The organism is Acinetobacter sp. NIOH-H-8 (assembly GCF_046635365.1).
Taxonomy (GTDB): domain Bacteria; phylum Pseudomonadota; class Gammaproteobacteria; order Pseudomonadales; family Moraxellaceae; genus Acinetobacter.
In genome coordinates, this window is sequence record NZ_JBHDVN010000008.1 from 1 (window position 1) to 57,671 (window position 57,671).

Below are 57,671 nucleotides of genomic sequence, written 5' to 3' on the forward strand. Positions count from 1 at the left end.
AATCGAACAATGATCATATGGACTGGTATTTATATAAAATCAGGCATTTAGTTGAAAATATGTTTTGTAGATTAAAGCAATTTAGAGGAATAGCTACTCGATATGACAAGCTCAAAAGAAATTATCAGAGTTCTGTTGCCTTAGCCTGTATATTTTTATGGCTACCTTTATAGGTTTAATTATGAACAGTAAGTGTCAACAGACCCTAAATTACATGATTTAAATAGGAGCAATTACAGGCTAATTGAAGAAAAAATTTCAAAACATTCTGTCTAAGTTTTATGAAAAGCTCTACATTTTGAAACCTGACATTTGCATAGATATGATAAAATTGCGAAAATTATTTTTTGCTAGACTGAGTCAACTCTGTATAGAGTTAAGGTAAACCTACTTTGAACCCACCAAATATGCCAAATCAAATAGACTTCCAGAAAGTTGCACTTGAAACCTTGCGTATCGAAGAACAAGCATTACAGATTTTAGCCACGCAGATTGATGAGCGTTTTAGTCAGGCATGTGAAATTATCCTGCAGTGCAAAGGTCGTCTGGTGATTACCGGGATGGGGAAATCCGGGCATATTGGCCGTAAGATGGCGGCAACTTTTGCGTCTACGGGTACGCCTTCATTCTTCATGCACCCGGGCGAGGCAGGGCATGGTGATCTTGGGATGCTGGTACCGGGTGATGTACTGATTGCCATTTCAAACTCAGGCAAAAGCGATGAAATCATGATGCTGATGCCTCTGATCAAGCGTCTGGAAATTCCCTTAATTACCATTAGTGGTGATGCTAAAGGCCCAATGCCACAAAATGCTGATGTGGCTTTAACTCTGGGTCATCTTCAGGAAGCCTGTCCACTTGGCCTAGCACCGACTTCGAGTACAACAGCAACTTTAGCGCTGGGTGATGCACTGGCTGTCGCTCTTCTGGATGCCCGTGGTTTTACTGCTGACGATTTTGCCTTGTCACATCCAGCGGGTGCCTTGGGTAAACGCTTATTGCTGCATGTAAAACACCTAATGCATACAGGTTCTGAATTGCCAAAAGTGTCACCAGATACACCGATGAATCAAGTTTTATACGAGATTTCAAATAAACGCCTAGGTTTAACCACAATTGTGGATCAAAATGACCTTCTGCTGGGTATTTTCACTGATGGTGACTTGCGCCGCTTGATCGACAAACAGCAAGGTTTCGATGTCAATTTACCGATTCAGGAAGTGATGACCAAAAATCCGCTGACGATTTCTCAGGAAGCGCGTGCTGTCGTTGCACTGGAAAAAATGAACGAACGTAAAATTAATCAATTTGTTGTAGTTGATGATGCCAATAAAGTCATTGGTGTAATTAGTATGCATGACTTGATTCAGGCTGGGGTAAATTAATAAATGGCATCTTATGTATTATTAGAGCAGGCACGTCATATTGAGGCACTGGTACTTGATGTAGATGGTATTTTAAGCGATGGTTTTGTCACATTGACCAATACAGGTGATGAGATCAAATCTTTTGATATCCGTGATGGTCTGGGTATGAAACTGGTACAGCAAGCCGGAATCAAAGTGATCATTATTACTGGACGTCAAAGCAATATCGTACAGAAACGTATGTCGGATTTGGGCGTAGATCTGGTATATCAGGACCGCGAAGATAAAGGGACTGCTTTACGTGAAGCTTGTACTCAGCTCAATATTGACCCTGAAGACTGTTTATACATGGGTGACGATTGGCCTGATCTGTCTGCCTTCGCGATTGCTGGCATGAAAGTGACTGTCCCAAACGGGCATGTTGAAGTACGTCGTCGTGCTGATCTGGTAACGCAGGCCTATGGTGGTCGTGGTGCGGTACGCGAGATTTGTGACATGTTACTGATGTCCAAAGGTAAGTACCAAGAGTTACTTGAAAAATATACTCGTGCGCCTTATTAATAAGTCATACATCCTGGATTAAGTACACCGCTTATGGACACTAGAGTTTTATATCTTACGGCTATTATTATTGCCGCAATAAGTGGTGGGTATTACTATTACAGCGGTAAAGGCAACAAGTTGCAGACTGATTCTGCACGTAGCATGACCTATTCTGCGAATAATATTAACTTAACCCAGACTGATGAAAAAGGCATGTTGTCTGTTCGTGCTCAGGTCGACCAGCTTGAACAAAACCTGCAGCTAGAGACTTCGAGTCTTAAAAATCTGCAGGCAACGACCTATAAAGACGGTCAGGTTGATGCGACATTCTTTGCCAAACAGGGCAACGGTTATGATGACAATACAAAAGTTGTACTTTCTCAAGAAGTGCTGGCGACCAAGATCATGCAAAATGGAAAAATGCAGTTCCGTACTGAGGAGCTGACGGCTTTTCCGAAAACACGTGAAATTGAAACCGATAAAACCGTTATTGTTGAATCTCCACAGGCTGAGTTTATCAGTCAGGGCCTAAAAGCCAATCTTAATGATGGTCAATACGAATTCTTTAATATTCGAGGAAAGTATGAACCAAATTCCTAGAGCTAAAATGATGAACACTTTCCTTAAGCGCGCTGCGTTATTAAGTCTGGTTGCATTGGGTTCAGCCACTGCGTTTGCATTGCCATCTGACCGTAACCAGCCGATTACCTTATTAGCTGACCGTGCGACTTTTAATGAGCGTACCGGAGTCACGACTTATTCAGGTAATGTCATTATTGAACAGGGCACCATGAAATTGCAGGCCAATTCGATTGTGGCGAATCTGAATAATAAAAAACAGATCAGTCTGATTACGGCAACAGGTAGCCCGGCTCAATTTCAGCAGAAAGTGGATCCTGCCAAAGGTTTGGCCAAAGGTCAGGCACAGAAAATTGTATATAATGCGGAAACCGGTATTATTACCCTGTCTGGAAATGCCTACTTGCAGCAAGATGGCGCTAGTATCCGTGGTAATACGCTGAAATACAGCATGAATAAAGGCGATATTGAAGCAACAGGTACACCAAATAAAACCGGTTCAGCAGCAGGTCGTGTACAAATCGTGATTCCGCCTTCATCTTCGAAATCCTTCCCGGGAGCACGTGATTAATGGCACAGACGCATCAGGTTCAAACTTTAACCATTAAGCATCTGGCGAAAAATTATAGTAAACGCTGGGTAGTCAAGGACGTTTCCTTCAGTATGGAAAGTGGGCAGATTGTTGGGCTTTTAGGGCCTAACGGTGCGGGCAAAACCACCAGTTTCTATATGGTGGTGGGGCTGGTGCGTATGGATAAAGGTGAAATCCATCTGGATGATCTTGATTTGTCTGACTTGGCAATGCATGAACGTGCGCGTAAAGGTATTGGCTATTTACCGCAGGAAGCTTCTATTTTTAGAAAACTAACCATTTCTGAAAATATTATGGCGATTCTGGAAACCCGTAAGGATTTAAGCAAAGCTCAGCGTCAACAACGTTTAGCAGAATTACTGGCAGACTTTAAAATTACCCATATTAAAGATTCACTGGGTATGAGTGTATCGGGTGGTGAACGTCGTCGTGCTGAAATTGCTCGTGCTTTGGCGGCTGACCCTAAATTCATGTTACTGGATGAACCTTTTGCCGGGGTTGACCCGATTTCCGTGGGTGATATTAAAGATATTATTACGACGCTGAAAGATCGCGGAATTGGTGTATTGATTACCGACCACAACGTACGTGAAACTTTGGCCATCTGTGAACATGCCTATATTGTCAGCGAAGGTTCAGTCATTGCTGAAGGCACGGCACAAGAAATTCTGGTCAATGAAACGGTACGTAAAGTTTATCTGGGTGATGACTTTACTGTATAGAAAATTTTCATTATCAGAAAAACCCGCATTAAGACTTCAGTCGTCAAATGCGGGTTTTTTTTAATTACATTAAGACGAAAACGCTATCTTTTTGTATGATTTGATATATTGTTAGGCTAAAACACGAAACATTCATTATTATGCAATTTAGGGTGCAGCACTTAAAAAATGTTCAGGGGATAATAGATAAAAATAAGGGAATATGGATCATTCTTCTTTTGCCTTTATCTGTGCCATTCGTACATGCAGAAAATTCACAGAATTATTTTAATAATATTAAAAGTGGATTAGGAAAACTGATTGCACCAGAGCCAACGCGATCAGCGCAGACGATTGATATTAGCTCACTTAGTCAGTACTCACTGGATACCTCAAAGGTGGCTGAACTGCCGCAGATTAGTCGGCCGCAGCAGGCACAATCTTCAATTCGACCTATAAATGCTGGTATTCCTGCAAAATGAGTCTGATTGAGGCGGTTCATACTGCAGTTCAGCGTCGTCCGGAAATTGCCCAGAGTATTTCGTCTTTATCTGCACAGGCCGCCAATATTGATGTGGCCAAAGCTGCGTATTATCCGCAGTTATCTGGCGGTGTAGGTACTGGAGATTTGACCTCAGGTGAACGTGGACGTCAGGTGATTTCTCTAAATGCAACCCAAATGCTATATGACTTTGGCAAGATTAGAACCAATGTCAGTGTTGAAGAAGCGAGACTGGCAGAAGATCAGGCAAGAGTATTGGTAAGTCTGGATCAGGTCGCACTGGAAGTAGCGGATGCCATCGTCAATATTAAACGCTATCAGGAAATTACCAAGATTGCCGAACAGCAGATTCAGGGCATTGCACGGATTGCAGAAATTGCCAATTTACGTGCCCGCGCCGGGATTAGCACACAGGCTGATCCGGTTCAGGCGCAGTCCAATCTGGAAGCTGCGCAATCTAACCTGATCGTGCAACAGACTCAGTTGAGACAATATCAGCAACGTTTGCGAACTTTATTGGGATTTGATGTCTCTGCAATTCAATGGGAAATTCCAGATCGTATCGTGACTCAAGCTGATCTTTATCAGGATCCCGAATTTACCCAGATTCCAAGCATGATCTTGGCACATTCAGGAGTAGATGTAGCCCGATTGCAAAAAGATCAGGCACGTTTAAGCCGTTATCCGACCATTAATCTGAAAGGTAGCTTAAGTCAGGCGGTCAATGGTTGAAATCCGAATAATAATGAAGATGATGGCTTTTATAATTCAATTATGATTGAAGCCAGTAGTAATTTTTATCAGGGGGGCGCTGTTCGGTCTCAGGCACGTGCTGCCAGTTATGCCGAAGAAGCGGCACGCGCACAGGTCAATACTGTCTATCTGGATGTGCTGGATCAGGTTCGCTTAATCCGGGAACAGATTGAAAATAAACAAAGACAAATGGATGTCCTGGCTCAGCGCCGTGAAACCACGGTACGAACCAAAGAGCTATATCAAGAACAATATAAATTGGGCACGCGGACAGTAGTGGATTTATTGAATGCAGAACAGGCGATTCACAGTGCAGCACAGGAAATTGAATCAGCGCGCTATGACATCTATTCGGCAATTGTGCAATACATTCAGGTGACAGGTCGTACACGGGATATTTACGCGCTTAACCGTATTTCTATTCAGGGGTTTGAAGTTCAGCCATGAGTACTACAATAAATTATCAGCCGTGGCTTCAGGCAGTTTTAAATATTGCCAAGCATTATCGGATCGAACCATCTGAGGAACGGATTCGTCTGCAACTGGACTGGAACCAGCATCATAACATTGATGAAATGCTCAAGATTGTTAGCCGTCAGATGGGATTAAATGTCCGCAAAAATAAATTCGATAGCAGTCTGCTGAATCCTTGGCGTTTGCCCTTACTGGTTGAATTTGATAGCGGAGATGTCGGTGTTATTGAACGTATCGACACACAAGGCAATGTTAGCGTACAACTGAGTGGAGATGCCGGTTTATCGCAAAGCTTTACCATCGGGCAGTTAGAAACAGGTGCGAAGCATATTTACATCCTGCGACCAGAGTCTTCTGTACCGGATGCGCGTGTCGATGAATATATCAAGCCCTTTGAGAAAAACTGGTTCTGGTCAATTGTTTTAAAAGACTGGAAACGCTATATCGATGTAATGTTTGCCTCTTTAATCGCCAATATTTTGGCTTTAGCGACGATTGTATTCTCGATGAACGTTTATGACCGTGTCATTCCTTCACAATCGATTCCTACTTTGTGGGTGTTGGCCGGTGGTGTACTGATTGCGGCTATTTTCGAATTTGTATTACGGGTATCCCGTATTTATCTTTCAGACATTATTGGTAAACGGGCTGACCTGAAAATTTCTGACCGGGTATTTGGTCATTCCTTAAGAATTAAAAATAGTGAGCGTTCCAAATCAACCGGAACTTTTATTTCACAGATTCGTGAACTCGAAGGTGTGCGTGAACTGGTCACTTCCACTACCGTGACGGCAATTGCAGATCTGCCATTCTTCTTCCTGTTCCTGGGGATATTCTGGATTATTGGCGGCAACCTGTTCTGGGTCATGCTACTGGTAGTACCACTCATGATTCTTCCGGGAATTCTGGCGCAGAAAAAACTGGCCAAGTTGGCACAGTTAGGAATGCGTGAATCTGCGATCCGTAATGCTTTATTAGTAGAAGCCGTACAAGGGATTGAAGATATCAAGCTGTTAAGAGCTGAAACCCGTTTCCAGAACCAATGGAATCATATGAATGAGGTCTCTGCTGATGTCAGCATGCAACAACGTAAAATTGTTGGATTGATGACAGCATGGACCCAAAAAATTCAGGGACTCACCTTTGCCATTGTGGTCTTGGTCGGTGCATTTGCGGTGATGGATGGTGAGATGACCACAGGTGCTTTAGTTGCCTGTTCGATTTTATCATCACGGATGCTGGCACCCATTTCACAAATTACCGGTGTCTTGGGCCGTTTACAGCAAGCCAAAGTTGCTAAAGGCGGTCTGGATGAGTTAATGAAAAAACCGGTGGATCAGCCGGATTATTCACATCTGATTCACCGTCCTGTATTGGATGGTCATTATGACCTGAGTGGTGTGGTGTTCAAATATGGCGATGATGATCCCAAACCGAGCCTGGTCATTCCAAAACTGGAAATCAAGCCCGGTGAAAAAATAGCAATTCTGGGCCGTAACGGTGCAGGTAAATCGACGCTGTTACAATTGTTGTCGGGCATGCAAACCCCAGCACAGGGTAAGGTCAAACTGGATGGTATTGATCTGACTCTGATCGATCCTTCAGATGTACGCCGTGATATGGGCTTGCTCAATCAGAATTCACAACTCTTTTACGGTAGTATTCGTGAAAACCTGACTTTGAGTGCACCGCTCGCTACGGATCAACAGATTCTGGAAGCCTTACAAATCACTGGTGCACTTAACTTTGTTCAAGAGAAAAAAGAAGGTCTGGATCATATCATTCTGGAAGGTGGAGTGGGCTTCTCGGGTGGACAGCGTCAAGCCTTATTACTCGCACGGCTTCTTATCCGCCAGCCTAAAATTTTGTTACTAGATGAGCCAACCGCAGCGATTGATGATGTTTCAGAAAGGCAGTTAATTGATCATCTGAAAGGGTATCTGGCACATCGTACACTGGTGGTGGCAACGCATCGTCGCGCCGTACTGGAGTTAGTTGACCGTATTCTTGTGGTCAATGATGGCAAAATTGTCATGGATGGTCCACGAGACCAGATATTAAATCAGTCACAGGTAGGAAATAAACGGGTCGTGGGAGCAAGCGCATGAGTGAACCACAAACATTAACGCGTTCAAACAAGGTGAGCTTTCAGGAACCGCCATTACCTAAATCCAGTTTGATTATCTGGATTGTGGGCATTGGTTTGTTAATACTGCTGACATGGGCCTGGTTATTTAAACTGGAAGAGGTCTCGACCGGTACGGGTAAAGTCATTCCATCTTCCAAGGAACAGGTGATTCAGTCTCTGGAGGGTGGCATTCTAACCAAGTTGAATGTCAAAGAAGGCGAGATTGTGGAACGTGGTCAAGTCTTGGCACAGCTCGATCCAACCCGATTTGAATCTAATGTCGGCGAATCAGAATCCATACTGATCGCTTCACGTGCGACTTCCGCCCGTTTACGTGCAGAAGTAAGTGGTACGCCGTTGTCTTTCCCGGAAGAAGTGCTGAAATATCCGAAACTGGTTAAAGAAGAAACCGCACTGTATCAGTCACGTCGTGCCAATTTGGAAGAATCTCTTGCCGGCTTGCAACAGGCATTGGTACTGGTACAACAGGAACTGGAAATGACCGCGCCATTGGTGGCTAAAGGGGCAGCCAGTGAAGTTGAAGTTTTACGGTTGAAGCGTGAAGCCAATGACCTGCGTAACCAGATGAATGATATTCGCAACCAATATTATGTGAAAGCACGGGAAGAGCTGTCCAAAGCCAATACTGATGTGGAAACCCAGCAACAGGTGGTACGCGGTAAGTCAGATACCTTGAACCGGACCATTTTTAAATCCCCAGTTCGTGGTGTGGTCAAAGAAATTGATGTCATGACTTTAGGGGGCGTGGTTCCGCAAAATGGCAAGCTGATTACTATCGTGCCTCTGGATGAAAAATTACTGGTTGAGGCCCGAATTTCACCACGTGATATTGCCTTTATCCGGCCTGATCAGGAAGCACTGGTTAAGATTACTGCCTATGATTACTCGATTTATGGCGGTCTAAAAGGAAAGGTGACCGTGATTTCACCAGATACCTTACGAGATGAAGTCAAACAGGATCAGTTCTATTATCGGGTGTATATCCGTACCGATAGTGACAAGCTGAGAAATGCTGCTGGACAGGAGTTCAATATCACACCAGGTATGGTGGCCTCCGTCGATATTCGTACCGGCGCAAAAACGGTAATGGATTATCTGATCAAGCCATTCAACAAGGCTAAAGAAGCATTGCGTGAACGTTAAATTTAAAAGTAATTAATAAAATTAAATTGAATCAAGCCTCTCGTATAGAGAGGCTTTTTCTTTGCCACGTCAAAACAGGTATACTGCACAGGTGAAATTTGAATGCCTGAAGTTATGCCATTTACTATTGCCAGCCTTGTCAGCTTTGAGGAAGACATCAAAAAAAGCCGATTTCAGGCCTTTGCCACACCTGTAGAAAATGAGCAGGATGTGAAGGATTTTCTGGAGGCCTACCGTGATCCGACCACCACTCATCAATGCTGGGTCTGGAAAATCGGTCATCATGTACGCTTTAATGATGATGGTGAGCCATCGGGTACCGCAGGCCGACCGATCCTCGCGACCATTGAAGGCAATGAGCTAACCAATGTACTGGTACTGGTGAATCGCTGGTATGGCGGTATTAAATTAGGCACCGGTGGTCTGGTCCGTGCCTATGGGGGCTGTGCTGGGCAATGTTTGTTATTAGCTGAAAAAATTGAACTGATTGAAAAGAAAAAAGTCGAATTTGCTTGCCAGTTTAATGAATGGGCCATTTTTCAGTATGAGCTGAATCAGCTGCAGATTGATTATCAGGAAGAATATTCGGCTGAAGGCGTACAGGTTCAGGCACAATTCCAGAAACATCAGCTTGAACCTTTTGCCCTGAAGATTCAGGATGTTACTCGTGGACGTGAACAGTTAAAAATCATAGAAGAAGCCGCAGATGACTGAACCAGATCCATTGCTGAAATATCGTGAGCAGCATAAACACCGCCTGAATTATATGCCTTGGTTATATTGGTCCTTAAAACCCAAGAATCGTGGTTGGGCTGAAGCTTGGCAGAAAGAATATCAGACCTATCTAATGGAGATGGAAACAGTCGAAATTGGAGAAAACTGTTTTATTTCGCCATTGGCGCATATCTTTGCTGAGCCGGGTCGTAAAATTAGTATCGGAGATAATACCTTTATTGCGGCAGATTGTACGCTACATGGTCCTTTAGAAATAGGTAACGAAGTTGCAATCAATCATCACTGTATTCTGGATGGTGGTCGGGTTGGGATTAAACTGCATGATCAGGTACGCATCGCAGCCTATTGTCATCTTTATGCCTTTGATCATGGGATGGAATTGGATCAGCCGATTTATCAGCAGTCAGTCAGGTCCAAAGGAATTGAGATTGGTCGGGATGTCTGGTTAGGTGCCAATGTTGGCATTAAAGATGGGGTGAAAATTGCTGATCAGGCGATTATAGGGATGAATAGCATGGTTACAAAGGATATTGAAGCGCGTGCAATTGTCGCCGGAAATCCGGCAAAATTGATTCGATATCGTGATTAAAATAATGAAATAGGCGCATGGAAAAAGGATTTATATCAAGTGCTTAATATTGAGTAAAGGCCTTATCACATCACATAAAAGTTAACATATTTCAATTCAAGCCTTACAGATTTCAGTGCACATTTACTAATGCTTGTGCTAAGTTAAAAATAACTAAGAAATTTTTATTATAAAAGAGAGGCTGAACATGAAACGTGTCATTGCCTGCATAGACTCCTCACCATGCACGAACGCGCTTGCAGATGCTGCTGCATGGATTGCCAAACAGACCGGCCGTGAACTGGTTTTATTACAAGTTCTGGATTATTACCCGGCCAGTTATCATCTTGGGGAAATTAGCGGTGTAATTGGCTTTGAAAGCAATGCCATGTTACTTAAAGAGCTGGCTGAGCTGGAGCAAAAGCAAAGTGAAATTGCGCTTAGTTATAGCAATAATCTACTCCAGCATATTTCGGATCGTATCTTTAAAGATTATGGCATCCGCACCACACATATTCAGGAAAAAGGCGATTTTCTGGAACAAAGTTTTCAGATTCTAAAGCCTGATGATATTGCAGTCATTGGATTACTTGGTGAGCGTTCTGCGGAGAAAAACAAGCCAATTGGCACCAATGTTGAAAACTTTATCCGTGGTGCTAACTGTACAGTGATGACTGTAGGGGAACACTTCAGACCACCGACACGTTTTATTTTCGCTTATGAATATTCACCGACTTGTGTGAAGATGATGAAACGTATTGCAGAAAGTGATTTATTAAGACAATTACAATGTCATCTGCTTTATATCGGGGATCATGTGGAAATCCTGAATGAGCCTCTGCAATATTTGACAGAAGCAGGACTAGAGGTCGTGCCAGAATACCGTTACGGAGAAGTGGCTGAGAATATCCTGTCTTATCAGCAGGAACATGGGATTCAGTTAATTGTCTTGGGAGCATTCAGTCATAGCAAAATCCACCAGTTCTTCTTGGGTAGTATTGCGACAACGATTTTCCGAAATTCTAAAGTGCCATTATTGGTAGCGAAGTAGAAAGAAGGTGATAAAACTGGCATAGATGTATTTTTTGATAAATTGTTACAGCTTGAATTAAAAATAACCAGAGTTATCCTCATATGTTGTGGATAACTCTGTGGTTACATTCTGTAAGATGATGTTATTTATCAGGAATACTTTATTGGCTGATTTTTGTTCTAGTCGTATTATTTGACAATTGCGAGTGCAAAACCATCATGGCCTTTGCTACCGACGGTCTGTAAAGCAGTACAAGACAAGATACGTGGATGATTTTCCAGCGCTTTAAACATGTCACGAATGCCTTCAATACTTGGTTTTTTATTGTCCGGATTGATGATATCACCGGCACGAATCACATTGTCCAGGAAGATAATGGTGCCGGAGTGAGAAAGGTTTAAGCTCAGCTCAAGATATTCAGGATAACTTTGCTTATCAGCATCAATAAAAATAAAGTCGAAGGCTTCAGTACCTTCAGGCAGGGCACGAAGCACATCTGCAGCACGGCCACATTTCAGCTCAACTTTCTGTTTTAACTGTGCACGATCAATATTTTCCTGTCCCATGGCAGCATGCGTGTCACGGCCTTCAATGGTCAGGATATAACCGTCTTCAGGTAGGGCACGAGCCAGCCACATGGTGCTATATGCAGCAAAGGTTCCCAGTTCCAGTACGCGCTTGCACTTATTCATCTGGATCAGCATTTGCAGCAGCATGCCCTGATTCGGCGCAACAGCCAGATGATCTGGAAAACCATGTGCAGCAGTATTTTCGAGGGTCTGATTCAGGATGGGATCTTCAGGAATTAAATGTGAATCAATGTAGCGGTCAATATCTGTCCACATTTGTTGCATAGTACTCGCACCTTTATTGTGATGCGTGCATTTTAAACTTTTCCGGGCACAGCGCAATTTATTGTTCTATATTCGCTGGTTTTTTAAGCTATACAAAGCCAAAAGCTGGCTTTGTATAGCAAATGAAATGACTTAGTAATTACACATTGATGAGCGACGGCTTAAATCCGGGCCCCAAGTGCGATAACCTTGAGTATCAATATGGATTTGGCCAGAAGCATATAAACCGAGTCCCATGTTCAGGCTTTGTCCATGCTGTAACCAGAACTGGCACAGTTTGAACTTGGTATTTTCAATCGCTGCATAATCCTGAGCCTGTGGGTATTCAGGTCCGATCCGGAAATCAATCGCCGAGTTAAACAGGTGACGTGATGAATTGGCTCCACCGGCACACTGGTTTAAAGGTAGGTCACGATAGACTGAAGTAACTTCAAAATCAGTCAGCACATTAGCTGCAACCAGATATTTAAAAACACGTAAAGTAGGCACCTGATTTGACCAGAGCTCACGGCTTGGAATCATGTATTGCGAACGACCACATTTGGCCCAGTCCCGTGCAGTACGCATCAGCTCAAAGCTTGGAATAATATTCCCGACTCCTTGCTGTGCTAGAAAGTTTTCATATTCACGTACAAGAGACAGGTTATTTAGTGCTGATACCCAGTGAGTATAGACATAAGGAACCGGTTTAGGCTGTGGTTTATGATTGTACTGAACTCGTTCTTCTGGGATGTAAATCCTTTTATCTGGAGTTACCTTACCAGACTGTTTTGTGGTGGTAGCACATCCTACAAAGACAAGCGGGATTATACAAACACTCAATAACCCCTTTATTAAATGCTTCATTGATAGCAATTCAGATATTTTAAAATAGCGCTATTTTAGTCCACTTTTACGGAGAAAATCAGGATAAATTGCAATGAAATGTGTGGATGAGGTATAAAAAAAGACCAGTCTATGCTGGTCTTTTTTTAAGATTTGAAAAATTATTTTTCAAGATATTGTAATTTATCAGTTTTACCATTCCACTCTTCACGGTCAGCAGGTTGCTCACCAATTTGAGTGATGTTCGGCCATTTCTGAGACAGTTCAGCATTCAGTTCGATAAAGACTTCTTGGCCTTCCGGTAACTCATCTTCAGAGAAAATTGCATTCGCAGGACATTCAGGCTCACATAACGCGCAGTCGATACACTCGTCCGGGTTAATCACAAGGAAGTTAGGACCTTCATAGAAACAGTCTACAGGGCAAACTTCAACACAGTCTTGATATTTACATTTAATACAATTTTCAGTGACAACGAAGGTCATGGCGACAGCTACCTAAAAAATATGGTTCTAATGACGAATACCGTATTTTAGGCAAAAATAAAGGGAACAAACAATTCCTTTTATTGATATTTGTTATATATAGGACTGTTAAATTTGAAAAAACTGCGATGATTTGATGAAAGGCTTAGGGAATGAGAATCATCATCAGCTAAGCCCTATACAAGATAGGGCTTAGGAGAGATTTTAACTTGGCTGTTTCATGAGATCTTTGAGCGCATATAGCTGCTGTAATGCTTCACGTGGGCTCAGGTTATCAACATCAATGTCTTCTAATAACTCAAGTGCTGCTGAAGGCTTTTCAATCTCGATGACCTTTTCAATAATTTCCGGCATCGCAAACAGGTCATGCTGTGGACTTTGCGGTTTGGCCTGATGTTGCTTTTCCAGAATCTTCAAGCGATGCTGAGCTTCTTTAATTACAGCCGCAGGAATACCTGCCAATTTAGCCACCTGTAAACCATGACTCTGACTAGCTGGACCATGTTGGACTTTATGCAGCAGAATCAGATTGCCATTTAGTTCTTTGGCGGTGACATGGTAGTTATCAATTCCTGCTTCTTTATCCAGTTCGGTCAGCTCAAAATAATGCGTTGCGAACAGACATAGACATTGAATCCGTTTAGTCAGATCCAGCACACAAGCCCAAGCCAGGGACAGCCCGTCATAAGTACTGGTCCCGCGACCCACTTCATCCATCAGGACTAGCGACTGGCTGGTAGCATGATGCAGAATTTGCGAAGTTTCCGTCATTTCGACCATAAAGGTTGATTTACCGGTCGACAAATCATCTGCAGAGCCAATCCGGGTAAAGATCCGGTCAATTGGACCCAGTGTTGTCGATTGCGCCGGCACATAACTACCGCAATAAGCTAGCAGGGCAATCAGGGCAGTCTGGCGCATAAAGGTGGATTTACCGCCCATATTTGGACCGGTAATAATGGCCATACGGTGCTGATAATCCAGCTGTGTATCATTCGGAGTAAATGCAGCCTTGCTTAAAGCTTCCACCACAGGATGACGACCGGCAACGATTTTCACACCAATTTCAGGGCTAAATTTTGGTCGTGACCAGTTGCGTAAACGTGCCTGATGCGCAAAGTTTGCCAACAGATCGATCTGGGCAATCGCACTGCTCATCATCTGTAGATTGCCAATATCCTGACGCAGTTCATCCAGCAGCATTTCGAACAACATTTTCTCACGAGCAAGTGCACGGGATTCGCTAGACAATACTTTATCTTCAAAAGCTTTCAGTTCAGGTGTGATATAACGCTCGGCATTTTTGAGTGTTTGTCGACGGATATAATGCTCAGGTGCCTGTTCAGCTTGTGCACGGGTTAATTCAATATAGTACCCACTGACACGGTTATAGCCGATTTTCAGGGTAGGAATGCCACTTTGCTCCCGTTCCTTAATTTCCAGATCAATCAGGAACTGTCCGGCATGGTCACGGATTTTACGCAGCTCATCCAGCTCGCTATCGAAACCTTCTGCAATGACATTGCCATCACGTAGCAATACCGGTGGATTTTCAACGATAGCGGACATCAGGCGCTGATGCAGGCCATGAAAATCACCCAGTTCTTCATTCAGCTGTTGTAATAATTTCGAATTCTGTTGACTTAACAGCGGTTGTAACGCATGGCGTAAAAATGGAATTTGTGCACAGGCTTGACGTAATTGAACCAGATCGCGTGGACGGGCACTACCCAAAGCGATACGGCTGAGTACACGTTCAATATCACTGATTTCTTTTAAGACCAGACGGACTGGCGATTCATGGAAACCTTTAAGCAATGCCTGTGTCGCATCTAGTCGCTCATCCAGAATCGCGGTATCACGAAGCGGTTGCATCAAGGTTCGACTAAGCAGACGGCCACCCATAGCAGTTTGACAATCATTGATTAGCTGGAACAATGAAGTGCCATGTTCAAATAAAGGCTCAATTAGCTCAAGATTACGACGGGTAACTGGATCCAGTGCAATAAAGTCTGAACTTTGTTCCAGTTGAATGGTTCGGATATGTGGTAAAGCCGTTTTCTGGGTTTCTTTGGCATAGTGAATCAATGCAGCCGCAGCAGCTTTGGCCAAAGGGAGATGATCAATTCCGAAACCTGAAAGTGTGCTTACTGCAAACTGGTCGCATAATGTCTTCTGAGCATTGTTCTGGTTGAAGTCAACATTCGGACGTTTACTGATTGGAATATCTAGCTGTTGTTTTAAGTGTTCTACTAGTGCCTGATCTTGCAGATTTTCATCCATCACAATTTCGCTAGGCATCAGGCGTGCCAACTCAATGGCTAACTGACTTAAGTCATAATCGATTTGCTGGACTTTAAATAAACCCGCACTCAGGTCGAGAAGTGCAATTCCGATTTGTTGGTGTTGAACACACAGAGCAACCAGGTTGGAGGTTTGATGCGCACCTAATAAGGCATCATCAGTTAAAGTCCCGGGAGTGATAATTCGGACGACCCCACGTTCAACTGGACCTTTACCAGTCACTTCACCGATCTGCTCGCAGATCACCACCGTTTCGCCTTTTTTCACCAGACGAGCTAGATAGCCTTCAGCAGCATGGAAAGGTACACCGGCCATGGGAATTGGCTGGCCATTGGCTTTACCGCGATGGGTCAGGGTAATGCCTAAAATTTTGGCGGCCTTATGGGCATCTTCAAAGAACAGTTCATAGAAATCACCCATGCGATAAAACATCAATGAGTGTGGATGCTGCATTTTGACCGACATGTACTGCTGCATCATGGGCGTTAAGCTAGAGAGATCAGCCACAAGTTCTGAACTGGTCATTAAGAAAAAATCCTTTAAATATATAAAGCAAAACCTGAATCTTTTTCCGAAACACTATCCTCGGAAAACCTGGAAAATAGCCTAAGCTAAAATCCTGTAAAGACCGGTTTGAATGTCAAAAATAATTGCCTCAAGTCTAACAAATTTAATTTTTAGAAAGAAATATAAATCCGCAGGAATCTGTATTTAGACGGACTTAGTCGATATAAAGCATAAAAGGGTATTGATACATGGGTTGCCCATAAAAAAAGCCACCGATTGGCAGCTTTTTTATATCTTTCATCAAAATTTAATCAGGGTCATACAATCCTAAGTCGACTAGATGTAATCTGAGAAGGCGGCGGAGTTCCAGTACAGCCTCAGGCGTTTCCTGAACGGAATGTCCACCTTTGATAATTTTATTGGAAGCCGCACCTTCAAGATATGCACTCTGATAAGCAACGACATCATCAGTCATGATATTTTCATCATCACTATCTGTATTGTTGCCAATAATCGAGTGAAATTTGAATCCCGGTGCAGGATTAATATCTTTAGTCAATGCCGTGAACTTTGATTTTTTACTAAGGTCACTCGGCCCATTTTGAATCAGGTCACGACCGACTTCATGTAGGAAATCACTTAAGCCAATTTCACCTTGGACTGTGTCGGCAAATGCGCCCAAAAAGGCACTCGGAACACGAATAATTTTACGTGCCAGTTTGGTATGCCAGCGATCTGCATAATCGGTCCCTTTATGCGGTGCTGCTAGGAAAATAGCGCGACTAAAATTCGGAACTGGCTGCATTTTCAAGCGTGCTTTAAAGAGCGGATTGTCCCGGAACTTGGTCAGCTTTGAATTTTTTACAATATTAAAAGCGGGCTCGGTAATATCTGCATCACTCACCAATAGACGGGCAATGACACCGCCCATACTGTGTCCAACCAGTACAGCTTCTTTTTTGGCTGGTGCATTATTACTAATACGCGCGAAACCTTGTTGAAGCAGCGCATTAATCTGGAAACGGCTTTCCAGAATAGGCATGTTGGTTGAGTAGAAGACCTGCCACACCTGGAAATTTTCTCTTAAGACCGGATCACCCATAATATCATTCGTTAAACGAATCCAGGCTTCCGGGCTGCTGGCCAAACCATGAATCAGCACTAAAACCTTTTTATTTGGATTATAAGGTTCCAGCATAAACAGATGCGGCATGACCAGATTATCGTCACGATTGATCAGTGTCAGATAAGCTGCGCGTCCCAGATTGTTTTCTGCCAGCCATAGCCCATAAGGCGCTGAAAAGTTTGCCGCTAAAGCATATTCCTTATTGGCAACTTTAATCTTGTCATATTTATACGGGTCATAAAGTTTTAAATGGAAGTTGCTGTTATTTAGGATCTGTTCTACAGAGTTCGCTGATTCTGGAATGGCAGTAATTGTGGTGGCCAGATAACGTGCTGAATGAATAAAAGGATTTACACCATTTTGATATTGGTGATTTAGTGGATCAACCAGATATTTTTTATCTTTTTTGGAAATTTTTTCTTCCGGCAAAACCACCAGAAACTCAGAGCCGAAACCGTCACGACGGGTAATCGAGCGCAGACCAGAGAAGTTCATGTTATAGGTCGACATTAACTGTTCAATCGACTGATTCTTGAGCTGGGGGAAATTGTCGAGATTAATGGTATAGACACTGTTTCCAACCTGTAGACGTTGTCCGGCTTCTTTGGTTTTATAACGTTCCGCGTAGATCTGGATTAAATGAGCAATTGCCAGATTATAAAAGTCACGAATCTGAACTTGTCGGTTATCGAAAATCCGGTCTTGGGGCGCACGTTCAGTCTGGAACAGATAGGCATAACTGTAGCGGATACTTTTATCCAGCATCTGTAACTGCTGTTCCTGACATTTTTGCAGGTTCTGGGTTTGCAGTTGCTGTTTTTCTTCAGATCGGGTTTTAGCCAGAGCACCGGTTTTACATTCAGCCGATTTACCCAGCTGTAGTGATTTAGCTAGATATAATTCACTCGATGTGGAAAGTAATTGCTCATCCAGAATCTGTGGAATTTCTTGTAGCTCTTTCACACATTCTTCTGGATTATCTTCACAGACTTGTGCTTCACGTCCGGTCATGGACAGGACATTCAGACTGGCTTCACTCAACTTATCGCGTGTAAGAATGCTATCGCGTTCATTATTGATGGTGACATTAATAGCCTGCTCTTTAACACTCACCACCTGACAGCCACTGAGTAAGGCTGTCATGAGTACAGTGCAAAGTAATGCTATCTTATTTATTTTCTCGTGCATAAAGACTTTGAACACTCATTTAAAATTATAAAGCTTGATAATGCTTTGTATTTTACTAATTTTTTTCCATAAAAATAGACCGCCGCAGCGGTCTATTTGTAATATTATGAATCTGAAATATAGCTTATTGTGCTGGTGCTGGTGCTGGTGCTGGTGCTGGTGCAGGAGCAGCCGTTTGCATGACTTGCCATACGTTCCAGCGACCCTGTTTTTCAATTTCCTGAATCAGACGATCAGCGACTTCAGCTTCTTGCGGATATTTAATTTTGTAATTATTCAGAACCTGAACAGCATTCTTTTTATTCTCCATGGCAATGTAGTTATTTGCCGCAGATAAATAAGCTTCCTGAACACCCGCCTGCATTGCCTTGTCCAAATACTGAATCGCTTCACGATGACCGCCACCTTCAGACAGACCAAAGCCAAACCAGAAGTTTGCTTCAGCATCATCCTGGTTGATACGAAGAATGCGCTGTGCATAGGTCATTGACTTGGTGGTATAGATAGAACCTAAATCAAGATTACGTGCCATCACGCTGGCCTTAAATGCACGCATTAATACATCAAATGAAGCATTTGGACGTGAAGCTAGAGTATCTAGCTGTTGAGAAACTTCGCGAAGCTTTGCTTCAAAACCACGGCGTTCCTGACGGTCGCTAAAACGAGGTGGATAATGACGCGCTTTACCTTCTACCATCTGCAAGAAATCATCGATTTCGGTAATGTCGATTTCATTTTCATTGGCAAGTGCTGCATAACGCATACTGCGTGTATTGCTATCCACCATCGGGATAATCAGCTTGTTTACATCTAGGGTTAACTGTTTAGACGGATCTTTAGGATCAGTCACCACCATTTTTGTCACTGGCTGCGCAGCGGCCTTTTGCAAATGAACTTCAAATGGAGGTGGTTCGTTATAGTTAAACGGGTTTAAAGCATAAAATGGCGGAGTAATTTCAGGTTCAACAAAAACGACCTGATCAGCTGGTTTCTGTTTTTGTTTGCTTGAGGTCGGTGCCATAGAGCACGCCGTCATGGTAAAAGCTAAGCAAGCAATTGCTAAGGGCTTCAAGGTCATAATATCCGTCCATTCATGTTATTTTTTAAAACATCTATTCAAAAAATGCATGATCGTCAGTCTATGAAAAGTGCTGCGATCATGCAAGCAAATGCGTGTTACAAAAGAATTATGATTTATAGTCAGGCCTTGGACTGACTGGTTTGTGCTTCGCACTCACGGCGCGCATCTTCCAGAATTTTAAGTTCTTCTTTGCTAAATGGCTGTTCATTTAACTGGTTTTTCTTGAAAGTCGGGTCAAGCAAAGACAGGCGGTTGCACAGTGTATTCATGCGTTTTTCATTTTGTTGAATACGGTCAAGTAAAACCCGCATACCTTCAATAATCGGATCAGACTGGTCTTGTGTGGTTGCATATGGCTGGAAACCAATACTTTCTGCATAATCGCGTCGGCGTGCTTCAGCCTCATCTTTCGGCTGGTCTTTGGTAATAAATCGGGCAGGGTTGCCGACCGCTGTGGTATTGGCCGGTACGGCTTTGGTTACAACAGCATTGGAACCGACCTTGGCATTTTTACCAACTGTAAACGGACCCAGAATTTTTGCGCCGGCACCCACAACCACACCATCTTCCAGGGTTGGATGACGTTTGCCTTTATTCCAGGTTGTACCACCCAAGGTCACACCGTGATAAAGAGTAACATCATCACCGATTTCAGCTGTCTCACCAATCACCACACCCATACCATGGTCAATAAAGAAACGGCGGCCAATCTTGGCACCGGGATGGATTTCGATACCTGTTGCAAAACGGCTAAAAGAGGACAAAACACGCGCTGTACCTTTACAGTCTTTTTTCCATAGCTCATGTGCCATGCGATGCATAATCAGTGCATGGATGCCAGGGTAGGTGGTTAAGACTTCTAAGGTATTGCGTGCTGCAGGATCGCGCGCAAAGACAGCTTGGATATCTTCTTTGAGCTGTTTTAGCATTAGTTTTGATCCTCATCCTGTTGTGATGTATGGGAAGATTTTTTCCAGGTGCCGTTATTCAGTGCCTGAACACGAGTGAAAATACCACGAAGTAAGTGATATTCCATATGATCTAATTGTATACGTCCGAAAAGGCGACGCAAGCGTAAAGGAAGTAATCGTGGGTTTTTTGGGTCCATAAATTCAATTTCTGCCAGCATTTTTTCCAGATGCGGGTAGAACTGTTCCATCTGTTCATGGGTCACCAGCGGTTCATCCCACTCCATTTCAATGCCATCAATGACTTGCATGGTGGCTTTTGGATCACGTGGGTGTTCAACCTGATCCAGTGCCGCCATACGTAACTCATAGCAGATCACCTGAATGGCTTGAGCGACATTCAATACGCCGTAATCCGTATTCACAGGAATGGTTAAGTGATAATTCGCCATCGCCAGTTCTTCATTGGTCAGACCACGGTCTTCACGGCCAAACAGAATCGCAATTTCCTGTTGCTCTTGCACGACCGCAGACAGTGCTTTTTCTGCGGCTGGACGGACATCAAGTAAAGGCCATGGAATAGTGCGACTACGCGCACTGGTACCAAAGACGATCTGGCAATCTTTAATAGCTTCTTCTAGCGTTTCTACGATTTCAATCTGTTCGATCAGATCGGTTGCACCTGCAGCCAGCGCATCAATATCTGGATGCGGGTAGGTTTTTGGTGCAACCAAGACCAGTTTGCACAGGCCCATGGTTTTCATGGCACGTAAGGCACTACCAATATTGGCAGGCAGGGTGGTATTAACCATGACAATACGCACATGGGAGAGATGTGCTGAAACAGCAGCATTGTCAATTTGACTCATGATAATTCCAGTTTGGATATATTAAAATGGGAGATTTATGAATACTGCAGCTGAGATTCAGCTTCATATTGTGCCAAGGCCTCGTCCATGCTCATGTCAGCAGGCGGAGGCGGAACCTCAACTGGCTTAGCTTCTTCATAAGATACGGCACGTGCAGCTTTAGACTTCACCTGATACTCGATATAGAGCGCAGTCTTGCCAAAATAGTCACGCAGCTTGGCGAGAAGATCATCCAGTGGTGCAACTTTCCAGCTTAAGCCCAGATGCAGTTCAGCCGTGGCATAGCCATAATCCAGATACAGAATCACTGGAATATGCGTGCTCATATCCACATTGGTATATGGCATCAGAATTTGCTGCAAGTCACGGCTGAGGGTTTTGCTGTAATGTTCAGCTTGCAAGGTAATCTTGATGCTGTTAGCGCGTTTCTGACGGATTTCATTCAGGCTAAAGGCTTTGGTCAAACGACCGAGTGGGCGATCAAAACCTTCACGCTCGTAAATTTCACCTTCAATCACCACGACTTTATCAACCTGAACGATGTCTTTAAAGCGCTGGAAGCGTTCATGGTTGGTGGAGATTTCGATACGTGCCGTACCATCATCTAATGTCACCATCATCCGGTTCGGGAAGTTAGCGACATCGACTACCAGACCAGCAAACACAGTCGTTACACCACGACGGGTCGGGGTTAATTCATTGATCTGACAAGGTACGAATGCTTTTAGCTCATTACGATATACATCAATTGGGTGACCCGTTAGATATAGGCCGAGTGTATCTTTTTCACCTTTGAGACGGACTTCATCAGACCAAGGTTTCACCGGTTTGGCCGGTTTACGCTGAACTTCTTCAACTTCACCAAATAGATCCATGATCCCGGTTTCACGGTTCTGACGGGCCTGATCTGCAGCCTGTACTGCTTCAGGAAGCTGTGCCATTAAATCAGCGCGTTCAATGCCCAAGCAATCCAGTGCACCAGCACGGATCAAGGCTTCGAGCGTACGTTTATTGATTTTTTTCAGGTCGATACGGTGACAGAAGTCAAACAGGTCTTTATAAGGACCTTCTTTCTGACGTGATTCAATCACTGACTGCATTGCCGCTTCACCCACACCTTTAATCGCACCTAAACCATACACAATAGTTTTTGGATCACTGGCATGGAACTGGTAAATCGACATATTCACCGATGGTGGTAATACTTCCAGTCCGTTATGACGGCAATCATCAATCAGGAACACCACGTTATCAGTGTTCTGCATTTCCGAGGTCATCACCGCTGACATGAATTCAGCAGGATAATGCGCTTTCAACCAAGCTGTTTGATAGGCGACAAGTGCATAGGCTGCAGCATGCGATTTGTTAAAGCCATAGCCTGCGAATTTTTCCATATAGTCGAAGATATGGTTCGCCGTTGCTTCATCGATATCTTTTTTCGCAGCACCTTCAATGAAGATCTTACGCTGCTTGACCATTTCTTCAGGTTTTTTCTTACCCATCGCACGACGAAGTAAGTCCGCACCACCCAAGCTATAGCCGGCACAGAACTGTGCCGACTGCATTACCTGTTCCTGATACACCATGATCCCGTAAGTCGGCTCTAATACCTTTTCCAGTAATGGATGCAGGTATTCAAACTCGCCACCATGCATACGATGGATAAAGTCAGGAATCAGATCCATTGGACCCGGACGATATAACGATACGAAGGCGATAATTTCTTCGAACTTGCTAGGACGTGCTTCCTTCAACATCTTTTTCATGCCGACGGATTCAAACTGGAATACCGCGGTGGTATTCGCCGTCGCGAAGATGTTATAGGCTGGCTTGTCATCCAGCGGAATATAGGAAATATTCACCGGTTCGGTCACGTCTGGGCGTGTATTAATGTGCTTGATGGCATCTTCAATAACGGTCAGGTTACGTAGACCTAAGAAGTCGAATTTCACTAGACCGGCAGCTTCGACATCATCCTTATCGAACTGGGCAACACGCGCAGTACCATCAGCATCACACATCACAGCTGAGTAGTCAGTCAGCTTGGTTGGTGCAATTACTACACCACCGGCATGTTTACCGGTATTTCGGGTAATACCTTCAAGCTTCAGCGCCATTTCCCAGATTTCAGAAGCATCATCATAATCCGGATTGGATGGATTGGTAACGACGTCTTTCAGTTGTGGCTCGGCTTCCAAAGATTCTTCCAGGCTTAAGCCCAAAGGTTTGGTGGGAATCAGTTTGGAAATACGATCGGCCAGACCATAGGATTTACCCAAGACACGGGCTACATCTCGAATCGCACCTTTCGCTGCCATGGTACCGAAAGTCGCAATTTGCGATACCGCATCACGACCATAAGTCCGTGCCACATAGTCAATCACGCGGTCACGACCAGCGATACAGAAATCGACGTCGAAATCGGGCATCGAGACACGTTCCGGGTTCAAGAAACGTTCGAACAGCAGGTCATAGCGCAGAGGATCAAGATCGGTAATTTTCAAACTATAGGCTACGAGGGAACCCGCACCTGAACCACGGCCCGGACCAACCGGTACACCATTCCCTTTGGACCATTGAATGAAGTCCATTACGATCAGGAAGTAACCCGGGAAACCCATGTCCAGAATAATCTTGATTTCAAAGGCCAAACGTTCATCATAAGGCTGGCGGATTAAAGGCCAGTCTTCTTCACGTTTTTCTGGCGGATACAGGAAATTCAGACGTTCTTCTAAACCTTCTTCACATAAATGTGCGAAGTAGGTGTCGATAGTATGGCCTTCAGGAATTGGATAATCTGGTAAGTCATTAAAGCCTAGACGCAAGGTGACATTACAACGTCTTGCGATATGGAAGGTATTTTCAATCGCGGTTGGAATATCGCTAAACAGTTCCGCCATTTCTGCTGAGCTTTTAAAATATTGCTCAGGGCTATAGGTTTTAGGACGGCGATTATCACCAAGCACATAACCATCTGCGATACAGACGCGCGCTTCATGTGCTTCAAAGTCTTCGCGTGCAATAAAATGCACATCATTATGTGCAACTACACCAATATTATATTTCTTTGCGAGCTTTACCGCTTCTTCAATGAAAGTATCTTCATTAGCACGGCCAGTGCGGGTGAGGGCGAGATAAACACGATTTCCAAATTTCTCTACCCATTCTTGCAGTAGCGGTTCAGCTTTATCGGGATTTGAAGTAATCAGCATTTTGCCGACATCGGACTGCATACCGAGCAATACGATCATGTCATCGTGCTGATTCAAGATCCAATCTTTTTGTACGCAAGGAATATCCAGTTGCTGGCCGCTGATATAACCTTCAGAAACCAGTTCGGTCAGGTTGCGCCAGCCTTTGTTAGTCATAGATAGCAGGGTGACACGATGCTCGGCATCATTCAGACGAATTTCAGAACCGAGAATCGGTTTGATGCCCTTATCCAAACATTTTTTATAGAATTTAACAGCAGCATGTAGATTGGATAAATCAGTCAGCGCGAGTGCTGGCATCTCGTCATTCGCAGCAGCTTTGACCAAGTCAGGTATACGTACGATGGATTCAGTAATCGAAAATTCTGTATGAATACCAAGATGAACAAAGTGCATAAATGAGTCCCTGCAAAAACCACTCGATAGTTTAGCACGGGATTTATTGTTTCAGTTTGAAATTGAGGGGAAATGGTGAACTTTTAGATCTTAATTTAAAGTGGGCTTTGGAGTGATTATTCTACTTAAACAAGGATAATTTCCCTGAAATTAAATCTATAGCCCAGCGACATGGATGTCGCTAGTTGATCTGTGGCACAAGGAAGTGCCATCAGATCAACAAAGGTGTTTTGTCTTGCGAAGCTATGCTTCTCATGCCCCGTCAAAAGTAAGAGGAAACTTTTAAAGGTAAGGTTGGTTATCCTAAGATCAAAAGCAAAATAATATTTAGTAATAATTTTAATAGACAGCTCATAAATTCAGAAGAATTGAAATTTCAAAAATAAATGATTTCTATAATTCATGAGCGAGTACACTAAATCTCTTACTTTACTTTGAAAGATGAGCAGCACTGCTGTGCAAGGTAACAAAAATCTTCTGTTAGCTTGTTGATATGTCCTAAGTAAGATTTAAGCACTGCTTTAAAGTGAACGTAAGATAAGCCAACGGGCGACATCCATGTCGCCAACCTCGATAGTTAATAGGTTAATTAGGGTGTTATAGATTTTATACAAGAATAAAACCCTCAAAAAAGAGGGCTTTATTTACTTAGGAATTTAGCTTAACGAAGTCGAGATAACCAGTCACCGACACTTTGTACAATCTGCACCAGAATCAACAAGACAATTACAGTCATGATCACCACAGATGTATCAAAACGCTGATAACCATAAGAGATCGCTAAGTCACCAATACCACCAGCACCAACTGCTCCAGCCATCGCCGTTGCACCAATCAGACTGATGGTTGCAGTCGTCAGGTTAAGAATGAGTGAGCTACGCGCTTCTGGCAGAATAAACTTAAAGATAATCTGCATTGGCGTTGCGCCCATGGCTTGGGCAGATTCGATAATGCCTTCATTGACTTCAAGCAGTGACGTTTCCACTAGACGGCCGATATAAGGACCCACATAAATGGTCAGCGGAACAATCGCTGCCCACGTACCGATAGAAGTACCGACCAAAAATTTAGTGAGTGGAATCACTGCAATCAGCAGGATAATAAAGGGCAGGGAACGCAGTGCATTCACAATCGGGTTTAGAGCATGGTAAATCACACGGTTTGGCAGAATCCCGTTTGGACGAGTGACGAGTAAAATGATCGCCTGAATGAAGCCCCAGATACAGCCAAACAACATCGCAAAGAACACCATATGGAAGGTTTCTTGCAGTGCTGTAACAAACTGATCCATCGACAGCGAGCTTTTCCAGAATGGCGCAGTAATAGTGGTCAACCATTGTACAATTAAATCTCTCATTCTTGTACTCCTGCCTGATCTACTTGTACGCCGTTATCTCTCAGATATTGCATTGCCGCTGTGATTTGCGCTGGATCGCCTAAAAGCTGAATAAACATCTGGCCAATCACCGACCCATTAATTTCTGTCATATTGGCAAACAGAATATTCAAGCTGATATCAAACTGTTTGATCACACCCTGAATCACGGTTTCCTGCGCTGAGCTGCCCAGGAATTTTAAACAATAAATACTGTGATGATTCTGATTTTCCAGATTCGCCAGAATATTTACTGGCAAGTTCTGCTGGAGTACAGTTTGAATGAAGTTTTTCGTCGTTGGATGCTGAGGTTGACTAAAGATCTGCAGGGTAGAACCGGTTTCAATCACATCACCTTTTTCCATCACGGCCACATAATCGCACACGGTTTCGATCACATCCATTTCATGGGTGACCATGACAATGGTAATGCCTTGTTCCTGATTAATACGTTTCAGAAGTTGCAATACAGACTTGGTGGTTTGCGGATCAAGAGCAGAAGTCGCTTCGTCACAGAGCAAAATTTTTGGATGATTCGCTAGGGCACGAGCCATACCAACACGCTGTTTCTGACCACCAGACAGTTCATCCGGGAAAGCATGACGCTTATGTTTTAGATCAATAAAATCCAGCAGTTCTTCGAGACGTTTTTCCCGTTCAGCTTTACTCCAGCCAAGCAATTTCATTGGCATTTCAATATTGGCAGCCACTGTTTTAGTCTGCATCAAGTTAAAATGCTGGAAAATCATGCCGATCTGGGTACGTTCCTGACGCAATGATTTGGCATCCAAAGCAGTAAAGTTCGTGCCATTGATAATCACCTGGCCAGATGTTGGGCGTTCAAGCAGATTAATTAGGCGGATCAGGGTACTTTTACCGGCACCACTATAGCCAATAATGCCAAAGATACTGCCGGTCGGAATCTGTAAGTTGATCCGATTCAAAGCACGTAAGGTTTGACCCTTGAGCTCATACTGTTTGGAGATGTCTTTAAATTCAATCATAGTGTCAAATACTGCATCACGAATAAAAAAACAGGCAAGAAATCTTGCCTGTTCTGAATATTGATTATTGTATTACTTTTCTTCAGTTAAATAAGTCACTGGTTTATTTACAGCAACTTTAGTACCACCGAAGTGTTCATCAACATAGGCTTTCACAGCAGGAGTATGATACAACTGGCCAACTTTTTGAAGTACAGGATCATTTTGACGGTCAGCAGCCACAGCTAAAACGTTAACATTCATTTTAGTGCTTTGATCAATCGCTTCGTAGTAGATCGCATCTTTCAATACGTTCAGACCACCTTCCATTGCCAAAGTATTACCTAGAACAATCGCATCAACTTCATCTTTCACACGAACTGCGGTCGCCATTTGAATTGGCTTAATCACAATCTGTTTCGCATTTTCAGTAATGTCAGCAGGCGTGCCTTTTACCAGGTCAAAGTTTGGTTTAAGTTTTACCAGACCAGCAGATTGTAATAATAACAATGCGCGTGATTCATTCGCGCCGTCGTTTGGAATTGCAATCGTCGCACCTGTTTTAAATTCTTCTACTTTTTTTACTTTGCTTGAGTAGATCCCCATTGGCTCAAGATAAGTCGTAGAAAGCGGAGCGATCTTTTGAGTATTGGCGTCGTTATAAGCAACCATATAGGCATAAGACTGGAATGCGTTGACATCAATTTCTTTGTTGGCAACAGCAGTATTCATCGCCACATAGTCAGTGAAGTTTTTCACATCAAGTTTGATGCCGGCTTGTTTAGTTTCAGGCAAAGTTGAAATGTAGCGCCATACGTCAGCATCTGAACCAGTAGATGCCATAGTAACAGTTTGCAGTTCACCTGAGTCTTTGTTTTGTGCTGCATCCGTTGCAGGCGCTTCTTGTTTTCCGCATGCAGTTAAAGTCAGTACAGATGCACTGAGTAAAACGCCAAGTAGCTTTTTCATAAAGATGTCCTAATTTTCGTGTTGCCTAAAGTATATGCATTTTAAGGTCATGTTAAAGTGGAGTTTTATTACACTTTCAGCTGACCTTAGATCGAGTCGCATGTGGCTCCGGCAGGGAAAATGCAAATGTACTGCAACAGTTCACGTTAATTCGATCGGGTCAGAGTTCACCAAACCACTATAGAGATTCCCTATTTGGAGAGAGTAAATAGAGGTTTTATAAAAGATATTATAGTCAAATTTGGTGCTCTGAATGGGCGCAATCATAGCAATTATTATTTATTCAATATAGTGGATAAAAACTATTTACTTATCTTTTTAATAGAATATAAATTGAATGAAAATGATCAAAATATCAATGAATACAATATATTATTTTTATTGAAGATAAGGCGGAATTTCATATCGTTTAAAGATTGATCTTTATAAGATTTTATCCAATAGAAATCATAAAAATGAATAAACATGATAAATACATCAGCTCATTAAGCTACTGAAAGATCTTTTTTAATAAATGTTTAGGGAGGATTTGAGCCGTGTCTTATTTACCTGAGTAATTACTTTGATTGATTTCATACAATACATGCCAACATAAAGGGTGATCCGTAGGCAAGCGTGGATGCTGGAATTCTTGAGTCTTTACCATGCCTATCTTTTTCATCACCGCTTCGGATGGTGTATTGACTGTGGCAGTGAAAGACACAACTTTATCCAAACCTAAAGTGGTAAACGCGTAATCCAATACTGCACGTGCACCTTCAGTCGCATAACCTTGATGCCAATATTTTTTTGCTAGCCGCCAGCCAATTTCAATACAGGGTGAAAACTCAAACAATTTAGGTTGGGGTTGCAGCCCAATAAAACCAATAAATTCTTTAGTCTCTTTTAGCTCAACTGCCCATAAACCCCAACCATGCTGATCAATCTGCCGAGTCACTTTTTCGATAAATTGTAGACTTTGTTCAGGTGTCAGTAGGCTGGGAAAATAACGCATAACTTCATGATTTTGCCCCATAGCAATAAAAGCTGGATAGTCCGATGCTTGCCAAGGTCGAAGGATGAGGCGTTCTGTTTCTAACATTTCTAAAAATGGAGTTTAGTGATCTAGCTATTTATAAAACTATAAAGCCAAGCATGAGTAAAGTTGAAATTCTTCACTATAAAAAAACCCCGCATTCAGCGGGGTTTTTATTTAATCTAAATATAGATTAAGCATTTTCACGCACAATTGCACGGTAACCAATATCTTTACGGTATTGAACGCCGTCGAATATTACTTTTTCACAAAGCTCTAATGCTTTCGCTTGTGCTTCACCAATGGTATTACCCAAAGCAGTCACACAAAGTACACGACCGCCAGCAGTGACAATATCACCATTTTCATTGGCTTTGGTGCCTGCATGGAATACTTTGGCATCAGTCATTTCAGTATCTAGACCTGAAATCACATCGCCATTGCTAGAAGTTTCAGGATAGCCTTTAGATGCCAGTACGATACCGACAGTTTTACGCTCATCCCATTCAGCTTCTGCAGGAAGATTGCCTTCAAGACCTGCTTGAACCAAATCTACCAAAGATGATTTTAAGCGCATCATGATCGGTTGAGTTTCAGGATCACCAAAACGACAGTTGAACTCGATTACTTTTGGTTGACCTTTATCGTCAATCATCAGACCTGCATACAAGAAACCTGTGTATACGTGACCATCTTTTTTCATGCCTTCAACAGTCGGGCGCATCACTTCATTCATAGTTTTTTCAAATACGTCAGCAGTCACAACAGGAGCAGGAGAGTAAGCACCCATACCGCCAGTATTTGGACCTTGGTCGCCTTCAAAAATACGTTTATGATCTTGAGACGTCGCCATTGGCAAGATGTTGTCACCATCAATCATACAAATGAAAGAGGCTTCTTCACCAGCAAGGAATTCTTCAATGACTACGCGAGAACCGGCATCGCCAAACTTGTTGCCAGCCAGCATGTCATCAATCGCATCAAATGCTTCTTGATTGGTCATGGCAACAATCACGCCTTTACCTGCAGCCAGACCATCAGCCTTGATCACGATTGGTGCACCATTTTTCTCTACAAAGGCTTTCGCTGCATCTACTTCGGTAAATACATCGTAGAAAGCTGTTGGAATGTTATGGCGTTTTAAGAAGTGCTTAGCGAATGCTTTAGAGCCTTCCAGCTGAGCAGCAAATTGAGTTGGACCCCAAATTTTCACGCTTGCTTCGCGGCAAGCATCAACCACACCATTCACAAGCGGTGCTTCAGGACCCACAATAATCATTTCAACTGCATTATTTTTCGCAAAATCAATGATGGCAGGATTGTCGAGAATGTCCAAAGCGACATTTTCACATTTATTTTCAGTTGCGGTGCCTGCATTGCCCGGTGCAACAAATACTTTTGCCACTTGATCGTCTTGTGCGATTTTCCATGCAAGCGCATGTTCACGGCCGCCACTACCTAAAACTAAAATGTTCATCTTTAGAAAATTCCCTCGAAAATGAAATTCCACAAACCCAATGAGGTTTAAAAATCTTTTAACATCTTATAGCAAGATATTAAATAATCTACTGATGTAACAAACCCTCCTTACGAAAAGGAGGGTCTGGAATTTAATACTTAAAAATTAGTGGCGGAAATGACGCATGCCAGTGAATACCATTGCAATACCAGCTTCGTCAGCTGCTGCAATTGTTTCTTCGTCACGCATTGAACCACCTGGTTGGATGATGCATTTGATGCCGGCTTTAGCCGCATTGTCGATGCCATCACGGAATGGGAAGAATGCATCAGATGCCATAACTGCACCTTCAACCACGAGTCCTGCATGTTCAGCTTTGATCGCGGCAATACGAGCAGAGTTTACACGGCTCATTTGACCTGCGCCAACACCAATGGTCTGACGGTTTTTCGCATAAACAATTGCGTTCGATTTTACGTATTTCGCAACTTTCCAAGCAAAGATCATATCGTCAATTTCTTGTTCAGTTGGTGCGCGTTTAGTCACAACTTTCAGGTCATCTTTAGTGATCATGCCCAAGTCTTGATCTTGAACCAGTAAACCACCATTTACACGTTTGTAGTCAAGTTGTGGAGCACGTTCGTTAATTGCTGGAAGTTCACCACATACGAGTACACGTACGTTTTTCTTCGCGCCAGTCACTTCAAGTACGCCGTCAGCGATGCTTGGTGCAATGATCACTTCAACGAATTGACGATCCACAATTGCTTGTGCAGTTGCAACGTCTAATTCACGGTTGAATGCAATGATGCCACCGAATGCAGATTCAGGGTCAGTTGTATAAGCAAGATCATAAGCAGCTTTGATGCCGTCTAGAGAAACTGCAACACCACATGGGTTCGCATGTTTTACGATCACACAAGCAGGTTTCGCAAATGATTTCACACATTCAAGTGCAGCATCAGTATCCGCGATGTTGTTATAAGAAAGTTCTTTACCTTGTAGCTGCTTAGCAGTCGCAACAGAAGCTTCTTTTGCAGCAGGATCTACATAGAAAGCAGCAGACTGATGCGGGTTTTCACCGTAACGTAAGTCTTGAGCTTTGTTTAATTGAGTATTGAAAGTACGCGCAAATTTGTCTGCCTGACCTTCTTCTTTACCTACGCGAGCGCCTAAGTAAGATGCGATCATACCGTCATATTGAGCAGTATGTTCGAATGCTTTAACCGCAAGGTCAAAACGGGTTGCATAAGATAAAGCACCATCAGCTTTAAGCTCAGCAATTACAGTTGCATAGTCAGCAGCATTTACTACGATGCCCACAGACGCGTGGTTTTTCGCAGCAGCACGAACCATTGTTGGACCACCGATGTCGATGTTTTCAATTGCATCAGCTAGTGAACAGTTTGGTTTCGCTACAGTTGCAGCAAATGGATACAGGTTAACAACGACAAGATCGATCGCATCGATGTTGTGTTCAGCCATCACAGCTTCGTCTAGACCACGACGAGCCAGGATGCCACCATGAATTTTCGGATGTAGCGTTTTTACACGGCCGTCCATCATCTCTGGGAAACCAGTGTGCTCCGAAACTTCTACTACAGCAACATTATTGTCTTTCAACAATTTGTATGTACCACCTGTAGATAAAATTTCTACCCCAAGAGCAGCAAGGTCTTGTGCAAATTCCACAATACCGGTTTTATCGGAAACAGAGATTAAAGCGCGTTTAATAGTCATGATCTTCGTCACAGTTACCAAGGAACAGATTAAATCTAAATAGCTAATTAACAGTCAAAAAAAATGCCTGCGGTAGCCGCAAGCATTTTATCATTTATTCACTCATTAAACCGTGAGCTTTTAACTTTTTACGTAAAGTACCGCGGTTTAGTCCGAGAATCTCGGCAGCGCGTGTCTGATTACCACGCGTATATTCTAGAACGACAGATAATAAAGGCTTCTCCATTTCTGCCAGCACCATGTCGTACACCTGAGAAGGTTGCTCGCCTTGCAGTTGTGCAAAGTAGTGGCGAACTGCGCGATCTACGTGAATACGAAGAGCGACATCAGATTGTGCAGTAAAAATAGGAGATTTGCTATTCATGCGAATTAATCCGAAAAATCAAATATCACTTGGGTAAAGCGATATATAAAAGTGGTCTAGAAATTGAAATGAACTCCATTTTAGATCCTAAAACTGGAGTTCTAAAACTTGGTCATTACATTGAGCTTGTAGCTTGCCACATCTCGACGATTTGGTCGAAAAATAAGCGTAACAATAGTTAAAGTTTTGTTACTGACCAAAATCAAAACAAAAAAATCTGCTCGATACGCAATAAGTTTTATAGCGCATTAGGCAAGACTGTATTTGTTGTGAAAAAGTAGCGAGGAGTTTGCAGCACATAGCTTTCGTGGCGCGTATAATACCATTGTCTCGGGAAAAGTGAGCAAGAAAACTGCATTTTTTTTAACTTTTTTTTCGTTTTTTAATAGTTTTTATCAATATTAAGGTCGAATTATTTCCAAACTGTAATTATCGAAGTCTTTACGGTCGACAGGAAGCACAAATTCAAATTTAAATGGGCTGTTTTGGGGAATACGTTGAATCTTAACCAGGCTTTCGATCAGGTATTCCTGAGGTTTTAAATTATAAGTCGCCAAGACTACACCCTGATCTTTAAGGTGAACTCTTAAGTTTGGCATTTCCAGACTGCGCTTGTGGAAATTGATTAGCTCACCACTAAACTGGGTTTTATCTGTGGCAATCGCTTTGGCTTTGACCTTATTAGTATTGATCAGATTGTAATGTTCTTCCAGATTGGAACAGTTGAACACTTCACAGATATTGTTAAAAGCCACACTCATCACATGACTATTCTTAATATAGTGTGGATTGAACCAGAAGAATTGAAATAAAAGTAAGCCAAATAAGAACAGGTTTAGGCTGGTCCAGCCTAAATAATAAAGCGGGCCTTTATTGTGCTGTTTATCAGCCTGATCATCCCAGTTCATGCTAGGCAGTACTGCAATCGGTTCAGTACTGAAATAATTCAGGTTGTTCAGATAGGTCTTCAGATCAATATTTGAGTTTTCAACTTTTTCATCAAAGATGTTCAGTAAATAGTGCTGATCTGAAGAATTAGCTGAAGAAGTAGATTTGGTGAGGTTTCTATTAATATAAGAAACATGACTTGGCGTATGGGTAAGGGCGACCGAATTCTGTGCTTCGGTCACCAGATGCGATAAAGCATTAAAGGTCGTACTACATTTTGGGCAGCAAACCATGCCTTGGGCAATGGTTAATTGCGCAACCGTAACTTTATAGGTTGTAGAGCAGGTCGGGCAGTGGGTTCGCTTGTCACTCATAAATGTTTATAGACTCTTTAATTCTTATGGCGTTTCCCCGAGATACGGCACCAGTGTTCATCGCGTTTTTCTACTTCTAATATATCAAAATGTTTTGAGTAAATGCTAGTAACATCAGCAACTTGCTCTTCGATAACACCTGCGAGTGCGAACTCTGCCTCAGGTTTGACCAATTCTGCGAACTCAGGCTCAAGCATCATGAGTGGGCCAGCCAGAATATTAGCAACAAATACATCTGCTTTCTGCTCACCAAGCTCTGCATTGAACTCTTCCGGTAAACCAACATAAAGTCGATCCAATACGCCATTCAGTTCAGCATTCTGTTTGGTGGCCAAAACAGCTTGTGGGTCAATATCAGTTGCATAGGCATATTTGGCACCAAGTAACAATGCAGCGACAGCCAGAATACCTGAACCACAGCCATAATCGATCACGATCTTGTCTTTTACATCGGTTTTGCCCAGCCATTGCAGGCAAAGGAAAGTAGATGCATGGTTACCTGTACCAAAGGCCAAACCTGGATCAAGTTTAATATTCACTGCATCTGCTTCAGGCGCTTGCATCCATTCTGGAACAATCCAGAATTTTTCAGAAATCTGGATTGGCTCGTAGGCATCCATCCAGGTGCGTTCCCAAGCTTGATCTTCCAGGAATTCATGCCGGATCGGTGCTTCAGGTAGTTGTGCGCGAATAAAGGTTTCCAATGCAGCTACATCGATTTCTTCTTCGTCATCTTCCTGAGCATAGATGCCAGTCACGATCACTTTATTCCAGAGTGGTGTTTCACCTGGAAGTGGTTCCAGCAAATCCTGGTTTTCAGCATCATCCAGAGTGACACTTACGGCGCCCAGTGAGCTAAGTAATGTTTCAGTAAAATCTACCTGAGCCTGATCAACTGTAATATGAATTTGTAACCACTTCACAGAAATAACCTTTATACATTTTTTCAAAAAGCTATTGTAACGGAAGTTCGGCTTGAAGGTGTGATCTTCTTGAGACGGAGTTAAATAAAAAGGATGCTTTCGCATCCTTTTTATGAAAACCGGTTAAAACGCATTTTCCTGAGTGGGAGAAATGCTAGGACGTGCAGTTACTGGAGCAAAGCGATTCAGTAATAATCCAAAAATAGCCGCGAAGATATACATGAAGATGGAATAGACCGCAGCAGGCATGGCAACCACAGTGCTGGACATGACAGTAAGTGCAATGGTCATGGCGAGTGTACTGTTATGAATACCGATCTCGAAAGCGCTGGCACGTGCCTGAGCAGAATTGATGTTCATTAGTCGTGGAACAAAATAGCCAATCATTAAGCTGAAGAGACAGAACAGGGCGGTTGCTAAACCCACCTGAGTCAGATATTCGGCAATATTAGCGCGTTCACTATAAATTGCTCCGGCGATAATCAGTACTAGAAAGAGGACTGCAAAAATGCGAAGAGGCTTGTTTAACTTTACTGTAAGTGCAGGCGCATAATGACGAATCAACATACCAATCGCGACTGGTATAATAATGATACCAAACACTTGCAGAATCTTTCCGAACTGCAAGCTGATCTGCTGACTGTCCTGCATAAAATGCATAATGGAAAAGTTCATAATTAAAGGCAAGGTAAATGCAGCAACCACCGAATTGATCGCAGTCAAGGTAATATTGAGGGCTAGATCGCCTTTAAACAGATAGCTGAACAGATTTGCGGTACTGCCACCTGGCGATGCGGCCAGCAACATCAGACCAACAGCTAGTAAAGGTGGTAAAGTCAGAACTTTACATAGAATGAAAGCAATGCTTACCAGTAGAATTAATTGACAAAACAAGGCAACCAGCACTGCTTTAGGGTGCTGGCTTACCCGGGCAAAATCTTTGAGCGTGAGTTCGAGTCCTAATCCCACCATGATGATGGCGAGTGCGAGGGGGAGGAATATTGTTATGATGCCAGAGTCCATCTGCATGCTCCTTATAGAAATTTATTTTAATAGTTTTAAATTTTCTATAAAAAGCATACAGCTTAAGCATGCATTTGACTTAGGAAGTTACAAATCTGATAAACGACTCTTGCCACTATAGCTAAGCTTTTGCTGACTAATCATAAAACCAAAAATACCGGCAAAAACGTACATGACAATTGAATAAATACCCGCAGGGATGGCAATGGTGACATTATTGAGGACAGAAATCGCAATCGTCATTGATACAGTTGTGTTGTGAATGCCGACTTCAAAGGTACAGGCGCGTGCCATCTTGTCTGGGATATCCATTAATAAAGGTAGGCAATAACCGAGAAACAGGCTGGAAAAACATAATATGGAAGTAGCAATCCCGATACTGGCAAAATATTCGATGATGTTAAAGCGCTCTTGGAAAATGGCATAAATCAAGAGCATGCTTAAAAAAGCGATAGATAGAAACCGCATTGGCATATGTACAATATCTGAAAGCTTTGGAAATTTTGCCCGAATCAGCATGCCGATCACGACCGGAATAATTGTAATCAGAAAAACCTGAGCCATTTTTTCAAGCGGTAAGCCGATGCCGGTATCATGTCCTATAAAATAGTACAGGGACAGGTTCATAATAAAAGGTAAGGTGAAAATAGAAATAATCGTATTGATGGCGGTTAACGTGATATTAAGCGCCACATCACCTTTATAAAGATAGCTCAGCAGATTGGCAGTGGCACCTCCTGGAGAGGCAGCTAGCAGCATCATGCCTACAGCAAGCAATGGTGGCAGATCCAGTACCAGACAGATTAAAAAGGTTAAACCGGTTAAAATGACCAGTTGTGAGAATAAGACAATAAAAATCACCTTGGGATAACGACTAACATGCAGAAAATCCTTGACTGTTAACTGTAGTCCTAACCCCATCATCGTAATTGCCAAAGTAATCGGCAAAAACAAACTAAAAAACCCCGAATCCATGAAGTTTCCTTTTTATTATTCATTTTTTAGGTATGCTTTGAGTTTAGCGTAGATGAATAAATAAGCAATATAAAAACGGGTAAAATTTATGCATTTTACCCGTTAAGTTTCTGATTAAAAATATATTTAATCAGCTATATAGTGATTTACATCCCTGATTGAGATGGGGTTTGAGGCTGAGTTTGCATTTGTGACTGTGGACGTGGAGGGGTAAAGCCTAATGCACATTTACCATTGACCTGAGTGCCATTAATGGTTGCTGAAGTTTTGCCGCCTGAACTACAAGATGTATAAAGTTCAGGTTCATCGCCTTTGATATTGGTTGATGATGAAGGGAAGAACTGTTGCTGACAGGTACCATTCCAGATAATGCCGCGGTAAGCAAAACTTACAGGAGCGCCCTCTGATTTACCTTTACAAACTTGCTGGTATTTTTGGGCATTATAAACCTTCTCGACTTTATCATTTGCTGAGGCTGCAAATGGAGCGAAACATAGACCGCAGAGCGCTGTTGCTAGGAAAATATTCTTATTCATCATGTATACCTTTGTTTGTAATGTGACCACTTTATAGATTAAAAACTAATCAATATTAAACAATATGAGTCGGGTAACTTTTTGAGTTTAGATGTTTAATTTATATAGTAAGTATGCAAAGTTTAATTACATTGCTTTATTAGCTGGCAGAGTAAATTCCGAAGGATAAATTCAAGTGATTTTGTCAACTTTGGAAGGAAGTTTGCTATAATGTTCAGCTATCCTTTTTCTATCTCTCTATTTACCACTATGCACTATCCTAAAGTATACGATGTCATTGTTATCGGTGGCGGTCACGCAGGTACGGAAGCAGCACTGGCTGCAGCACGTATGGGTCGACAGACATTACTCTTAACTCATAACATTGAGACTTTAGGGCAGATGAGCTGTAACCCGGCCATTGGCGGGATCGGTAAATCACATTTAGTGCGTGAAATTGATGCCTTGGGCGGTGCGATGGCGCTGGCTGCCGATAAAGGCGGTATTCAATTCCGTATTCTGAATTCACGTAAAGGCGCAGCAGTTCGTGCAACTCGTGCGCAGGCTGACCGTGTTCGTTATAAAGCAGCGATTCGTGAGACTTTAGAAAATCAAGCGAATCTGGATATCTTTCAGCAAGCAGCAGATGACCTGATTGTTGAAGGCGATACTGTTAAAGGTGTCGTGACCCAAATGGGTATTCGCTTTGATGCGAAAACTGTGGTGCTAACTGCAGGTACATTCTTAGGTGGTGTGATTCACATTGGCTTAAACAATGCTTCAGGCGGTCGTGCTGGCGATCCTCCTTCAATTTTATTGGCACATCGTTTACGTGAGTTAAACTTACCTGTAGGTCGTTTAAAAACAGGTACACCGCCACGTATTGATGCACGTTCAGTCGACTTCTCTGTCATGACACCGCAGCCGGGTGATTTCCCGTCTCCAACCATGTCATTTATGGGTGATGTGTCTATGCACCCTGAACAGGTGAACTGCTACATCACGCATACCAATGAACGTACCCATGAGATCATTCGTGGCGGTTTAGACCGTTCACCGATGTACACTGGTGTGATTGAAGGTGTAGGTCCACGTTACTGTCCATCAATTGAAGATAAAATTCATAAATTTGCTGATAAAGATTCACACCAAGTATTCCTTGAGCCTGAAGGCCTGGATACACATGAGCTTTATCCAAACGGTATTTCAACTTCTTTACCATTTGATGTTCAGTTTGAATTGGTGCGTTCAATCCGTGGTATGGAGAATGCACACATTCTTCGTCCGGGTTATGCGATTGAATACGATTACTTTAACCCGCAAGCATTGAAGTTCACTTTGGAAACCAAAGCGATCAATAACCTGTACTTTGCTGGTCAGATTAATGGTACTACTGGTTATGAAGAAGCGGGGGCACAAGGTCTGCTTGCAGGTTTGAATGCTGCACGTCGTGCATGGGATCAGGAACAATGGACACCAAAACGTGATGAAGCGTACATGGGTGTACTGGTTGATGACCTGATTACTTTGGGTACTAAAGAACCGTACCGTATGTTCACTTCACGTGCGGAATACCGTTTGATGTTACGTGAAGACAATGCGGATCAACGTTTAACACCAATCGGTCGTGAAATGGGTCTGGTAGATGACGAACGTTGGGCAGCTTACTGTGAAAAAATGGAAGCTGTAGAGAAAGAAACAGGTCGTCTACAACATCTTTGGGCTGCACCAAACAACCCAATGGGTAAAAAATTCGTTGAGATGACAGGTGCGGATCTTTCTAAAGAATGTTCTGCAATTGATTTGTTAAAACGTCCAAACATCACTTTCGCTCAAATTGCAGAGCTCACAGGTTCTGAAGTTTCACCACAAGTGGGTGATCAAATTGAGATTGCGGTGAAATACGAAGGTTATATCAACCGTCAGCATCAAGACGTTGCACAAATGAAACGTTTAGAGGAAACCAAGATTCCTGCTGATTTTGACTATGATGTTGTTTCAGGTCTTTCTCGTGAAATTACATTGAAGTTAAAAGATATTCGTCCTGAAACACTGGCTCAAGCAAGCCGTATTCCGGGTGTAACACCTGCGGCAGTTCAATTGGTGATGATTACGATTCGTAAGAATGCCCAAGCGAAAAAATCTGCATAAGATTTTGAAGTGATAAAAAACCCGCGTAATGCGGGTTTTTTATATTTAATGAAGTTAAAAAAAATTAAAAAATCAATTATTTCATGAATAAATTCAGTAATTTTGCTATGTTAATTGTGGGAAATGTACAACAATGAAGCTAAAACATGGATAGAGAAAAATACATACGGGGTGCGATTTACGGTTTACTTGTTGGTGATGCGGTAGGTGTGCCTTATGAGTTTAAAGTGCCGAGCCAGCTGCCTGATATTGAACAAATTGATATGATTCCCCCAAAAGGATTTGCGCGGACTTATGCCAGTCTTCCAATTGGAACGTGGTCAGATGATGGTGCACAAGCATTATGTTTGTTGGCCTCATTGTTAGATCAAAAGAAACTCAATCCTGAAGATTTTATGCAACGGATTTGCGATTGGTACCAATCAGGTTATATGGCTGTCGATGGTCAGGTATTCGATGTGGAAATTCAAACGGTTGATGCGATACATCATTATCAATCGGGTATCTAGTTAAATCAAGTTGCGAAAAATGATGAATATGCCAATGGTAATGGTGCGCTGATGCGTGTATTGCCTTTAGCGCTCTGGCATCAAGGCTCTAATCGTGAATTAATAGAGGCGGCATTTATACAATCACATCTGACTCATGCGCATATCCGTTCTAAATTATGTTGTGCATTATATTGTTTATGGGTAAGTAAAATTTTAGATGGTTGTTCTATTCAAGATTCATGGATAGAAGCAATTGAAATGCTCAAGCGTGAATTGAGTGATCAGAATGGTGCGTTAGATGAGCTTGAGCACCATATTTTAAGTGATGACTGGGATCGACCGACAGGTACTGGCTATGTCGTAGATTGTTTAAAGTCGGCATATTACGCACTACAAGCTAGCGATTATGAAAAGGTGATTAAGACAGCAATTGCGCTGGGTAATGATACAGATACGACTGCATGTGTGGCGGGTGGTATAGCTGGTTTATATTATGGTGTAGATGCAATTCCATCATCTTGGATGAATCATTTACGAGGTAAAGAAATGGTGGAAGAATTGCTTGTGCAATGGTTGTAGAAATTTTCTAAAGAATGACTGCGATGATGTTGGGATTTGCTAAAATATTCAAAAGTTCCACATCTAGATCATTCCAATGCCATACCAACTCGTTGAACTCGATATCCAAGCCACAGACAACATCGCTTGCCCTCATTGCCATCAAGACATCATTAATTGGCAAGAAGAGCAGTATGTTCAACCCTGTGAACATACCTTGTTTATTGCCATGGATATCGGCTTTGAATACATCACCGATGAATTTGAGCAAACTATGCGAAAAACAGTGGATGAACTGCATGCCAATGATGACATCGTCAACATGTTCGAAGAAATCGCCACAAGTACTTATCCGAATTATCTGATTTTAAAGTCTGATTTGGGTGCAGCAGGTTATTCACGTTATATCGGTTTAACAGTGTAAGAATCTCATTATTATATATAAGCAATAAAAAAGCACCCAAGGGTGCTTTTTTAATTTCAGGCCTGGCCTTCGACTTCTTCTACTTCATCGTCATCTGCACTGTCCATGCCGAGCTCTTTCAGCTTGCGGGTGAGGGTATTACGTCCCCAACCTAAAAGCTCCGCAGCATGACGCTTACGACCACGAGTTTGTTGTAGTGCAGCATTAATGAGTGTGCGTTCAAACATTGGTGTAGCCACATCTAACAGCTTCATTTCGCCGTTTTTCAGTTTCTGGATTGCCCATTGACCCAGTAATTCATCCCAGTGATGCGGCGCAATCTGATTCGGGTTTGGAATTGGAGCACCCGGGTCTTGCTGCTGAATTGGAATCTGTTTTAATTCAGGTGGCAGATCTTCTGGATAAACTTCACGGCCTGTGATCATCACTGTGAGCCAGCGACAGGTATTTTCAAGCTGACGAACGTTCCCTTGCCAAGGCAGCTTCTGCATATATTCCTGAGTTTCAGGACGTAAGATTTTAGGATTTACACCCAGTTCTTTACCTGCACGCGCCAAGAAGTGCTGTGCCAGCATCGGAATATCTTCAGAGCGATGCGCCAGTTTAGGAATATGAATACGAATCACGTTTAGACGGTGATACAAGTCTTCACGGAAGCGGCCGTCATGTACCAGTTTTTCCAAGTCCTGATGCGTTGCAGCCACAATACGTACATCAACTTTAACCGGAATGTGACCACCAACGCGATAGAATTCACCATCTGCAAGGACACGTAATAAACGCGTTTGTGTTTCAAAAGGCATGTCGCCAATTTCATCCAGGAACAGCGTACCGCCGTTGGCCTGTTCAAAACGGCCTTGACGTTGCGTATTTGCACCGGTAAAAGCACCTTTTTCATGACCAAATAATTCAGTCTCTATCAGGTCTTTTGGAATAGCCGCCATGTTCAGTGCAATAAACGGTTTATTGCTACGCGGTGAATGGCGGTGTAGGGCATGCGCTACCAGTTCTTTACCTGTACCGGATTCACCATTAATCAGCACGGTAATGTGTGATTGAGACAAACGACCAATGGCACGGAAGACTTCCTGCATGGCAGGCGATTCACCAATGATCTCAGTCGATTGAATGGTTGGTGCAGATTTGGCAGATTCTTGCTGCTGTAATTTGGTGATATGTAAAATCGCACGATTGACCAGTGCCAATGCTTCATCAATATCAAATGGTTTTGGCAGGTATTCAAAAGCACCTGTTTGATAACTGGATACAGCAGATTCCAGATCCGAATGCGCCGTCATAATAATAACCGGCAAATCAGGATTGGTATTTTTCACCTTGCCTAAAAAGGTCAGACCATCAATACCTGGCATACGGATATCGGTTAGGATCACATCAGGTGCATCTACGCCCAACTGATCAAGTGCTGACTGGGCTTCTTCAAAACTAGTAACGTCGAAACCTTCTTCTTTAAATGTTTTTTCTAGTACCCAACGCATGGCACGATCGTCATCAATCACCCATATTTTATTTCGCGACATGATCTGACTCCCAAGGTAAAAATAAGCTAAATACGGTTTTTCCTGGAACTGACTGGCATTCAATCATTCCGTTATGTTGATGCATAATATTTTGAGCAATGCTGAGACCTAGTCCGGTACCTTTGGCACGGCTGGTCACAAGCGGGTAGAACACGGCTTCGATAATATCGTCTGGAACACCAGGACCATTATCTTCAATGTCGATTCGAACCACAGATCGGTGAATCACCCCACTAATGGTATAAAGGCGCTGAATCCGGGTTCTTAAAATGAGTTCCGGTTGATGCTCGATAAAGAAATCCTTGTTTTCTGTCATCGCCTGAACGGCATTTACGCAGATATTCAGCATGACCTGAATGAGCTGATCGCGATCTGCCAGAACTTCCGGCAGGGACAGGTCATAGTCCCGGGTAATTTTAATTTTCTTTTTAGTCTGATTCACAATCAGTGAGCGGACGCGTTCTAAAGGCTCATGCACATTAACCATTTCATAGCTGGGTAACTGGCGTGAACCGAGCATGCTATCTGCCAGATTTCTCAGGCGATCCACTTCACTAATAATAATGTCAGTGAACTCTTTATATTTTGGATCTTCAAGGCTACGTGCCAGAAGCTGGGTTGCACCACGAATGCCACCGAGTGGATTCTTGATCTCATGTGCCACGCCACGAATCAACTGACGCGCAACCTGGTGCTGCTGGATATAGTTTTCTTCACGTGAGATTTTCAGCATACGGTCACGCTGATTCAGCTCGATCAGCAATAAAGGATGATTTGGCTTGCCCGCATTGAGCAGGGAAACCGTATAGTCCACATGAATGTCTTTAAAGTTGACGATGATCGTCGCCTCACGGCGAGTATAAGGTTGGCCAGTATGCAGTGTGTTATAGAGAGATTCTTCAGTATTGAATTCATCTGTTGGCGCTTGCAGTATATTTAATACCGGCGTGCCTGATGCGCGTAACAGGCTGACATCAAACATGGCCTCGCAGGCTGTATTTAAGTAATAAATATTCAGATGACTATCAACCAGCATAATGGCAGTGGTCAGGTTGTCCACCAAAAGGCGATAGTCGATGGAAAGAGGCTGATCCATTAGCGGTGGTTTTCCTGTATTAAAATGGCGCAATGGCATCTTCATAAAGCAAAATAACAATTTCAAAGTTCAGATTTGAGGCAAATTAAGCAAGATGCACGCCAACTTTAGAACTCTTGTTAAAATTTTGCTGAAAAATGCACGAAATCTGACGGGGATGCACAATCAAACTCAGGTATAACGGATTAAATTGAGGCTGTAAACCTAAAATGATTCATTTTGGTGCATAAGCTTTTATATTGAATATTTTATGGCGTTATTTTAGTGCGTGATGCAAAGAGTGGCCATTTCAACTATTTTTATGATGCGAAAAGACATACAATACGCGCATTCTAGTGGAGCGCAGATTCATGAAGTCCCCCAAAGTCGGTTTTGTATCTTTAGGTTGTCCTAAGGCATTGGTAGATTCTGAACGAATTTTAACTCAGTTAAAGACTGAAGGTTATGATGTCGCATCGGATTATGACGGTGCTGATTTAGTAGTAGTAAATACCTGTGGTTTTATTGAATCTGCAGTACAAGAGTCTTTAGATGCCATCGGTGAAGCGATGAGCGCGAATGGTCGTGTCATCGTAACAGGTTGTCTAGGAAAAGACGAAGATAAAATTCGCCAAATGCACCCGAATGTCCTGAAAGTGACAGGTGCAGCGGCATATGAAGAAGTGATGGATGCGGTACATGAATATGTCCCTGAACCGCCAAAACACAATCCATTTATTGATTTAGTTCCTGAGCAAGGCATTCGTCTTACTCCGAAACACTATGCGTACTTGAAAATATCAGAAGGCTGTAACCACCGTTGTACCTTCTGCATCATTCCAAGTATGCGTGGTGATCTGGTTTCCCGTCCAGTTGGTTCTGTGCTTGAAGAAGCTGCAGCACTGAAACGTTCAGGTGTCAAAGAAGTACTCGTGATCTCCCAAGATACTTCTGCTTATGGTGTCGATACCAAATACAAACTGGACTTCTGGAACGGTCAGCCAGTTAAAACCAAATTCTATGACATGTGTGAAGCACTGGGTCAATTGGGCATCTGGGTGCGTCTGCACTATGTCTATCCATATCCACACGTAGATGCCGTAATCGATTTGATGGCTCAAGGCAAAATCCTGCCTTATCTGGATATACCATTCCAGCATGCCAGCCCAAGAATCCTGAAACTGATGAAACGTCCAGCGCACAGTGAAAATACACTGGAACGTTTAAAAGTTTGGCGTGAGAAATGTCCTGACCTGGTCATCCGTTCTACATTTGTGGTGGGTTTCCCGGGCGAAACTGAAGAAGATTTCCAGATGCTTCTGGACTGGTTGAAAGAAGCACAGCTAGATCGCGTGGGCTGTTTTACTTATTCACCAGTCGAAGGTGCGACAGCGAACGATCTTCCAGATCATGTGCCGGAAGAGATCAAGCAGGAGCGTTATGAACGTTTCATGCAGGTTCAGCAGGAGATTTCAGCAGCGAAACTGCAAAAACGTATTGGCCAGAAAATGACGGTGCTGGTCGATGACCTGGAAGAAGAATTCCCGGTTGCTGTAGCACGCTCATATGCGGATGCGCCTGAAATTGATGGGAATGTTTTTGTTGAAGATATCGACAAAAGTGTGATTAAGGCAGGAGATTTGCTTGAAGTCGAAATCACCGATGCAGATGAATATGATTTATTTGCCAAGCTGATCTCAATCAAGTCTGCTTAAGATTTTGAATTAAAAGAATTTAGATTAAATAATTTGGAGTTTGATGATGTTGGATTCTAAAAAGCCACGATTTGGTCGCATCCTGCTAAAGCTATCTGGTGAAGCACTGGCAGGGAACAAGGACATGGGTATCGATGCACAAGTGCTCGATCAGATGTCACTTTCTATTGCGCATCTCGTAGGTTTGGGTGTACAAGTCGGTATCGTGGTGGGCGGTGGTAACCTGTACCGTGGTAGCCAGTTGCAAAAAGATGGCCTTGTTGGTCGTGTAACCGGTGACCAGATGGGTATGCTGGCAACTGTCATGAACGGTCTGGCATTACGCGATGCTTTGGTACGCCGTAATATTAAGACCCGTTTGATGTCTGCATTGCCGATTGGTGCAGTGGTTGAATCTTATTCTAGTCGCGATGCGATCCGTCACCTGACTCAAGGTGAAGTTTGCGTATTTGTTGCTGGTACAGGTAATCCGTTCTTTACCACCGATACAGCAGCGTGCTTGCGTGGTATCGAGATTGAATCTGACCTGATCCTGAAAGCTACTAAGGTTGATGGTGTTTATAACAAAGATCCAAGCAAATACGAAGATGCCGTAAAATACGACACATTGACATTTGATCAGGTGCTGGACGAGAAGTTGGGCGTCATGGATTTAACTGCGATCTGCTTATGTCGTGACCATAATGTACCACTTCAAGTATTTGACATGAACAAATCTGGCGCATTGCTTTCAGTGGTGATGGGTGAAAAAGAAGGAACTCACGTCACCAATTAATGACGTGAGCTACAAAGCCCTTTATACTACCTCCTAATTTAGTAAATACATCTTTTAAGAATTAAGTAAGGAAGATCATATGATTAACGATCTTAAAAAAGACGCAGAAGAGCGTATGAATAAGTCTCTTGACTCGTTAGAACATGGTTTCGCAAAAGTTCGTACCGGACGTGCGCATCCATCAATTTTGAACGGCGTCATGGTTCCTTACTACGGCTCTGATGTGCCATTGAACCAGGTTGCAAACGTAGGTGTGGAAGATTCACGTACATTGCTGGTTCAACCATTTGAACGTTCAATGGTTGCTGCAATTGATAAGGCGATCCGTGAGTCTGATCTTGGCTTGAACCCGATTACTGCTGACGCGATCCGTGTACCAATGGCAGCGTTGACTGAAGAAACTCGTCGTGACATGCAGAAAGTTGCACGTAACGAAGCTGAAAATGCCAAAGTTGCGATCCGTAACATCCGTCGTGATGTATTGGGTGACATCAAAGCATTATTGAAAGAAAAAGAAATTTCTGAAGATGACGAACGTCGTGCATCTGACGAAATTCAGAAAATCACAGACAAATTTGTTGCTGAAGTTGACAAGCGCTTGGCTGCGAAAGAAGCTGAATTGATGAAGGTTTAATTCATCAATGACCGCTTCTGAAGAAAATTCCCGTCTTCCAAAACATGTTGCCATCATCATGGATGGCAACAATCGTTTTGCCAAAAAAAATCAGATGCAGAAAGGCGATGGACACCGTGAAGGAAAAACGGTTCTAGACCCGATTGTTGAACATTGTAGAAAAAGAAATATCCAGGCTTTAACGGTCTTTGCATTCTCTAGCGAAAACTGGAACCGTCCCCAATATGAGGTCGACCTGCTCATGAAGTTGTTGGAAGACACGATTCATGAACAGTTGCCACGTATGCAAAAATTTAATATTGCTTTACGTTTTATTGGTGATCGGTCGCGTTTATCTCCTGAACTGCAAGCATTGATGTTGCAAGCAGAACAAATGACTGCTAATTTCGATAGTATGACGCTTACCATTGCAATCAGCTATGGTGGAATGTGGGACATAGCACAAGCTGCGAAGCAGATTGCTGCGGATGTTTTAATAAATAAATTAGATCTTGAAGCAATTGATACTGATGTGTTCGGTCAATATGTTAGTTTGAGTGACTTGCCGCCTGTTGATCTGCTGATTCGTACCGGTGGAGATTTCCGCCTGTCCAATTTCCTGCTCTGGCAGGCAGCATATGCAGAGCTGTATTTTACTGAGACCTTATGGCCAGAATTTACCGTAGAGGAATTCGATGATGCACTTGCTGTATTTGGCGGGCGCGAACGTCGTTTCGGTAAAACATCAGAGCAGATTCTTCAAGAAAGACTTGAGAATTAATACACATGTTTGAGCGGATTATAACCGCATTGGTGCTGGTCGCAGTCGTACTGAGCTGTATGTTTGCGACCAAATCACAATATCCAATGTTCGCATTGATGGTTGTGGCTGCCGGGGTGGCAGGCTATGAGTGGTTTAAACTCATGCCGCGAAAATGTAAAAATATAATCAAGCCAGTAGCGTGGGGCTATGGTCTGTTGACTGCAGCCTTATCTGCACTGGCTTTATACTATTGGGATGTAGCCTTATTATTGTGGTCGGCATCTATTTTGACCTGGTTACTGAGTATCTACTGGGTTAAAACCTATCCTGATTATGATGGCTGGTACAATGTCAGCTTGCATGGCATCGGGATTGTACTGGTTTCTGCTGCTGTTACAGCAATCTTCTCGGTTTGGCTAAACTCCCCATGGTGGTTGATGTACCTGTTCCTGCTGGTATGGGGTGCAGACAGTGGCGCTTACTTTGTTGGACGCAAATTCGGCAAGAAAAAACTCGCACCAAATGTCAGCCCAAACAAGTCGATAGAAGGTCTATACGGCGGTATTCTTACCTCCATGCTCATCGTGGTTGCCGTCGCTTCACTTTATCTGGATATGACCTGGCCAGAGCTATGTCTATTCCTGATCCTTTCTGTTATTACCGTATTTAGTTCAGTGCTAGGTGACTTGTTTGAATCCATGATTAAGCGTCGTGCTGGAATCAAGGATTCGGGCCGTATTTTGCCGGGTCATGGTGGTGTACTAGATCGTATTGATTCTTTGCTTGCTGCAGCTCCTATCTTTGCAACAGGCATATATGTTTTAAAACTTATTGGCGTAGATTTATAAATGTCACAAGTTGTTTGTATACTGGGTGCTACAGGTTCAATTGGTCAAAGTACTTTAAAAATTTTGCAGCAACATCCTGAAGCTTACTCGGTTTTCGCTGTGACAGCGCAAAGTCGTATTACTGAGCTGGCAGAAATCTGTCAGCAGTACCGTCCTAAAGTGGCTGTAGTGCCTGCAAATAAAGTCGATGAGCTTTCTCAGTTGCTACAAGTGCAGGGCTTATCAGATATCGAAATTCTTCAGAACGAAGCAGGCTTAATTTCAGTTGCAGAGCATGCGGATGTTGATATCGTAATGGCAGCAATTGTCGGGGCGGCAGGCCTGCTTCCTACCTTGGCTGCAGTCAAAGCGGGTAAGCGTGTCCTATTGGCTAATAAAGAAGCCTTGGTCATGTCCGGCGACATCATGATGCAAGCCGCGCGAGATTATGGTGCATTATTATTGCCTGTCGACTCTGAACATAATGCAATTTTCCAGTGCCTGCCTCAAAACTACTTTGATGCCGAACGTAATGGTCAACCTAAGCTCGGTGTTCATCAGATTTTACTGACTGCTTCTGGCGGTCCATTCCTGAACCATTCGCTTGAACAATTGCATGATGTGACACCTGCTCAAGCCTGCAAACATCCTAACTGGTCAATGGGGCAAAAGATTTCCGTAGATTCCGCTACTTTAATGAATAAGGGACTGGAACTTATCGAAGCGTGTCATTTGTTTGCAGTTCAAGAACAATTTGTTACAGTTGTTGTGCATCCACAGAGTATTATTCATTCCATGGTGCAATATGTGGACGGGTCAACATTGGCACAAATGGGCAACCCGGATATGGGCACGCCAATTGCACATGCTTTGGCATGGCCACAACGGATCAGTACCCATATCCCGGCTCTTGATTTGTTTAAGCATTCACAACTGAATTTCCAGGAACCGGATGTGGTTCGTTTTCCGGCACTGAAATTAGCGCGTCAAGCCATGAAGAGTGGTGGAATTGCGCCTACAATTTTGAATGCGGCCAATGAAATTGCAGTTGCTGCATTTTTAAATCAGCAAATCAGATTTACCCAAATTCCTCAGGTGGTTGAAACTGTCCTGAACCAGATGGACAATCAACCAGCACACGATCTGGATACTATCCTGCATGCAGATCACACAGCACGAGGTTTATCACAGCAATATGTTGTGAATAAAGGAAGTTAAGACATGAACGCCTTGTTTATTATTGCAGCCGCAATCCTATTACTCGGTCCCTTAATTGCGATTCACGAGTTTGGTCACTACATTGTGGCACGTAAACTGGGCGTTAAAGTACTGGTCTATTCCATTGGCTTTGGGCCAACCCTCCTAAAATGGACTTCCAAAAAATCCGGTATCCAATATCAGCTTTCAGCTTTGCCTTTGGGTGGCTATGTCAAAATGCTGGACGAGCGTGAAGGCAGTGTGGCAGAAGAAGACTTGCCTAAAGCCTTTAACCGTCAGCATCCCTGGAAACGTATTGCCATCGTTGCTGCGGGGCCTCTCATTAACCTGCTTTTAGCCGTTGTCCTGTTTTGGGTACTTTTTTTACCTGCACAAGAACAGCTGAATACTCGTGTAGGTAAGGTCTTACCAAACACACCTGCAGCCACTGTACAGATGCAGCCTGGTGACAAGATTGTCGCTGTAGATGGTACACAAGTCGAAACTTGGGAAAAACTGAGTTATGCCTTGGTGGATCGTGTGGGTGAAACTGGTGTGGTTTCGATCCAGGCAGACCGTGCGGGTGAAAACAAGATATTCCAGTTACCAATTCAAGACTTTCTTAAAGATCAAAGTCAGTCACCCCTTGATACACTAGGTTTCTTGCCATATCGTCCGGAAATTCCGGCTGTGGTGAGCAAACTGAGTGAAGATGGTGCAGCCATTCGTCAGGGTCTTAAAGAAGGTGACAAGATTCTGGCCATTGATGGTGTACAGATGAAAGACTGGTTCGATGTGGTACAGGTTGTACAGGCATCACCAGAAAAATTACTTAAGATAGATGTATTACGTGGTAATCAGGTCGTGCATCTTCAGGTCATGCCGCAAGGCAAACGTGACAATATGGGGAATGTAACCGGTATGCTCGGAGTTCAAAGTGATCCGGGCAAGGTGACAATTCCTGCTGAATATAAACAGACAATTCACTATACGCCTGTTGAGGCGATGGTGATGGCCTTTGACAAGACAGCACATCTGTCTTCAATGATTTTGAACTCGATCGTCAAAATGGTACGTGGTCTGATTGGTCTGGATAATCTTTCTGGCCCGATTACCATTGCTAAAGTTGCGGGACAAAGCGCGGAAATGGGTTGGGAAACTTTTATTTCCTTTATGGCGCTAATGAGTGTAAGTTTAGGGATATTAAACTTATTGCCAATCCCAATGCTTGATGGCGGACATCTGGTTTATTATTTTATCGAATTAATTCGTGGTAAACCTGTTTCTGAACAAATACAATTGGTTGGATTAAAAATTGGTATGGTACTGCTCGGCAGTATGATGCTTTTGGCATTATTTAATGACTTTATGCGTTTATAATAACGTAAATGAAATAATTAACAGCGGAAAAGACTGGCATGCAGCACACACATTTATTTATGCCTTTGGCACTCGTTAGTGCAATGGCAGTAGCACAACAAGTATATGCGGCAGAAGACTTCATTGTACAAGATATAAAATTTGATGGATTGGTACGTTTAACTCCAGAAAATGTGTACGGCTTGGTGCCAATCAACAGTGGTGACCGGGTGAATGATCCGATCATTGCCAATGCGATTCGTAGCTTGTATGCATCTGGGCTATTTGATGACATTAAAGCCGTTCAACAGGGCAATACCTTGGTATTCCAGGTCGTAGAACGTCCAGTAATTTCAAAAATCGAGCTGAAAGGCAATAAACTGATTCCAAAGGAAGCACTGGAAGAAGGCCTGAAAAAAATGGGTCTGGCTGAAGGTGAGGTGCTGAAGAAATCTGCACTGCAAACAGTCGAAACCGAGCTGGAACAGCAATATATGCAGCAAGGTCGTTATGATGCTGATATTACGGTAACAACGACACCTCGACCAAACAACCGCGTTGAAGTGCTGATCGATTTTGTTGAAGGTAAAGCGGCTAAAGTTTTTGATATCAATATTATCGGTAATACTGTTTTTAAAGAATCAGATATCAAGCAAGCCTTTGCTGTTAAAGAAAGTGGCTGGAGTTCTGTCATTTCGCGTAATGACCGTTATGCACGTGAAAAAATGGCTGCGAGCCTGGAAGCTTTACGTGCGATGTATCTGAACCGCGGTTACATCAACTTCAATATTACCAATTCAAGTCTGAACCTGAGTGAAGATAAAAAGAATGTCTTTATTGAGGTTTCAGTCAATGAAGGCGAACAGTTTAAGTTTGGACAAACCAAATTCCTGGGTGATGCGCTTTATAAACCTGAAGAGCTGCAAGCTTTGCAGTTGTATAAAGAAGGCGACACATACTCTCAGGAACGAGTGAATGCGGTCAAGCAGCTATTGCTACGTAAATATGGTAATGCTGGTTATTATTATGCTGAAGTAAATGTTGTACCTCAAATTAATAATGAAACTAAACAGGTTGACCTGAACTACTATATTAATCCGGGTCAGCAAGTGACTGTACGTCGCATCAACTTCACAGGTAACTCTAAAACTGCCGATGAAGTATTACGTCGTGAAATGCGCCAGATGGAAAGTGCGCTGGCAAGCAATGAGAAGATTGACCTGTCTAAAGTACGTTTAGAGCGTACTGGTTTCTTTAAAACAGTTGATATCAAACCTGTTCGTATTCCAGGATCACCAGATCAGATTGATTTGAATGTGGCAGTTGAAGAGCAGCATTCAGGTACAAGTACTCTAGCTGTTGGTTTCTCTCAAAGTGGTGGTGTAACGTTCCAGGCTGGATTAAGTCAGACTAACTTCCTGGGTACAGGGAACAGCGTTTCGATTGACCTGTCACGTTCCGAAACTCAGGATTACTATAATTTGAGTGTAATGGATCCGTACTTCACGATTGATGGTGTACGTCGCGGTTATAATCTTTACTACCGTAAAACAAAGCTTGATGATAATTACAACGTAAATAATTATGTTACAGACAGTTTTGGTGGTGGTATTAATTTTGGTTATCCAATTGATGAGAATCAGAGTGTAAGCCTGGGTCTGAATATAGACCAGACTGAAGTTACCACAGGGCCATACGTATCTACATATGTACGTGATTATTTGCTAGCAAATGGCGGTAAGGAAACAGGAAGTCCAGGTAGATACTGTCCAGAAGGTTTGCTGAATAGCGAAGATGGCACCTGTGGTCCTAATAATGAAGGATGGATCTCTTTTCCTGATGAGTTTAAAGGTGATTTCTTAACCTATAACCTGAATCTAGGTTGGTCTTATAATACCTTGAACCGTCCAATGTTCCCGACCACAGGTATGTCACATCGTGTTAATGCAGAAATTGCCTTGCCAGGAAGTGATGTGGAATATCAAAAGCTCACCTATGATGCTCAGGCTTTCTTCCCATTAGGCAAAGACTTTGTTCTGCGTGGTTATGGTCGTTTAGGTTATGGTAATGACCTGCCTTTCTATAAGAACTTCTATGCCGGTGGTTATGGTTCAGTACGTGGTTATGAAAATAGTACCTTAGGCCCTAAGTATCCAGGTGTAACATACAATGAATCACGACAACAAGACTATGGTCCAGAAGAAGTGGGTGGTAATGCTTTAGTTCAGTTTGGTACTGAGTTAGTCCTTCCTGTACCATTTAAAGGAGATTGGGCACGTCAGGTTCGTCCAGTACTCTTTGCAGAGGGAGCACAAGTTTTTGATACTCAGTGTGATGTACCTCGTGGAAATTTATATCTTGATCCACAAAATACTGATGTAGATGCAAAGCAATACTGTAAGGATAACTTTGGTTTCGATGCAGGCAATATGCGTTATAGCGTAGGTGCTGGTTTCACCTGGATTACCATGATTGGCCCATTATCACTGAGCTATGCATACCCGTTGAATGATAAAGACGGTGATGAAACTCAAAATGTTCAGTTCGAAATTGGGCGTACTTTCTAAGAAGATTTTGATCTTAAATACAAATTTTGCTCATGAAGCCATCAGGTTTTGTGAGCAAAATTTTTTGAATGGGTAAAAACATGAAAAAAATGATGATGGCAATGGGTATTGCTTTAGCGGGTTTAACTTCATTGTCACATGCCGATGATTACGGAATCGTTGATCTGGAAAAAGTAGTACAAAACAGTACCTATTTAAAGCAGCAAAATGCTACTCTGGAAAATGAAATCAAGCCGCAAACCGCACAGATTGCACAGTTTCAAAAAGACCTTGCTGCAATCAAGCAAAAAGGTCAGGCTGCAAAAACACCAGCAGAACGTGAAAAAATGGCCAAAGAATTTGAAGGCAAAGCGACTCAACTGGCAGGGGTGCAGCAACAGGTACAGGCAACCGTGCAAACGCGCATGCAAAGTGTAAATAAGGCTTTTGAAGGAAATCTGAAGCGTGCTGCTGAACAATTGCGCCAAGAAAACAAGCTAGATGTGGTTTTAAATAAAAATTCCGTACTTGCTTATGACGCGAAGTATGATTTAACTGATAAAATGATTCAAAAGGTTAATGCAATTAAATAATCGATGAATCATCAAAAACTTCAGTTAGCTGACCTCGCTCGTCTTGTCCAAGGTGAGTATGTAGGTCAGGCAGATTTATGTTTGAGAGGTTTGGCAAGTCTTGAAAATGCAACCTCTCATGACCTTGCATTCGTCAATGCAGATAAATATCTGGAACAGGCAGCTCAGAGTAAGGCAGGCGCTTTAATTGTGACTGCTGAATTAAAAGAGCAGCTAACTTCCCAGCAGAACTTCATTGTCGTGGCCAATCCTTATCTGGCTTTTGCAATTCTGACTCACGTTTTTGAGAAAAAACATACGACTCAGGGAATTGAAAGTACCGCACAAATTCATCCATCTGCCATCATTGCTGACAGTGCCTATATTGGCCACTATGCCGTCATTGGTGAGAATTGTGTGGTGGGTGAAAATACCATTATCCAGTCACACGTTCAGATTGACGACCAGGTTGAAATTGGCCGGGACTGTTTTATTGATGCACATGTGACTTTAACAGGTGCTACAAAAATCGGTAATCGTGTTCGGATCCATGCCAATACCGTGATTGGTAGTGAAGGTTTTGGTTTCGCACCTTATCAAGGTAAATGGCATCGAATTGCCCAGTTGGGTTCAGTCTGTATTGCAGATGATGTCCGGATCGGTTCAAACTGTAGTATTGACCGAGGTGCACTGGATGACACAATTCTGGAGCAAGGTGTCATTATTGATAATCTTGTGCAAATTGCCCATAACGTCAAGATTGGTGAAAACACTGCGATCGCAGCCAAATGCGGGATTGCTGGCAGTACCACGATTGGCAAAAACTGTATTCTCGCGGGGGCTTGTGGGGTAGCAGGACACCTACATATTACCGATAATGTGACCTTGACAGGAATGTCAATGGTGACAAATAACATTACTGAAGAAGGTACTTATTCTTCAGGCATGGGATTGTTGCCAAATCAGCAATGGAAACGCACAGTGGTTCGCTTAAGACAATTAGCAGATGTGCCATTGACCCAGTTAGTGAAACGATTGGATCATATGCAATCTCAAATTGAGTCCATTGAATCAACATTTAAGTTGCGTAAATAATTATGATGACAGAGTCGAATTTGCCTACATTCACGAAGCCTGAATTGCCAATGAATATTCAAAAGATTCGTGAATATTTGCCCCATCGCTATCCATTCTTACTGGTTGATCGCGTTGTCGATATTACCGAAAATGGCATTGTTGGTTATAAAAACGTCTCAATTAATGAAGAGTTTCTGCAAGGCCATTTTCCGAACTATCCAATCATGCCAGGCGTATTGATTGTAGAGGCATTAGCACAGATCTCAGGTATCCTTGGTTTTGTCATGAATAATGAAACTCCAAAAGAAGGTTCATTATTCCTTTTTGCTGGCGCTGAAAAGGTTCGATTTAAAAAACAAGTGGTTGCTGGTGACCAATTAGTACTTAAATCTGAATTAGTGATGCAAAAACGTGGCATTTATAAATATAATTGCATTGCCACAGTAGATGGCATTGTCGCAACAACCGCGGAAATTATGGTTTCCCATCTGAAAGTCGAGCAGGCATGAGCAATAATCCCCTAATTCATCCAACTGCCATCATTGACGCATCTGCAGTAATTGCTGCAGATGTACAGATTGGCCCTTACTGTATTATTGGGCCAAATGTCACGATTGGTGCTGGTACCAAACTGCATTCACATGTCGTGGTAGGTGGTTTCACACGTATTGGTGAACATAATGAAATTTTTCAGTTCGCCAGTGTCGGTGAAGTCTGCCAGGATCTGAAATATGCAGGTGAGGAAACCTGGCTGGAAATTGGTGATTATAACAAGATCCGTGAACACTGCAGTCTGCACCGTGGTACGGTGCAAGACAAAGGTATTACCAAGATTGGCAGTCATAACCTGTTAATGGTAAATACCCATATTGCACATGACTGTATGGTTGGTGATCATAATATTTTCGCAAATAATGTCGGTGTGGCGGGTCACGTACACGTAGGCGATTATGTCGTGATTGGTGGTAACTCAGGTATTCACCAGTTCTGTAAAATTGACTCTTACAGCATGATTGGTGGTGCTTCACTGATTCTGAAAGATGTTCCTGCCTATGTGATGGTATCGGGTAACCCGGCCCATGCATTTGCCATGAATGTTGAAGGCATGCGTCGTAAAGGCTGGTCGAAAGACGTGATTAATGGTTTACGTGAATCCTTTAAGCTGATTTACAAATCTGGCTTAACGACTCAGGAAGCCATCGAGAAAATCCGTAACGAGATTCTTCCAGAAGTTTCTGAAGCACAACGTCTGATTGATTCACTCGAACAATCAAAGCGTGGCATTGTGCGCTAAGCTAAAGAAATGAAAGTAGAATTAAAAAAAGACACCTTCGTGGTGTCTTTTTTTATGGGACTTTTTATTTACTTCAAAAATTTAACTTCTTCAGCTTTCGGATAGTTCTTGAGTAGTTTCGCTTTATATTGCGAAGCAAGAGTAGTGTTCTTTTCTACATCCTTACTAATATTATAAAGCTGATAAAGGGCAGTAGAGGCTTTTGCAGAATTTGGATAGCGGTCAACCACAATCAGATAATTCTTCTTTGCTTCATTAAAATTCGGTGGGTCAATCGACAGGTTAAATTCGGCTAACCAGAAGTGAGCATTGCTGATATAGACGCTATTCGGATTATTCTTGATGAAATTCTGCATGGGTGCAATGGCTTTAGCTGCACCACCATTTTTATAGGCATCCAGTGCAATGGTATAAGCCGCTTTTTCCTGCTCACTCGGCTGTTGCGTTGTAGATGCCTGATTGGTCGCTACTGGAGCATTAGAGCTTACACTGGGAGAAATATCCTGTTGGTTATCCTCCGCGGGAGTATCTTCAGCAGGTTCAATTTTTTGCTGCAATAGTTCCAGACGTTGATCTAGATCGGCATAGCGGTTGGTTAATTCGCTCTTTAATCTCTCGATCTCATTTTCTTGTTCTTCGATTTTTCCACGTAAACTGCGTAGATCATTTTCAAGCTGCTGGTTTTTTTGCATAAGCTGCCAGCTGGTATTGGTCTGAGGTGCATCTGCGCCTGTAGCAATGGCAGATTGAGTGCTGATATTATTTGATTGAGCACCTTGGCTGAGTCCACGTGATTCGATAGGAATCGCAGCAAAAAGAGAGGTTGTACAGAGTGCAGTGAGGGCACACAATACCTGTTTCTTAAACATCATATAAGTTCCATGATTCTTGGCGAGATTATGTATCCGCAGCTCATTTATTCTAAAAGAGATAACCCGTTAATAGCTTCACATTTAAAACGGCATTTTTAGAAATTGCAACAAGGTTTTACAAAGATCATGTGAATTTCGATATTCATGAATTAATTGTGAAGAGTGTTAAAAATTCAGCATATTAGGATATATTGTTTTTAAAATAATCAAACGGATAGCTTATACTGAAAATTTGAAATACAGGCCTTGCAACTTCAATAAAAATCTCTATACTCTGTTCCTGTAATGGTAGCCCTGCCGGTTACTTCGCAATTGTACTCTATGAAC

The 57,671-nt window shown here is 42.8% G+C and carries 48 protein-coding genes, 1 other RNA gene and 3 pseudogenes (1 of these 52 running past the window's edge); 28 read left to right on the top strand and 24 right to left on the bottom strand.

All coding sequences use genetic code 11. From position 1 onward, the window contains the following. From ACEWB7_RS05230 to ACEWB7_RS05285, 12 genes and pseudogenes are all read left to right on the top strand, one after another. Positions 1–173, top strand: a pseudogene (locus ACEWB7_RS05230) (IS5/IS1182 family transposase); the annotation flags it as partial. A gap of 234 nt (positions 174–407) precedes the next feature. Next, positions 408–1,385 carry a KpsF/GutQ family sugar-phosphate isomerase gene (locus ACEWB7_RS05235; RefSeq protein ID WP_004786235.1) on the top strand — a complete coding sequence of 326 codons (978 nt, stop codon included), beginning with the start codon at positions 408–410 and terminating at the stop codon, positions 1,383–1,385. A gap of 3 nt (positions 1,386–1,388) precedes the next feature. After that, complete coding sequence (locus ACEWB7_RS05240) at positions 1,389–1,928, top strand: HAD-IIIA family hydrolase (RefSeq protein ID WP_312316987.1); 540 nt, start codon at positions 1,389–1,391, stop codon at positions 1,926–1,928. Between the two features lie 33 nt (positions 1,929–1,961). Then, on the top strand, positions 1,962–2,510 hold the full coding sequence (gene lptC, locus ACEWB7_RS05245) for an LPS export ABC transporter periplasmic protein LptC (protein WP_175967395.1): 549 nt from the start codon (positions 1,962–1,964) through the stop codon (positions 2,508–2,510). Beyond that, positions 2,494–3,060 carry a lipopolysaccharide transport periplasmic protein LptA gene (lptA, locus tag ACEWB7_RS05250; RefSeq protein WP_004786229.1) on the top strand — a complete coding sequence of 189 codons (567 nt, stop codon included), beginning with the start codon at positions 2,494–2,496 and terminating at the stop codon, positions 3,058–3,060. Before lptC ends, lptA begins: the two co-directional genes overlap by 17 nt. Then, the gene (gene lptB / locus ACEWB7_RS05255; protein WP_312316991.1) at positions 3,060–3,803 is read left to right on the top strand and encodes an LPS export ABC transporter ATP-binding protein; all 744 of its coding nucleotides are present in this window, start codon (positions 3,060–3,062) and stop codon (positions 3,801–3,803) included. The genes lptA and lptB overlap by 1 nt, the downstream gene beginning before the upstream one ends. Positions 3,804–3,943: 140 nt before the next feature. Continuing rightward, positions 3,944–5,484 (top strand): annotated as a pseudogene (locus tag ACEWB7_RS05260) (TolC family outer membrane protein). After that, complete coding sequence (locus ACEWB7_RS05265) at positions 5,481–7,619, top strand: type I secretion system permease/ATPase (protein WP_312316994.1); 2,139 nt, start codon at positions 5,481–5,483, stop codon at positions 7,617–7,619. The pseudogene ACEWB7_RS05260 and the gene ACEWB7_RS05265 overlap by 4 nt, the downstream one beginning before the upstream one ends. Further along, the gene (locus ACEWB7_RS05270) at positions 7,616–8,803 is read left to right on the top strand and encodes an HlyD family efflux transporter periplasmic adaptor subunit (protein WP_312316997.1); all 1,188 of its coding nucleotides are present in this window, start codon (positions 7,616–7,618) and stop codon (positions 8,801–8,803) included. Before ACEWB7_RS05265 ends, ACEWB7_RS05270 begins: the two co-directional genes overlap by 4 nt. Positions 8,804–8,917: 114 nt before the next feature. After that, the gene (locus ACEWB7_RS05275; protein WP_125278369.1) at positions 8,918–9,517 is read left to right on the top strand and encodes an IMPACT family protein; all 600 of its coding nucleotides are present in this window, start codon (positions 8,918–8,920) and stop codon (positions 9,515–9,517) included. Then, entirely contained in the window at positions 9,510–10,127 is a 618-nt protein-coding gene (locus ACEWB7_RS05280) for an acyltransferase (RefSeq protein WP_125278361.1), read from the top strand. Before ACEWB7_RS05275 ends, ACEWB7_RS05280 begins: the two co-directional genes overlap by 8 nt. A 187-nt stretch (positions 10,128–10,314) precedes the next feature. Beyond that, positions 10,315–11,157 (top strand): universal stress protein, encoded by an 843-nt coding sequence (locus tag ACEWB7_RS05285; protein WP_034703837.1) that lies wholly within the window; start codon positions 10,315–10,317, stop codon positions 11,155–11,157. A 170-nt stretch (positions 11,158–11,327) separates the two neighbouring features. Here ACEWB7_RS05285 and ACEWB7_RS05290 read toward each other — a convergent pair whose 3' ends face one another. From ACEWB7_RS05290 to ACEWB7_RS05390, 21 genes are all read right to left on the bottom strand, one after another. Continuing rightward, the gene (locus tag ACEWB7_RS05290; RefSeq protein WP_125278360.1) at positions 11,328–11,993 is read right to left on the bottom strand and encodes an O-methyltransferase; all 666 of its coding nucleotides are present in this window, start codon (positions 11,991–11,993) and stop codon (positions 11,328–11,330) included. 132 nt (positions 11,994–12,125) lie between these two features. Continuing rightward, positions 12,126–12,839 carry a D-Ala-D-Ala carboxypeptidase family metallohydrolase gene (locus ACEWB7_RS05295; protein ID WP_004786214.1) on the bottom strand — a complete coding sequence of 238 codons (714 nt, stop codon included), beginning with the start codon at positions 12,837–12,839 and terminating at the stop codon, positions 12,126–12,128. 140 nt (positions 12,840–12,979) lie between these two features. Then, positions 12,980–13,303, bottom strand: a complete 324-nt coding sequence (gene fdxA / locus ACEWB7_RS05300; RefSeq protein WP_004786212.1) for a ferredoxin FdxA — start codon at positions 13,301–13,303, stop codon at positions 12,980–12,982. 204 nt (positions 13,304–13,507) lie between these two features. After that, positions 13,508–16,132 carry a DNA mismatch repair protein MutS gene (gene mutS, locus ACEWB7_RS05305; RefSeq protein WP_312317003.1) on the bottom strand — a complete coding sequence of 875 codons (2,625 nt, stop codon included), beginning with the start codon at positions 16,130–16,132 and terminating at the stop codon, positions 13,508–13,510. 289 nt (positions 16,133–16,421) lie between these two features. After that, a complete protein-coding gene (locus ACEWB7_RS05310; RefSeq protein WP_312317006.1) occupies positions 16,422–18,428 on the bottom strand; it encodes an esterase/lipase family protein in 2,007 nt (668 codons plus the stop codon). Positions 18,429–18,552: 124 nt separating this feature from the next. Next, on the bottom strand, positions 18,553–19,506 hold the full coding sequence (locus ACEWB7_RS05315) for an ABUW_2363 family tetratricopeptide repeat lipoprotein (RefSeq protein WP_411580480.1): 954 nt from the start codon (positions 19,504–19,506) through the stop codon (positions 18,553–18,555). Positions 19,507–19,628: 122 nt separating this feature from the next. After that, positions 19,629–20,438, bottom strand: coding sequence for a serine O-acetyltransferase (gene cysE / locus ACEWB7_RS05320; RefSeq protein ID WP_312317012.1), 810 nt, complete (start codon positions 20,436–20,438; stop codon positions 19,629–19,631). Continuing rightward, positions 20,438–21,286: an RNA methyltransferase gene (locus tag ACEWB7_RS05325; protein ID WP_312317015.1), complete on the bottom strand. Its 849-nt coding sequence runs from the start codon at positions 21,284–21,286 to the stop codon at positions 20,438–20,440. Before ACEWB7_RS05325 ends, cysE begins: the two co-directional genes overlap by 1 nt. Positions 21,287–21,321: 35 nt before the next feature. Further along, positions 21,322–24,894, bottom strand: coding sequence for a DNA polymerase III subunit alpha (gene dnaE / locus ACEWB7_RS05330; protein WP_312317018.1), 3,573 nt, complete (start codon positions 24,892–24,894; stop codon positions 21,322–21,324). Between the two features lie 661 nt (positions 24,895–25,555). After that, on the bottom strand, positions 25,556–26,251 hold the full coding sequence (locus ACEWB7_RS05335; protein WP_004786199.1) for a methionine ABC transporter permease: 696 nt from the start codon (positions 26,249–26,251) through the stop codon (positions 25,556–25,558). Continuing rightward, positions 26,248–27,273 (bottom strand): methionine ABC transporter ATP-binding protein, encoded by a 1,026-nt coding sequence (locus tag ACEWB7_RS05340; RefSeq protein ID WP_312317021.1) that lies wholly within the window; start codon positions 27,271–27,273, stop codon positions 26,248–26,250. Before ACEWB7_RS05340 ends, ACEWB7_RS05335 begins: the two co-directional genes overlap by 4 nt. A 72-nt stretch (positions 27,274–27,345) precedes the next feature. Beyond that, entirely contained in the window at positions 27,346–28,221 is an 876-nt protein-coding gene (locus tag ACEWB7_RS05345; protein ID WP_004786195.1) for a MetQ/NlpA family ABC transporter substrate-binding protein, read from the bottom strand. A 541-nt stretch (positions 28,222–28,762) separates the two neighbouring features. Then, the gene (locus ACEWB7_RS05350) at positions 28,763–29,302 is read right to left on the bottom strand and encodes a GNAT family N-acetyltransferase (protein ID WP_312317023.1); all 540 of its coding nucleotides are present in this window, start codon (positions 29,300–29,302) and stop codon (positions 28,763–28,765) included. Positions 29,303–29,429: 127 nt separating this feature from the next. Beyond that, the gene (purD, locus tag ACEWB7_RS05355; RefSeq protein WP_312317026.1) at positions 29,430–30,713 is read right to left on the bottom strand and encodes a phosphoribosylamine--glycine ligase; all 1,284 of its coding nucleotides are present in this window, start codon (positions 30,711–30,713) and stop codon (positions 29,430–29,432) included. A gap of 147 nt (positions 30,714–30,860) precedes the next feature. Continuing rightward, a complete protein-coding gene (gene purH / locus ACEWB7_RS05360; RefSeq protein ID WP_312317028.1) occupies positions 30,861–32,435 on the bottom strand; it encodes a bifunctional phosphoribosylaminoimidazolecarboxamide formyltransferase/IMP cyclohydrolase in 1,575 nt (524 codons plus the stop codon). Positions 32,436–32,529: 94 nt separating this feature from the next. Further along, entirely contained in the window at positions 32,530–32,799 is a 270-nt protein-coding gene (gene fis / locus ACEWB7_RS05365; protein ID WP_001086304.1) for a DNA-binding transcriptional regulator Fis, read from the bottom strand. A 401-nt stretch (positions 32,800–33,200) separates the two neighbouring features. Beyond that, positions 33,201–34,061 (bottom strand): DUF3426 domain-containing protein, encoded by an 861-nt coding sequence (locus ACEWB7_RS05370; RefSeq protein ID WP_125278348.1) that lies wholly within the window; start codon positions 34,059–34,061, stop codon positions 33,201–33,203. Between the two features lie 17 nt (positions 34,062–34,078). After that, positions 34,079–34,984, bottom strand: coding sequence for a 50S ribosomal protein L11 methyltransferase (gene prmA / locus ACEWB7_RS05375; RefSeq protein ID WP_034590222.1), 906 nt, complete (start codon positions 34,982–34,984; stop codon positions 34,079–34,081). A gap of 123 nt (positions 34,985–35,107) precedes the next feature. Next, complete coding sequence (locus tag ACEWB7_RS05380) at positions 35,108–36,007, bottom strand: bile acid:sodium symporter family protein (protein WP_125278346.1); 900 nt, start codon at positions 36,005–36,007, stop codon at positions 35,108–35,110. A gap of 87 nt (positions 36,008–36,094) precedes the next feature. Then, the gene (locus tag ACEWB7_RS05385; RefSeq protein ID WP_312317034.1) at positions 36,095–36,982 is read right to left on the bottom strand and encodes a bile acid:sodium symporter family protein; all 888 of its coding nucleotides are present in this window, start codon (positions 36,980–36,982) and stop codon (positions 36,095–36,097) included. A 146-nt stretch (positions 36,983–37,128) separates the two neighbouring features. Further along, entirely contained in the window at positions 37,129–37,518 is a 390-nt protein-coding gene (locus ACEWB7_RS05390; RefSeq protein ID WP_051065385.1) for a hypothetical protein, read from the bottom strand. A 249-nt stretch (positions 37,519–37,767) separates the two neighbouring features. Here ACEWB7_RS05390 and mnmG point away from each other — a divergent pair, with 249 nt between their 5' ends. From mnmG to ACEWB7_RS05405, 3 genes and pseudogenes are all read left to right on the top strand, one after another. Next, entirely contained in the window at positions 37,768–39,648 is a 1,881-nt protein-coding gene (mnmG, locus tag ACEWB7_RS05395; protein WP_208461710.1) for a tRNA uridine-5-carboxymethylaminomethyl(34) synthesis enzyme MnmG, read from the top strand. Between the two features lie 146 nt (positions 39,649–39,794). Further along, positions 39,795–40,718 (top strand): annotated as a pseudogene (locus ACEWB7_RS05400) (ADP-ribosylglycohydrolase family protein). A 76-nt stretch (positions 40,719–40,794) separates the two neighbouring features. Next, entirely contained in the window at positions 40,795–41,121 is a 327-nt protein-coding gene (locus ACEWB7_RS05405; protein WP_125278344.1) for a hypothetical protein, read from the top strand. Between the two features lie 56 nt (positions 41,122–41,177). On the opposite strand, the gene glnG is transcribed toward ACEWB7_RS05405, so the two are convergent. Both glnG and glnL read right to left on the bottom strand, forming a co-directional pair. Then, positions 41,178–42,659, bottom strand: coding sequence for a nitrogen regulation protein NR(I) (gene glnG, locus ACEWB7_RS05410; protein WP_004786175.1), 1,482 nt, complete (start codon positions 42,657–42,659; stop codon positions 41,178–41,180). After that, positions 42,646–43,755, bottom strand: a complete 1,110-nt coding sequence (gene glnL / locus ACEWB7_RS05415; RefSeq protein WP_034170313.1) for a nitrogen regulation protein NR(II) — start codon at positions 43,753–43,755, stop codon at positions 42,646–42,648. Before glnL ends, glnG begins: the two co-directional genes overlap by 14 nt. Before the next feature lie 350 nt (positions 43,756–44,105). Here glnL and rimO point away from each other — a divergent pair, with 350 nt between their 5' ends. The 12 genes from rimO (at position 44,106) to lpxA (ending at position 56,472) form a co-directional block, all read left to right on the top strand. Continuing rightward, entirely contained in the window at positions 44,106–45,449 is a 1,344-nt protein-coding gene (gene rimO / locus ACEWB7_RS05420; RefSeq protein WP_004786172.1) for a 30S ribosomal protein S12 methylthiotransferase RimO, read from the top strand. 46 nt (positions 45,450–45,495) lie between these two features. Then, complete coding sequence (pyrH, locus tag ACEWB7_RS05425; RefSeq protein ID WP_004786170.1) at positions 45,496–46,224, top strand: UMP kinase; 729 nt, start codon at positions 45,496–45,498, stop codon at positions 46,222–46,224. A gap of 79 nt (positions 46,225–46,303) precedes the next feature. Then, entirely contained in the window at positions 46,304–46,858 is a 555-nt protein-coding gene (gene frr, locus ACEWB7_RS05430) for a ribosome recycling factor (protein WP_005235283.1), read from the top strand. A gap of 7 nt (positions 46,859–46,865) precedes the next feature. Continuing rightward, complete coding sequence (gene uppS / locus ACEWB7_RS05435) at positions 46,866–47,618, top strand: polyprenyl diphosphate synthase (RefSeq protein WP_312317040.1); 753 nt, start codon at positions 46,866–46,868, stop codon at positions 47,616–47,618. Between the two features lie 5 nt (positions 47,619–47,623). Continuing rightward, positions 47,624–48,448, top strand: a complete 825-nt coding sequence (locus tag ACEWB7_RS05440) for a phosphatidate cytidylyltransferase (protein WP_312317042.1) — start codon at positions 47,624–47,626, stop codon at positions 48,446–48,448. Beyond that, complete coding sequence (gene ispC / locus ACEWB7_RS05445) at positions 48,449–49,645, top strand: 1-deoxy-D-xylulose-5-phosphate reductoisomerase (RefSeq protein WP_411580481.1); 1,197 nt, start codon at positions 48,449–48,451, stop codon at positions 49,643–49,645. A 3-nt stretch (positions 49,646–49,648) separates the two neighbouring features. Continuing rightward, on the top strand, positions 49,649–51,004 hold the full coding sequence (gene rseP, locus ACEWB7_RS05450) for an RIP metalloprotease RseP (protein WP_034702634.1): 1,356 nt from the start codon (positions 49,649–49,651) through the stop codon (positions 51,002–51,004). 38 nt (positions 51,005–51,042) lie between these two features. Further along, positions 51,043–53,550 (top strand): outer membrane protein assembly factor BamA, encoded by a 2,508-nt coding sequence (gene bamA / locus ACEWB7_RS05455; protein WP_312317048.1) that lies wholly within the window; start codon positions 51,043–51,045, stop codon positions 53,548–53,550. 80 nt (positions 53,551–53,630) lie between these two features. After that, the gene (locus tag ACEWB7_RS05460; RefSeq protein ID WP_034702657.1) at positions 53,631–54,122 is read left to right on the top strand and encodes an OmpH family outer membrane protein; all 492 of its coding nucleotides are present in this window, start codon (positions 53,631–53,633) and stop codon (positions 54,120–54,122) included. A gap of 3 nt (positions 54,123–54,125) precedes the next feature. After that, positions 54,126–55,196 carry a UDP-3-O-(3-hydroxymyristoyl)glucosamine N-acyltransferase gene (gene lpxD, locus ACEWB7_RS05465; protein ID WP_125278336.1) on the top strand — a complete coding sequence of 357 codons (1,071 nt, stop codon included), beginning with the start codon at positions 54,126–54,128 and terminating at the stop codon, positions 55,194–55,196. A gap of 5 nt (positions 55,197–55,201) precedes the next feature. Continuing rightward, entirely contained in the window at positions 55,202–55,687 is a 486-nt protein-coding gene (gene fabZ / locus ACEWB7_RS05470) for a 3-hydroxyacyl-ACP dehydratase FabZ (RefSeq protein ID WP_171064833.1), read from the top strand. Continuing rightward, positions 55,684–56,472, top strand: coding sequence for an acyl-ACP--UDP-N-acetylglucosamine O-acyltransferase (gene lpxA, locus ACEWB7_RS05475; protein WP_004786156.1), 789 nt, complete (start codon positions 55,684–55,686; stop codon positions 56,470–56,472). The genes fabZ and lpxA overlap by 4 nt, the downstream gene beginning before the upstream one ends. 68 nt (positions 56,473–56,540) lie before the next feature. Here the strand turns inward: lpxA and ACEWB7_RS05480 are convergent, their stop codons facing one another. Then, on the bottom strand, positions 56,541–57,344 hold the full coding sequence (locus ACEWB7_RS05480) for a YbgF trimerization domain-containing protein (RefSeq protein WP_125278335.1): 804 nt from the start codon (positions 57,342–57,344) through the stop codon (positions 56,541–56,543). Positions 57,345–57,639: 295 nt separating this feature from the next. Between ACEWB7_RS05480 and ffs the strand changes: the two genes are divergently transcribed. Next, positions 57,640–57,671, top strand: an RNA gene (ffs, locus tag ACEWB7_RS05485) — signal recognition particle sRNA small type; it runs 65 nt beyond the window's last position.

Coding starts and splice junctions, on each gene's coding strand:
- ACEWB7_RS05235 (WP_004786235.1), top strand. CDS start 408: ATGCCAAATCAAATAGACTTCCAGAAAGTTGCACTTGAAACCTTGCGT.
- ACEWB7_RS05240 (WP_312316987.1), top strand. CDS start 1,389: ATGGCATCTTATGTATTATTAGAGCAGGCACGTCATATTGAGGCACTG.
- lptC (WP_175967395.1), top strand. CDS start 1,962: ATGGACACTAGAGTTTTATATCTTACGGCTATTATTATTGCCGCAATA.
- lptA (WP_004786229.1), top strand. CDS start 2,494: ATGAACCAAATTCCTAGAGCTAAAATGATGAACACTTTCCTTAAGCGC.
- lptB (WP_312316991.1), top strand. CDS start 3,060: ATGGCACAGACGCATCAGGTTCAAACTTTAACCATTAAGCATCTGGCG.
- ACEWB7_RS05265 (WP_312316994.1), top strand. CDS start 5,481: ATGAGTACTACAATAAATTATCAGCCGTGGCTTCAGGCAGTTTTAAAT.
- ACEWB7_RS05270 (WP_312316997.1), top strand. CDS start 7,616: ATGAGTGAACCACAAACATTAACGCGTTCAAACAAGGTGAGCTTTCAG.
- ACEWB7_RS05275 (WP_125278369.1), top strand. CDS start 8,918: ATGCCATTTACTATTGCCAGCCTTGTCAGCTTTGAGGAAGACATCAAA.
- ACEWB7_RS05280 (WP_125278361.1), top strand. CDS start 9,510: ATGACTGAACCAGATCCATTGCTGAAATATCGTGAGCAGCATAAACAC.
- ACEWB7_RS05285 (WP_034703837.1), top strand. CDS start 10,315: ATGAAACGTGTCATTGCCTGCATAGACTCCTCACCATGCACGAACGCG.
- ACEWB7_RS05290 (WP_125278360.1), bottom strand. CDS start 11,993: ATGCAACAAATGTGGACAGATATTGACCGCTACATTGATTCACATTTA.
- ACEWB7_RS05295 (WP_004786214.1), bottom strand. CDS start 12,839: ATGAAGCATTTAATAAAGGGGTTATTGAGTGTTTGTATAATCCCGCTT.
- fdxA (WP_004786212.1), bottom strand. CDS start 13,303: ATGACCTTCGTTGTCACTGAAAATTGTATTAAATGTAAATATCAAGAC.
- mutS (WP_312317003.1), bottom strand. CDS start 16,132: ATGACCAGTTCAGAACTTGTGGCTGATCTCTCTAGCTTAACGCCCATG.
- ACEWB7_RS05310 (WP_312317006.1), bottom strand. CDS start 18,428: ATGCACGAGAAAATAAATAAGATAGCATTACTTTGCACTGTACTCATG.
- ACEWB7_RS05315 (WP_411580480.1), bottom strand. CDS start 19,506: ATGACCTTGAAGCCCTTAGCAATTGCTTGCTTAGCTTTTACCATGACG.
- cysE (WP_312317012.1), bottom strand. CDS start 20,438: ATGCTAAAACAGCTCAAAGAAGATATCCAAGCTGTCTTTGCGCGCGAT.
- ACEWB7_RS05325 (WP_312317015.1), bottom strand. CDS start 21,286: ATGAGTCAAATTGACAATGCTGCTGTTTCAGCACATCTCTCCCATGTG.
- dnaE (WP_312317018.1), bottom strand. CDS start 24,894: ATGCACTTTGTTCATCTTGGTATTCATACAGAATTTTCGATTACTGAA.
- ACEWB7_RS05335 (WP_004786199.1), bottom strand. CDS start 26,251: ATGAGAGATTTAATTGTACAATGGTTGACCACTATTACTGCGCCATTC.
- ACEWB7_RS05340 (WP_312317021.1), bottom strand. CDS start 27,273: ATGATTGAATTTAAAGACATCTCCAAACAGTATGAGCTCAAGGGTCAA.
- ACEWB7_RS05345 (WP_004786195.1), bottom strand. CDS start 28,221: ATGAAAAAGCTACTTGGCGTTTTACTCAGTGCATCTGTACTGACTTTA.
- ACEWB7_RS05350 (WP_312317023.1), bottom strand. CDS start 29,302: ATGTTAGAAACAGAACGCCTCATCCTTCGACCTTGGCAAGCATCGGAC.
- purD (WP_312317026.1), bottom strand. CDS start 30,713: ATGAACATTTTAGTTTTAGGTAGTGGCGGCCGTGAACATGCGCTTGCA.
- purH (WP_312317028.1), bottom strand. CDS start 32,435: ATGACTATTAAACGCGCTTTAATCTCTGTTTCCGATAAAACCGGTATT.
- fis (WP_001086304.1), bottom strand. CDS start 32,799: ATGAATAGCAAATCTCCTATTTTTACTGCACAATCTGATGTCGCTCTT.
- ACEWB7_RS05370 (WP_125278348.1), bottom strand. CDS start 34,061: ATGAGTGACAAGCGAACCCACTGCCCGACCTGCTCTACAACCTATAAA.
- ACEWB7_RS05380 (WP_125278346.1), bottom strand. CDS start 36,007: ATGGACTCTGGCATCATAACAATATTCCTCCCCCTCGCACTCGCCATC.
- ACEWB7_RS05385 (WP_312317034.1), bottom strand. CDS start 36,982: ATGGATTCGGGGTTTTTTAGTTTGTTTTTGCCGATTACTTTGGCAATT.
- ACEWB7_RS05390 (WP_051065385.1), bottom strand. CDS start 37,518: ATGAATAAGAATATTTTCCTAGCAACAGCGCTCTGCGGTCTATGTTTC.
- mnmG (WP_208461710.1), top strand. CDS start 37,768: ATGCACTATCCTAAAGTATACGATGTCATTGTTATCGGTGGCGGTCAC.
- ACEWB7_RS05405 (WP_125278344.1), top strand. CDS start 40,795: ATGCCATACCAACTCGTTGAACTCGATATCCAAGCCACAGACAACATC.
- glnG (WP_004786175.1), bottom strand. CDS start 42,659: ATGTCGCGAAATAAAATATGGGTGATTGATGACGATCGTGCCATGCGT.
- glnL (WP_034170313.1), bottom strand. CDS start 43,755: ATGGATCAGCCTCTTTCCATCGACTATCGCCTTTTGGTGGACAACCTG.
- rimO (WP_004786172.1), top strand. CDS start 44,106: ATGAAGTCCCCCAAAGTCGGTTTTGTATCTTTAGGTTGTCCTAAGGCA.
- pyrH (WP_004786170.1), top strand. CDS start 45,496: ATGTTGGATTCTAAAAAGCCACGATTTGGTCGCATCCTGCTAAAGCTA.
- frr (WP_005235283.1), top strand. CDS start 46,304: ATGATTAACGATCTTAAAAAAGACGCAGAAGAGCGTATGAATAAGTCT.
- uppS (WP_312317040.1), top strand. CDS start 46,866: ATGACCGCTTCTGAAGAAAATTCCCGTCTTCCAAAACATGTTGCCATC.
- ACEWB7_RS05440 (WP_312317042.1), top strand. CDS start 47,624: ATGTTTGAGCGGATTATAACCGCATTGGTGCTGGTCGCAGTCGTACTG.
- ispC (WP_411580481.1), top strand. CDS start 48,449: ATGTCACAAGTTGTTTGTATACTGGGTGCTACAGGTTCAATTGGTCAA.
- rseP (WP_034702634.1), top strand. CDS start 49,649: ATGAACGCCTTGTTTATTATTGCAGCCGCAATCCTATTACTCGGTCCC.
- bamA (WP_312317048.1), top strand. CDS start 51,043: ATGCAGCACACACATTTATTTATGCCTTTGGCACTCGTTAGTGCAATG.
- ACEWB7_RS05460 (WP_034702657.1), top strand. CDS start 53,631: ATGAAAAAAATGATGATGGCAATGGGTATTGCTTTAGCGGGTTTAACT.
- lpxD (WP_125278336.1), top strand. CDS start 54,126: ATGAATCATCAAAAACTTCAGTTAGCTGACCTCGCTCGTCTTGTCCAA.
- fabZ (WP_171064833.1), top strand. CDS start 55,202: ATGACAGAGTCGAATTTGCCTACATTCACGAAGCCTGAATTGCCAATG.
- lpxA (WP_004786156.1), top strand. CDS start 55,684: ATGAGCAATAATCCCCTAATTCATCCAACTGCCATCATTGACGCATCT.
- ACEWB7_RS05480 (WP_125278335.1), bottom strand. CDS start 57,344: ATGATGTTTAAGAAACAGGTATTGTGTGCCCTCACTGCACTCTGTACA.